This is a genomic window from Streptococcus sp. 596553 (genome assembly GCF_900411395.1).
GTDB classification, from domain to species: domain Bacteria; phylum Bacillota; class Bacilli; order Lactobacillales; family Streptococcaceae; genus Streptococcus; species Streptococcus mitis_BA.
Window position 1 is genome coordinate 1 of the sequence record NZ_OXCQ01000013.1, and the last position, 40,497, is coordinate 40,497.

Here is a 40,497-nt window from a genome sequence, read left to right on the forward strand (position 1 = left end):
TGTTTATGTTTTGTCATAGTAGACCTCGTTTCTAACTCAAACGTCTCACACTTAATTCCACCATAAAAATCCGTTTTAGACTAATTTCCACTTTGGTCAGGCAAGTGGAAGTTACTTTGAGAAGTTACATCCTTAAAAATAATCAAAAAAGTTTTTTTAAAAACGCTTGCAATTATGCTTGAAAAGGAGTATACTTATAAGTAGCGCAAACGTTTGCGTCTGCAAAAATACGCAACGTTCCATTATTTTAACACATGAGGTGCTATTATGAAAAAACGTCAAAGTGGTGTGTTGATGCACATCTCTTCTCTTCCAGGAGCTTACGGAATCGGATCATTTGGTCAAAGTGCTTACGACTTCGTTGATTTCTTGGTTCGTACAAAACAACGTTACTGGCAAATCCTTCCATTAGGAACAACTAGTTACGGGGATTCTCCTTACCAATCTTTCTCAGCCTTCGCAGGAAACACTCATTTTATCGATTTGGATATCTTGGTGGAGCAAGGTTTGTTGGAAGCAAGTGACCTTGAAGGAGTTGACTTTGGTAGCGATGCGTCTGAAGTTGACTATGCTAAAATCTACTATGCACGTCGTCCTCTTTTAGAAAAAGCGGTGAAACGTTTCTTTGAAGTCGGAGATGTTAAAGATTTTGAGAAATTTGCTCAAGATAACCAATCATGGCTTGAGCTCTTTGCTGAGTATATGGCTATCAAAGAGCATTTTGAAAATCTTGCTTGGACTGAATGGCCAGATGCAGATGCTCGTGCTCGTAAAGCTTCAGCACTTGAAAGCTACCGTGAGCAATTGGCAGACAAGTTGGTTTACCACCGTGTGACTCAATACTTCTTCTTCCAACAATGGTTGAAATTGAAAGCTTATGCTAACGACAACCACATCGAAATCGTTGGGGACATGCCAATCTATGTAGCGGAAGATTCAAGCGATATGTGGGCAAATCCACATCTCTTCAAGACAGATGTCAACGGTAAGGCTACTTGCATCGCAGGATGCCCACCAGATGAGTTTTCTGCAACTGGTCAGCTTTGGGGTAACCCAATCTATGACTGGGAAGCAATGGATAAAGACGGCTACAAATGGTGGATTGAACGCTTACGTGAAAGCTTCAAAATCTACGATATCGTTCGTATCGACCACTTCCGTGGTTTCGAATCTTACTGGGAAATCCCTGCTGGTTCCGATACAGCAGCACCTGGTGAGTGGGTGAAAGGTCCTGGCTACAAGCTCTTTGCAGCCGTTAAGGAAGAACTTGGTGAGTTAAACATCATCGCAGAAGACCTTGGTTTCATGACAGATGAAGTTATCGAGTTGCGTGAACGTACTGGCTTCCCAGGAATGAAGATTCTTCAATTTGCCTTCAACCCAGAAGACGAAAGCATCGATAGCCCACACTTGGCACCTGCTAACTCAGTTATGTACACAGGAACACACGATAACAACACGGTTCTTGGCTGGTACCGTAACGAGATCGATGATGCGACTCGTGAGTACATGGCTCGTTACACGAACCGTAAAGAGTATGAAACAGTGCCACATGCTATGCTTCGTACAGTCTTTTCATCAGTTAGCTTTATGGCAATTGCAACTATGCAAGATTTACTAGAATTGGATGAGACAGCTCGTATGAACTTCCCATCTACCCTTGGTGGAAACTGGTCTTGGCGTATGACTGAAGAGCAATTGACACCAGCTGTCGAGGAAGGTTTGCTTGACTTGACAACAATCTATCGCCGAATCAATGAAAATTTGGTAGAATTAAAGAAATAATACAATATCAGGAGACATCTTAAACATGTTATCACTACAAGAATTTGTACAAAATCGTTACAATAAAACCATTGCAGAATGTAGCAATGAAGAGCTTTACCTTGCTCTTCTTAACTACAGCAAGCTTGCAAGTAGCCAAAAACCAGTTAACACTGGTAAAAAGAAAGTTTACTATATCTCAGCTGAGTTCTTGATTGGTAAACTCTTGTCAAACAACTTGATTAACCTTGGTCTTTACGACGATGTCAAAAAAGAACTTGCTGCTGCAGGTAAAGACTTGATCGAAGTTGAAGAAGTTGAATTGGAACCATCTCTTGGTAATGGTGGTTTGGGACGTTTGGCTGCCTGCTTTATCGACTCAATTGCGACTCTTGGCTTGAACGGTGATGGTGTTGGTCTGAACTACCACTTTGGTCTTTTCCAACAAGTTCTTAAAAACAACCAACAAGAAACAATTCCAAATGCATGGTTGACAGAGCAAAACTGGTTGGTTCGCTCAAGCCGTAGCTACCAAGTACCATTTGCAGACTTTACTTTGACATCAACTCTTTATGATATTGATGTACCTGGTTACAAGACAGAAACGAAGAACCGCTTGCGTTTGTTTGACTTGGATTCAGTTGATTCTTCTATTATTAAAGACGGTATCAGCTTTGACAAGACAGATATTGCTCGCAACTTGACTCTCTTCCTTTACCCAGATGATAGTGACCGTCAAGGTGAATTGCTCCGTATCTTCCAACAATACTTCATGGTTTCAAACGGTGCGCAATTGATCATCGACGAAGCAATCGAAAAAGGAAGCAACTTGCATGACCTTGCTGACTACGCAGTTGTACAAATCAACGATACTCACCCATCAATGGTGATTCCTGAATTGATCCGTCTTTTGACTGCACGTGGTATCGAGCTTGACGAAGCAATCTCAATCGTTCGTAGCATGACTGCCTACACTAACCACACAATCCTTGCTGAAGCCCTTGAAAAATGGCCTCTTGAATTCTTGCAAGAAGTGGTTCCTCACTTGGTACCAATCATTAAAGAATTGGACCGTCGCGTGAAAGCAGAATACAAAGATCCAGCTGTTCAAATTATCGATGAGAGCGGACGTGTTCACATGGCCCACATGGATATCCACTACGGATACAGCGTTAACGGGGTTGCAGCACTTCACACTGAAATCTTGAAAAATTCTGAGTTGAAAGCTTTCTACGACCTTTACCCAGAAAAATTCAACAACAAAACAAACGGTATCACTTTCCGTCGTTGGCTCATGCATGCTAACCCAAGATTGTCTCACTACTTGGATGAGATTCTTGGAGATGGTTGGCACCATGAAGCAGATGAGCTTGAAAAACTTTTGTCTTATGAAGACAAAGCAGCTGTCAAAGAAAAATTGGAAAGCATCAAGGCTCACAACAAACGTAAATTGGCTCGTCACTTGAAAGAACACCAAGGTGTGGAAATCAATCCAAACTCTATCTTTGACATCCAAATCAAACGTCTTCACGAGTACAAACGTCAACAAATGAACGCCTTGTACGTGATCCACAAATACCTTGACATCAAAGCTGGTAACATCCCTGCTCGTCCAATCACAATCTTCTTTGGTGGTAAAGCAGCTCCAGCCTACACAATCGCTCAAGACATTATCCACTTGATTCTTTGCATGTCAGAAGTTATTGCTAACGATCCAGCAGTAGCTCCACACTTGCAAGTAGTTATGGTTGAAAACTACAACGTTACTGCAGCAAGCTTCCTTATCCCAGCATGTGATATTTCAGAACAAATCTCACTTGCTTCTAAAGAAGCTTCAGGTACTGGTAACATGAAATTCATGTTGAACGGAGCTTTGACTCTTGGTACTATGGACGGTGCTAACGTGGAAATCGCTGAGTTGGTTGGCGACGAAAACATCTACATCTTTGGTGAAGATTCAGAAACTGTTATCGACCTTTACGCAAAAGCAGCTTACAAATCAAGCGAATTCTACGCTCGTGAAGCTATCAAACCATTGGTTGACTTCATCGTTAGCGATGCAGTTCTTGCAGCTGGAAACAAAGAGCGCTTGGAACGTCTTTACAATGAATTGATCAACAAAGACTGGTTCATGACTCTTCTTGACTTGGAAGACTACATCAAAGTCAAAGAGCAAATGTTGGCTGACTACGAAGACCGTGACGCATGGTTGGATAAAGTCATCGTTAACATTTCTAAAGCAGGATTCTTCTCATCTGACCGTACAATTGCTCAGTATAACGAAGATATTTGGCACTTGAACTAAGATACAAATTTATACGAATACATTTTGTAAAAAAGCGAGTTTCGATTGAAATTCGCTTTTTTTGAATGCTGTGGATTTGGGTCAATCTTGTCTAAAAATAGGGAAATCCTAGATACAGTGAAGGCTTTAAATGCTGGTTTTTACGGTCTTTCAGCTTCAAAATCTACTTAAAAATCACCTCAAATTTCTTGTATTCGCTTACATAAAGTATTATAATATGATTATAGGAAAGAAGGTGTTCTTATGTGGAAAAAATATTTTTCAAAATATAAATGGACTGATTTATTTTGGATACTATTTGTTATTTTGACATGCCTCTTGACGGGTAATAATACTCTTTTCCCCCTTACCCATCAAGAAATCTCTTATCATGGGTGCTTATTGGGAATTACACTTGCCTTATATCACTTGCTATTTATTGATAAGTTTGTTATCTCGAATCGAAAATAAAGATTAGGGCTATGCTTAACTGTGTACTTTTAGAATTTATTTTGGAGGGAAGATTTTGTCTCTATTATTTATTATTTTAAATTTATTTATCTTGTACAAGATTTATTCTTTGAGGCGGGAGAAATCGAAATACTTGATTTATACGGCCTATATCATATTTGGAATAAATGTACTATATGGTATTCAATGGTTATTAAAAGAACTGGTTTCAAATATTTCCACTTAATATGTATAGAAACTCCAGTGATTTTTGCATAACAAAACGCATAAGATTAAGGATTTAGTTTTGTATTGCACAGGGCTAAGTCCTTTTAGTTTTACCTTAATTCGTTTATTATTGTAGTAATCAATATAGTCTACAATAGCTTGTTCCAATTGCTTAAGCGACTGAAACGACTTCTCATAACTGTAAAACATCTCCAATTTCAGAATGCCAAAGAAGGACTCCATCATACCGTTGTCTGGGCTGTTGCCCTTGCGTGACATGGATGCTTGAATTCCCTTACTCTCTAAAAACCTGTGATAAAAATCGTGTTGATATTGCCAGCCTTGGTCACTATGGAGAATCGTATTCTCGTAGTGTTTCTCTGTGAAAGCCTGTTCCAACATCGTTTTTACTTGTTCTAAATTAGGCGAACAAGAAAGATTATAAGCGATGATTTCGCTGTTAAAACCATCTAAAACTGGAGATAAGTAAAGCTTTTGAGCGCTTGCTGGAATGGCAAATTCTGTCACATCCGTATAGCACTTTTCCATTGGTTTAGCTGCTTCAAATTGACGTTGAATAAGGTTGTCTGCTTTCTTGCCAACATCTCCTTTATGAGAAGAATACTTGCGTTTCTTGCGGATTCTAGCTTGTAAATTGAGCACTTTCATCAAGCGTTGAACTCTTTTATGATTGACCACATAACCACGATTTCTTAATTCTAAATGGATTCGACGATATCCGTAATTTCCTTTGTGTTCGGTAAAAATAGCTTGAATTTCAGCTTTAAGCTTTTGATCCTTATCTGGTTTGTCTAGCTGTTTCAAATGATAGTAGTAGGTCGAACGAGCGAGTTTAATGGTTTTTAGAAGAATATCTAACGAAAAATCAGTCATTAATTCTTGAACAATTTCTGTCTTTCTTCTTTCTCTTTTTCCTCCTTCAAGCGGAGTTCTCTCAACTTTTTTAGGATAGCATTCTCCGCTCTCAGATACTCGTTTTCTGCTTGAAGGCGTTCTAACTCTGTCATCTCTTCGGGTTTCTTCTTTGGTTTACGTCCCATTTTAGATGGTCTCCCTTTTGTTTTCTCAACAATAGTATACCCGTTTTTCTTGTATTGTGCCATCCAATTTGGAAGCATACCACGATTTGGGAGAGCATATTCGAGAGAAACTCTATCTTGAGACCAGTTTTCATGTAGGACTTTATCAATCATTTTTTGTTTTAATTCAGGAGAATAGTAACGATTTTTTCCTTTTTTGACGAACTCTATTCCGTAACGATCAATCAATTTAATCATGTACCTAATATTAGAATTGTTTATCCCAAATTTATTTGAAAGCTTCTCTAAGCTATATCCTTGTTTTCTAAGTTCATAGATCTGAACTTTATCATCATAAGTTAACTTCATGATAAAAACACCCCAAAAGTTAGATTTTTTTCTGTCTAACTTTTGGGGTGCAGTTCATTCACTAAATTACCGTTTTTTGTTTGAATTCTATTACTATTAACTACCTATTAGTACTAATATTATTACCAACAGTACTAATATTAGTACTAATTACCCTGAGGCCATCGTTTGTAAATTGACCCAAAACGTCAAATCCGTCATAAATTCCTTTATAAATAAAGAGTCCTAAAATTATAGATGAAATAATAATACTTGCACAAATAAAATATGTACGTTTTTTTTCATTCATAATATCGACTACCTCCTAAGTTAGTATAGACTAATAGTTCCGTTTTGATCAAATGGGACTCTATAATAAGATTTGCCTGATATACTACCTCCAAATGTAAATCCAGCTCCTAACAACTCTGCTTTAACTTGAGCTGAACCACTAGTTTCTATAACTGCTGTTAAAGTGCCATTATAAGCATACTTTATTTTTGTTGTAGGGAATCCATTTGTAGACCAAACATCAATAGTTTTGTCTTCAATAGATGTGTTTGTAATAGAATTTGTTATTCCTAAGTAATAACCGTGAACTGAGTTAATCTGACGGAAAGAACCCTCATTATATAGCTCAATATTTACGCTTAATTGAACTGTAGTTCTAGCAAATGTTGCACTTCTTTTTAATGTATGTGAAGTAACTGTAGCGCGAGAAAGATCTGGGATAAGTTCGATAGTTTCGACAACTTTTCCAGTATCACTATCAAGAACAGTTGCGACTTCTTTGAATCCTGATTTTGAATAGATTACTTCTGGATTAGGGATATTATAATCCTCAACAGTAAATTGCAGTTCGTTGAATTTTATAACAAGGTCATTAGTGGTATCGGCGTTTACAGAAATAGGCAAATAAAACAATGCTAAACAACTAAATAATAGAGTAATTAGTATTTTTTTCATGATAATGATCACCTACCATTCTTTTATAACTAAGTTGGATATTAAGGGTTGATAATTATAGTTTGTACATTGGAATCATCTGCTTTCTTATAGGAATATTAATTGAATAAGGCAATTTCTTTTTATTTGTATCCGCTTACATTTTATCATATAATGTTATTGTAGTCAAGAAAAATGTGCTATTATGTTAAAAAATATTTTTCAAAATATAAATGGACGGATTTATTTTGGATTTTATTTATCATTTTGACCTGCCTCTATATAGGTAACCATGATTTGTTTCCTCTCAATCATCAAGAAATCTCTTTTCGTGGTAGCTTTTGGGGTCTGGTACTGGCCTTATATCACTTATTGTTCATTGATAAGTTTGTTATCTCGAATCGAAAATAAAGTTTAGGGATATGCTTAGCTGTGCACCTTTAGGATTGATTTTTGGAGGAAGATTTTGTCTCTATTATTTATTATTTTAAATTTGTTCATCTTGTACAAGATCTATTCTTTGAGGCAGAAGAAATCGAAATACTTGATTTATACGGCCTATATCATATTTGGGGTAAATGTACTATATGGTATTCAATGGTTATTAAGAGAACTGATTTCAAATATTTCCCCTTAATGTGTATGGAAACTATAACAAAACGCATAAGATTGAGGTTTTGACCACCTGTTCTTATGCGTTTTTGTAATATTAAAGATTTTCAGTAAGTTTTATACCTTTGGGAAGTCTAGTTTAGAATGCTTTCCCAACCAGAATCTCTGCTTCAATGGTAATCTCTGTCAGTTGGTTCCAGTCAATCTTAGTCTGGTCAACGTGAAAGAGAAGAGGTGTCATGCTGAGTAGGGCTTGGAGCTGCTCTGCTGTGATACTCTTAGTCAGAGAGGCAGTTTGACTAGATAGGATGGTAAAGTGTTCTTGGAAATGATTTTTGATATCTTGGTTAGAATAATCCCTGTTTGTCAGCTGGTCCTGTACCCTTTGCCGAATTTCCTTGAGATGACTTTCAGTTGGGATGACCTTGATCAAGATACCGTCTTTGGATAAAACACGGCGGAATTCTCCATAGTTGGCAGGTGAAAAGATATCAAGCAGGATATCCATGCTGGCGTCTTTTATAGGGAGGCGAGCTAGGTCGCCAACGAACCAATTGACTGACCAGTTGGATTCGCTCTTGGCAGCGATTTGGACTGAATCTTTTGAAATATCAAAGGCATAGAAGGTTTTGTCAGGGTAACTTTCTTGGAGTTTGCGAGAGTAGAAACCTTCGCCACAGCCGATATCCAAGATTGTTGTGGTAGTTTTTGAGCTTGCAAGCAAGTCAGATACAGCATCTAAGATAGCTTGGTAAAAGCCGGCTTCTAGGATTTGTTGGCGGTTTTGAAAGTTTTCTTTGTCGTAGTTGGCAGATTGCTTGATTTGAGGGGCTAGATTGACATAGCCGAATTTCGCCAAGTCAAAAGAATGACGGTTGTAGCACTTGAAACTAGTCTCTAGCAGAGTCAGATTTTCTTGACAGATAGGACAGGCAAAGGCAGTCGCAGAAGCAAAACGCTGAAGTTTGGGTTTGAGATTTGTATTCATAGTTTAAGTGTATCAAAAGAGGCAAATGAAAGCAACTTTAGGAGTAAGTAGATGGGAGATTCAGTAGAAATAAAACTAATACTCCAATTTATGGTATAAAATTGCTTTTATATCTAAATTGCTATATAATAATGATAAGGAGGAAATAAGTATGTTAAAAGAAGTACTAACCGTTGCAAAAGTTGCGAAAAAATCTTCATTATTTTTGGGTGGTGTCGCATTTGGTACCCTTGGTTTGAAAATCTTAGCAAGTAAGGAAGCTAAAAAAGGTTATTCTAAAGCTTTGGCTAAGGCTTACAAGTTGAAAGACGGGCTAGATGCATCTGTTTCTGTTGTGAAACAACATGGAGACGATGTCTTGCAAGATGCCAAATATTTGTATGAGCAAGAGAAAAAAGAAGAGCAATTAGATAGCCTAGGAGAATAATATGTCTTTTAAAGTGCTACATAGAGGATACCAACATATCCGCCTATCATCTTCTTTTTCACTTACCTTGGATATTCAAGACTATCTTCGTTCCTTGGCGAGAGATGAGAAGGGAATTGAGTCTATCCAGTTTTACATGGATCAACAGCACTTTACCCTACGTATAAAAGAAGGCTTCTCTGTATTAGACAATGCAGAAGCCTTTTTAAAAAGAATTGATAAAGGGAAAGTTTCTGAGTTGATGACTCTTCCTGTTCGTAGAGAAGAGAGTGCCTATTCTATCGTTTCAGGTGCAGCGATTAAGCGTGTGCTTTTTCGTAGTCTTGTGCCGTCTCCTATTCGCTATATATGGACTTGTTATCAGGCTTTTGGCTATATTAGAGAAGCCTATCAAACACTAGCGCGTAAGGAACTAACGATGGAAGTCTTAGACTGTTCGGCGATTTTATTGTCCTTGTTTATGAACCAATCCAAGACAGCTAGCAATATCATGTTTATGCTTGATTTGGGGAATCATTTAGATCAGTGGTCCTTGAAAAAAACGGCAACAGATTTAGAACAGAGCCTTCTTGCAAAAGAGAGCGACGTATTCTTAGTACAGGGCGATACGGTCGTTAGTATCAAGAGTTCCGATGTTCAAATAGGAGATGTCTTGGTCCTATCTCAAGGAAATGAAATTTTGTTTGATGGACAAGTAGTTTCAGGTTTAGGTATGGTCAACGAAAGTTCCTTGACGGGAGAGAGTTTTCCAGTTGAAAAAAGAGAGTCTGATTTGGTTTGTGCAAATACAGTATTAGAAACTGGAGAGTTACGCATTCGTGTAACCGATAATCAGATGAACAGCCGGATTTTACAACTGATTGAGTTGATGAAGAAATCTGAAGAAAACAAGAAAACGAAACAACGCTATTTCATCAAGATGGCGGACAAGGTCGTCAAATATAATTTCTTGGGGGCTGGGCTGACTTACCTATTGACAGGTTCTTTTTCTAAGGCTATTTCTTTCCTATTGGTCGATTTCTCCTGTGCTTTGAAAATCTCTACTCCTGTAGCTTATTTAACAGCTATCAAGGAGGGGTTGAATCGTGAAATGGTGATTAAGGATGGGGATGTTCTGGAGAAATATCTGGAAGTTGATACTTTCTTGTTTGATAAGACGGGAACAATCACAACTAGTTATCCGATAGTTGAAAAGGTGTTACCTTTTGGAGACTATAGTGAGGAAGATATTCTCAGAATCAGTGCCTGTCTTGAGGAACACATTTATCATCCTATTGCTAATGCCATCGTCAAGCAAGCTGAGATAGAGGGGATTGAACATGAGGAAATGCATGGGAAACTCCAATATATCGCAAGCAAGGGGATTAAATCTCATATAGATGGGCAACCAGTTCTTATTGGGAATTATGTCTTGATGCAGGATGAACAGATTCATATCAGTTCAGAACAACATGCTTTAATTGAAGAGTACAAGAGTCACTACAATCTCTTATTCTTGGCTTATCAGAATGAATTGATTGGAATGTTCTGTATTCATACTCCTTTGAGAAAAGAAGCAAAAGCAGCCTTGGAGAAACTTAAGGCACAAGGGAAAAAATTGATTCTGGCAACAGGGGACACCTTGGTTAGAACAGAGGAATTAGTCAAAGATTTGCCCTTTGATCAGGTCTATACAGACTTGAAACCTGATGGGAAATTTGAGTTAGTAGAGGAACTGCAGAAAGCAGGTCACACTATTTTGATGGTTGGGGATGGGTTGAATGACTCAGCTGCTCTAACCCTATCAGATATCGGTGTGGTGATGAATGAGAGTGCAGATATTTCTAAGCAGATGAGCGATATCTTATTGTTAGATAATCGTTTGGATTTCTTCCAAGAGTTGGATTGGCTATCATCATCTTTGCAAACACTCATCAAGAAGAATATTCAAGATACCGTTGTCGTAAATAGTAGTTTGATTGGCTTTGGCTTGTTTAATTGGCTCAGTCCTTCAAATCTCTCTATCTTACATAATCTAACAACCTTACGCATAGTCCTGCGTAGCCTGTCTATTAAGGCTAGATAGATGTGATTATCAACAACAAAAAGGAGTTACCTTTCTCGAGGGCAACTCCTTTTTTCTATAGGTAAATGTTGAACAGTTTAGTAAGTCAGTACAAAGTATTTTTTCTTCCCGCGACGGATAACAGTCAGTTCGTTCTCAAGCTTATCTGCGTCGTTCAAGACATAGTCAAGGTCTTGGATACGGTCGCCGTTTACGTAGATAGCTCCGTTTTGGACATCTTCACGGGCTTGACGTTTTGAGTTAACCACACCAGATGACACGAGCAGTTCCACGATATTGTGATTTTCATCTACTTGTACTTGGTAGTTTGGCACACCACGAAGTCCTTGTTTGAGCTCTTTGACAGAAAGGTTTTTGATGTTTCCTGCAAAGAGTTGCTCAGTGATGTTGAGGGCTTCTTTGTAAGCTTCTTCTCCGTGAACAAGTGTAACGACTTCACGAGCCAAGACTTTTTGTGCCAAGCGTTCGTGTGGAGCTGCTTCAAATTGTTTACGGATGTCTTCAATCTCATCAAGTGACAAGAAAGTAAAAATCTTCAAGAAGCGAACAGCGTCTGCGTCCATAACGTTCATCCAAAATTGGTACATTTCGTATGGAGAAGTCTTTTCAGGATTAAGCCAGACGGCATTTCCTTCTGATTTACCAAATTTCTTACCAGTTGCATCTGTGATAAGCGGTACTGTGATTACGTGGCCAGTCTTGTCAGCTTTACGACGAAGCAATTCGGTACCAGCTGTCATATTTCCCCACTGGTCAGAACCACCGATTTGAAGCGTTACGTTGTGGTCTTGGTTAAGAACGAAGAAGTCGTAACCTTGCATGATTTGGTAAGCGAACTCAGTGTAAGAAATTCCTGTTTCAATTCGTTTTTTCACAGATTCCTTGCTCATCATGTAGTTGACAGTGAAGTATTTTCCGATATCACGGAGGAAGTCAATGAAGCTGATGCTGCCAAACCAGTCGTAGTTGTTGACCATGACAGCCTTGTTTTCGCCATTTTCAAAATCAAGAAAACGAGAAAGTTGTCCTTGGATAGACTTGACCCAGCCATCTACTGTGTCTTTTGTTTGGAGACTACGTTCAGCATCTTTGAAGGACGGATCTCCGATGAGACCAGTAGCACCGCCAACGAGCGCATAAGGTTTGTGACCTGCTAGTTGCAAGCGACGACTTGTCAAGATTGCGACAAGGTGGCCTAGGTGAAGGCTGTCAGCAGTTGGATCGTAGCCAGTATAATAAGAAACTTGACCTTCTTCTAGGGCTTTACGCAAAGCTTCTTCATCAGTCGTTTGAAAAATCAAACCACGCTCTTTTAGCTCATCAAAAATGTGCATGTGTCTTTTCTCCTTTTTAAAATTATTGTTTCTACCTATTGTATCATAAACTCGGGCAATAGCCTAGCAGAATAGGGAAGAAAGTGGCTATTTTATTGAAAGTTTCCCTTTTATGGTATAATAGATAGAGTGAGGAAATCCATGCAAAATCAATTAAATGAATTAAAACAGAAAATGCTGGAATTTTTCCAGCAAAAACAAAAAAATAAAAAATCAGCTAGACCTGGCAAGAAAGGTTCAAGTACCAAAAAATCTAAAACCTTAGATAGGCCAGCCATCTTTCCAGCTATTTTACTAAGTATAAAAGCCTTATTTAACTTACTCTTTGTGCTTGGTTTTATAGGAGGAATGTTGGGAGCCGGGATTGCTTTGGGGTACGGAGTGGCCTTATTTGACAAGGTTCGGGTGCCTCAGACAGAAGAATTGGTGAATCAGGTCAAGGACATCTCTTCTATTTCAGAGATTACCTATTCGGACGGGACGGTGATTGCTTCCATAGAGAGTGATTTGTTGCGCACTTCTATCTCATCTGAGCAAATTTCGGAAAATCTGAAGAAGGCTATCATTGCGACGGAAGATGAACACTTTAAAGAACATAAGGGTGTAGTGCCCAAGGCGGTGATTCGTGCGACCTTGGGGAAATTTGTAGGTTTGGGTTCCTCTAGTGGGGGTTCAACCTTGACCCAGCAACTGATTAAACAGCAGGTGGTTGGGGATGCGCCGACCTTGGCTCGTAAGGCGACAGAGATTGTGGATGCTCTTGCCTTGGAACGTGCCATGAATAAGGATGAGATTTTAACGACCTATCTCAATGTGGCTCCCTTTGGCCGAAATAATAAGGGGCAGAATATTGCAGGAGCTCAGCAGGCAGCTGAGGGGATTTTCGGTGTAGATGCCAGTCAGTTGACGGTTCCTCAAGCAGCATTTTTAGCAGGACTTCCACAGAGTCCCATTACCTACTCTCCTTATGAAAATACTGGGGAGTTGAAGAGTGATGAAGACCTAGAAATTGGCTTAAGACGGGCTAAGGCAGTTCTTTACAGTATGTATCGTACAGGTGCCTTAAGCAAAGACGAGTATTCTCAGTACAAGGATTATGACCTTAAACAGGACTTTTTACCATCGGGCACGGTCACAGGAATTTCACGAGACTATTTATACTTTACAACTTTGGCAGAAGCTCAAGAACGTATGTATGACTATCTAGCTCAGAGAGACAATGTCTCCGCTAAGGAGTTGAAAAATGAGGCAACTCAGAAGTTTTATCGTGATTTGGCAGCCAAGGAAATTGAAAATGGTGGTTATAAGATTACTACTACCATAGACCAGAAAATTCATTCTGCCATGCAAAATGCGGTTGCTGATTATGGCTATCTTTTAGACGATGGAACAGGTCGTGTAGAAGTAGGGAATGTCTTGATGGACAACCAAACAGGTGCTATTCTAGGCTTTGTAGGTGGTCGTAATTATCAAGAAAATCAAAATAATCATGCCTTTGATACCAAACGTTCGCCAGCTTCTACTACCAAGCCCTTGCTGGCCTACGGGATTGCTATTGATCAGGGCTTGATGGGAAGCGAAACGATTCTATCTAACTATCCAACAAACTTTGCTAATGGCAATCCGATTATGTATGCTAATAGCAAGGGAACAGGAATGATGACCTTGGGAGAAGCTCTGAACTATTCATGGAATATCCCGGCTTACTGGACCTATCGTATGCTCCGTGAAAAGGGTGTTGATGTCAAGGGTTATATGGAAAAAATGGGTTATGAGATTCCAGAGTACGGTATTGAGAGCCTGCCAATGGGGGGTGGTATTGAAGTCACAGTTGCCCAGCATACTAATGGCTATCAGACCCTAGCAAATAATGGTCTATATCATAAAAAACATGTAATTTCTAAAATTGAAGCAGCAGATGGTAGAGTGGTGTATGAATATCAGGATAAACCAGTTCAAGTCTATTCAAAAGCTACTGCGACGATTATGCAGGGATTGCTGCGAGAAGTTCTATCCTCTCGTGTGACAACAACCTTCAAGACGAATCTGACTTCTTTAAATCCTACTCTGGCTAATGCAGATTGGATTGGGAAGACTGGTACAACCAACCAAGACGAAAATATGTGGCTCATGCTTTCGACACCTAGATTAACCCTAGGTGGCTGGATTGGGCATGATGATAATCATTCATTGTCACGTAGAGCAGGCTATTCTAATAACTCTAATTACATGGCTCATCTGGTAAATGCGATTCAGCAAGCCTCACCAAGCATTTGGGGGAACGAGCGCTTTACTTTAGATCCTAGTGTAGTGAAATCGGAAGTCTTGAAATCAACAGGTCAAAAACCAGGGAAGGTTTCTGTTGAAGGAAAAGAGGTAGAGGTCACAGGTTCGACTGTTACCAGCTATTGGGCTAATAAGATAGGAGCTCCTACGACCAGCTATCATTTTGCTATTGGAGGAAGTGAGTCAGATTATCAAAATGCTTGGTCAAGTATCGTTAGCACACTACCAACTCCATCAAGCTCCAGCAGTTCAAGTAGTTCAAGTAGTAGTTCTAGTGATAGCAGTAACTCAAGTACTACACGACCTTCTTCTTCAAGGGCGAGACGATAAGTTCTATAAACTGTGCTAAATGAAGTGGCTAATCAATGGATTGCCACTTTTTTCTTTTTTCCTTTCATGTTACAATAAAGGTATGAATCAGTATCAGAAAAAGATTGTTAAAGGAACTATTTATTCGCTCCTATCTGGCTTAATCTGGGGAATCTGTGGAATTTTAGGAGAATATTTCTTTACTCATTACCAGGTGTCTTCGGGCTGGATTACTTCTATGCGTTTGACATTGGCAGGGAGTCTTGTGCTCATTTGGTCTGCAATGCAATTAAAATCGCAAGTGCTAGATATTTGGCGAGATAAGAAAAATTACCTGCCCTTTTTAGCCTATGCTATTTTGGGGATTTTTTCAGTTCAGTATTTTTTCTATCTCTGTGTAGAATACTCAAATGCAGCGACAGCAACTATTTTACAGTTTATCAGTCCTGTCTTTATCCTCTTTTACAATCGCTTGGTTTATCAAAAACGAGCGTCAAAAAGTGCTATTTTCTATGTTTTGATTGCCATGCTGGGCGTGTGCTTGATGGCGACAAAAGGCGATCTCTCTCAGTTATCCATGACGCCACTAGCCCTTATAACAGGTCTGTTGAGTGCCATGGGTGTTATGTTTAATGTTATCTTGCCCCAACCTTTCGCGAAGCGCTATGGTTTTGTACCCACGGTTGGGTGGGGGATGATTTTGGCAGGTTTGTTTAGCAATGTCCTTTCGCCGGTTTACAAGCTCTCCTTTACTCTGGATATTTGGAGTATCTTGATTTGCCTCATTATCGCTTTTTTCGGGACGGCTTTTGCCTTTTTCATTTCCATGAAGGCAGTGTCCTTGGTTTCTCCTCTGGTGGTTTCCGTTATCAGCGCCAGTGAACCTCTCTCTTCTGCTCTCTTGAGTGTTTTGTTCTTAGGATTGGTAGTGGATTGGTCCCTTCTTCTAGCTATGGCCTTGATTATTTTACCCATGATATTTTTGTCTATAGAAGAAGCGAAAGAAAGTAGATAAAAAGTCTTTTCTTAATTCTAAAAGTGTGCTATACTAGAATAGTCAATAAAACACGGGGAGATAGTTGTGAAGATTGTTTTTAGGTTGTATCGGTAGGGGCTTGCTTTTACCGACAGCACGTTTTATCTCACATCCCTAAAAAATCATACCTAAAAACAGACAAAAAGGCTTCAAATTTGAGGCCTTTTTTGGTAGAATAGTTATCATTATAAAGAATGAGAGGCCTTTTATGACTGCTACAAAAATGAGCGCACAAGAAATTATTCAATTTATCGCCAATGCTGAAAAGAAAACCAGTGTGAAAGTAACCTTTGAGGGAGAACTTGCAACTGCTGTACCTAGCTCTATTGTTAAACTAGGGAATGTCTTATTTGGAGACTGGAAAGATGTTGCTCCGCTTCTCGATGGTTTGGTAGAAAATCAAGACTATGTTGTTGAGCAAGACGCTCGTAATTCTGCCGTTCCTTTGCTAGATAAACGTGCTATCAATGCTCGTATCGAGCCAGGTGCGATTATCCGTGATCAAGTTGAAATTGGTGACAGTGCTGTTATCATGATGGGAGCAGTCATCAATATCGGTGCTGAAATTGGTGCAGGAACCATGATTGACATGGGGGCTATCCTTGGTGGCCGTGCTATTGTTGGGAAAAACAGTCACGTTGGTGCAGGTGCCGTTCTTGCAGGTGTGATTGAGCCAGCTAGCGCAGAACCAGTCCGTGTTGGAGATAATGTTCTTATCGGCGCTAATGCAGTGGTCATCGAAGGAGTTCAAATCGGTAGTGGTTCAGTTGTCGCAGCAGGAGCTATTGTTACCCAAGATGTCCCAGAAAACGTAGTAGTAGCAGGTGTTCCAGCTCGTATCATCAAAGAGATTGATGCCCAAACCCAACAAAAAACAGCGCTAGAAGATGCGCTTCGTACCTTATAATTGTAAAAGAAAAATAGAGGCGGAACCCTTCTTCCAGCCTCTTTCTGCTATATAGGAGGACAGATAGATGTTAGATTTGATTCAGACTAGACGAGATTTGCACCAGATTCCAGAGATTGGCTTGGAGGAGTTCAAGACTCATGCTTATTTGCTAGATGTGATTGAGAAATTGACTGCGGGCAAGAAGTTTGTTCAAGTTCGTACTTGGCGGACAGGTATTTTGGTCTATTTGCAGGGAAGTCAGCCAGAGAGGACCATTGGTTGGCGGACAGATATTGATGGTCTGCCTATCGTTGAACAAACAGGATTTCCTTTCGCTTCTCAGCACCAAGGTAGTATGCATGCTTGTGGACATGATTTCCACATGACCATTGCCTTGGGCTGTCTTGAGCGCGCCCTTGAGGAGCAACCAAAGAACAATCTACTCTTCCTATTTCAGCCTGCTGAAGAAAATGAAGCTGGTGGCATGCTCATGTATGAGGATGGCGCTTTTGGAGACTGGTTGCCAGACCAGTTTTATGGCCTCCATGTCCGTCCAGATCTGAAAGTTGGCCAGATTGCGACCAATACTCATACACTTTTTGCAGGGACTTGTGAGGTGAAGATTCGTTTCAAAGGCAAAGGTGGCCACGCAGCCTTTCCGCATGAAGCCAATGACGCTTTGGTGGCGGCTAGTTACTTTGTAACCCAAGTGCAGTCAGTTGTCAGCCGCAATGTCAACCCAATCGAGGGAGCAGTGGTGACCTTTGGCGTTTTTCAGGCTGGAACAACCAACAATGTCATCACAGACACAGCCTTTTTACATGGAACTATTCGTGCCTTAACTCAGGATATGAGCCTCTTGGTGCAAAAGCGGGTCAAAACAGTTGCAGAAGGAGTTGCAGCTGCCTTTGATATGGAAGTTGAAGTGGAACTCAAGCAAGGTGGATACCTACCTGTTGAGAACAATCCAGCCTTGGCGCGTGAACTGATGGATTTCTTTGAAGAAAAAGACGGAATCGAGCTGATTGATATCGAGCCTGCTATGACAGGTGAAGACTTTGGTTATCTTCTTTCAAAGGTTGATGGTGTTATGTTTTGGCTAGGTATCGATAGTCCCTACGCTCTTCATCACCCTCAAATGAGTCCTAAGGAAGAGGCTTTATCTATTGGGGTGGATGCGGTCTCTAGTTTCCTGAAAAAGAAGGCAGCAGAGTAGAGGAATTGTCTATGAAAGCAGAATTACGCAAGCAAGTCTTGCAAGAAATGAAGACTATATCTCAAGAGCAAAAACAGGCTATAGAGCAAGCTTTAACCGAGCGATTGTTACAACACCCCTTTTACCAAGAAGCCAAGGTTATTGCAACCTATCTCTCTTTTCCTCATGAGTTTCAAACGCAGGGATTGATTGAGCAGGCGCTGAAGGATGGCAAGAAGGTTCTGATACCCAAAACCTATCCCAAGGGGCACATGGACTTTGTGGTCTATGATCCGCAGCAGTTGGTAAAAACTTCCTTTGGCTTACTGGAACCACAGGGAGATTTGGAAGTATTGGATGCCTCTAAGATTGATTTGATTCATGTTCCGGGGCTGGCTTTTACGACAAAGGGTTATCGAATTGGCTATGGCGGAGGTTATTATGACCGCTATCTGGAACAGTTTACTGGTCATACTTTGAGTACGGTTTATCATTATCAAGTTCAGGACTTTATCCCTGAAAAGCATGATATTCCTGTTCAGGAGGTTCTGATTGATGAAAGAAATCTTTGATAGGCGTTACCCTGTGACGAGTTTCTTCCTCTTAGTGACGACCTTGGTATTTCTACTAATGTTGGTGACCACAGGAGGAAACTTTTACAGGGCAGATACCCTATTTCGATTTGGAGCTATGTATGGGCCTGTTATTCGGCTCTTTCCCGAGCAGGTTTGGCGTCTCTTCTCTGCTATTTTTGTTCATATTGGGTGGGAGCATTTCATTGTTAATATGCTTTCGCTCTATTATCTTGGTAGGCAAGTAGAGGAGATTTTCGGATCCAAGAAGTTTTGCTTTCTCTATCTCTTATCTGGAATGATGGGCAATCTCTTTGTTTTTGTATTTAGTCCAAAATCCTTAGCAGCAGGAGCTTCTACTTCTCTCTATGGGCTATTTGCTGCGATTATTGTTCTTCGCTATGCAACGCGTAATCCTTATATCCAGCAGTTGGGGCAATCTTATCTGACACTTTTTGTGATTAACATTATTGGAAGTGTTCTGATTCCAGGAATCAGTCTAGCAGGTCATATCGGAGGTGCAGTTGGTGGCGCATTTCTAGCAGTTATCTTTCCAGTTAGAGGAGAAAGACGGATGTATAGCGCTAGTCAGAGATTAGGAGCGGTAGTCTTGTTCGTAGGACTCGCTGTCTTACTTCTCTACAAGGGAATGGGATGAAAATTTGTGTAATGAAAAAAGATAAGGCGATTTTTGAACCTTATCTTTTTATTTTATACTCAATGAAAATCAAAGAGCAAACTAGGAAGCTAGCCGCAGGTTGCTCAAAGCACTGCTTTGAGGTTGTAGATAGAACTGACGAAGTCAGCTCAAAACACTGTTTTGAGGTTGCGGATAGAACTGATGAAGTCAGTAACCATACCTACGGTAAGGCGACGCTGACGTGGTTTGAAGAGATTTTCAAAGAGTATTATTCCTTCTCAGCCAATTCTTTTCCAAGTTGGATGAGGTAATCCTTCAAGTCATCTTTGACTTGTGGATGTTTGAGGGCGTAGTCAATAGATGTTTTCATAAATCCAAACTTATCCCCAACGTCGTAACGAGCTCCTGTAAATTCACGGGCGAAAACACGTTGTGTTTTATTAAGGGTATCAATAGCGTCGGTAAGCTGGATTTCATTTCCAGCGCCAGGAGCTTGCTTTTCGAGAATATCAAAAATTTCTGGTGTGAGAAGATAGCGACCGATAATCGCTAAATCACTTGGTGCATCTTCGGGAGCTGGTTTTTCAACGAAAGTTTCAACGCTATAGAGTCCATTGATTCCTTCGCCTTGAGGAGCAATGACTCCATATGATGAAACGTCTTCATGTGGTACGGGCATGACAGCAATGGTTGATGCGTGTGTCTTTTCGTAATCATTCATCAATTGTTTTGTCAAAGGAACGGCATTCTCATCTGTAATGTCCATAAGGTCATCGCCCAGCATAACAACGAAGGGCTCATTCCCCACAAAAGCTTTGGCTTGTAGGACAGCATCTCCAAGACCACGAGGGTGAGTTTGGCGGATGAAATGAAGGCGCATACCAGTTGCTTCATCTACCAATTTTAACAAATCCGTTTTGCCTTTTTCCTTAAGATTGTATTCAAGCTCAAAGTTTGAGTCAAAGTGGTCCTCAATAGAACGTTTTGACTTACCAGTGACAACCAGAATATCTTCAATACCTGATTTGAGAGCTTCTTCGACGATAAACTGGATAGTTGGTTTGTCTACGATTGGCAACATTTCTTTGGCAAGGGCCTTGGTTGCTGGTAAAAATCGAGTCCCGAGTCCAGCGGCAGGGATGACTGCCTTTCTAACTTTTGATGTCATAAGAATCCTTTCTTTAGAGAGTTAAGACCACTCATTTTCTGCTTTAAATTCATTGTTCATGATGTCATAAATAGCATCTTTGATATTGGTTCCGTGGTAGATAACTTGGTAAATGGCTTGTGTAATGGGCATATAGACTCCAAGTTCTTGCGCTAGTTCATAGGCTGCTCGAGTCGTTGAGATTCCTTCGATTACCATGCCCATATTGGCTTCGATATCAGCTAGAGATTCTCCACGACCAAGAGCATCTCCGGCTCTCCAGTTACGAGAGTGGATGGAAGTTCCCGTTACGATCAAATCTCCCACACCAGATAAGCCACTATAGGTCAATGGACTGGCCCCGAGTGCTACTCCTAAGCGGGTAATTTCTGCCAAGCCTCGAGCGATGATGGCTGCCTTGGCATTGTCACCAAATCCCAAACCATGTAAAGCTCCGGCGCCAACAGCGATAATGTTTTTAAGAGCACCAGCGGTTTCAACCCCGATAACATCCGTATTGGTATAAAGTCGGAAGTAGTGATTACTAAAGAGTTCTTGAACGTATTGAGCCGTTTGTAAATCTTTAGAAGCAGCAGTGATTAAAGTTAGGTCACGCACAATGGTTTCTTCCGCATGACTAGGCCCTGAAACAACGACAATATCACTGCGGAGCTGTTCAGGAATCTCTTCTTCAAGGATGGTTGATAATCGTTTATGACTATCAGGCTCTAATCCCTTTGAAGCGTGCATGATGATAGCCTTATGATCTAAGGTTTTTGCAACTTGTTGGGCAACAAGTCGTGTCACTTTTGTTGGGACAACAAACAAAATCGCATCCACATCTTTCAATGTTTCTGCTAAGTCAGTGTAGGCAATGATACTTTCATCTAGAACGACATCTTTAAAGTAGTGCTTATTAGTATGGTGTGTATTAATTTCATTGATTTGCTCGGGAAGATTTCCCCAAATACGTACCTCGTGTCCATTGTCATTTAAGACTTGTGAAAGGGCAGTTCCCCAAGAACCAGGCCCCAAGACGGCGACGGTTTGTTTTTCCATGATTTCCTCCTTAATAGAGTTCTTTCTCTTATTCTATCATATTCTAGAGGATTTTGCACTTGCATTACTGGAGAGTGGTGGCTTTGTGACTTGAAAAATATATAAAAACCGAGACGAAGTATTAAAGTCTTAGTCTTTAGTTAAAGTGAGAAGAAATCTGATAGATAGTTTGATTCAGTATATGCTATAATAGAGGTAAACAACTCAGGAGGTTCTTGTAGGTTGCGAGAGTTTGGCGAAAAAATTAAAAGATTACGTTTGGCTAAAAAAATCAGTCGTTCAGAATTTTGTGGTGATGAGTCTGAATTAAGTATCCGTCAATTAATTAGAATTGAAAATGGAGAATCCAGACCAACACTAACAAAGTTAAAATATATCGCTGAGCGTTTGGGAGTTGAAGATTACAAGTTGATGCCAAGTTATATAGAGTTGGATAAGGAATACCTAGAATTGAAGTATTTCTTGATGAGGACTCCTACATACGAAGATGAAACTATCGCCCAAAAGAAAGAGAGTGTTTTTGATAAGATTTTTGAAGAGTATTATGATAGGCTACCTGAGGAAGAAAGATTTATCATAGATGTTTTACAAGCATATGATGACTTTGGTTGGTGGAATGATGATAGCAATTTAGGAATGATTTTACAAGAGTATTTCGATCACATTTTGTTGAAATCAAAATATGAAGTTAACGATATTTTAATCATAAAGCTATTTTTGGTAAGATTAGTACACCAAGATACGATAATAGATGAGATTGAAGTGAATACCTTCTTAGTAATAGCTGATAAAATTTTACAACAAGTTGAGATGTTTGATATTGAATATTCATTTCTAATCAGAGATTCATTACTTTTGTTGTTAGGAATATTTGAAAAAATTGCTAATTACAGTCAATTTGAAGATATTCTCTATAAATTAAATGAAATTACCTCAAAGTCATACGACTATCAGAAAAAACCAATTATTCGACTATGGGAGTGGCGCTATTCATTATTTGTAAAAAAAGATTATCCAGTAGCTGAAAATTATTTTCAAGAAGCAAAAATATTTGCTAGAATGATTGATAATAGTCATTTGATAGAACAGCTAGAAAAACAATGGCAATATGACCTCCAGGATTTTTTTAAAAATAAACATTAGAAAATAAAAAAGTGACAAAAATGTCACTAGTTAAAAAGACCGAGAGAAAGTTTTCGAAATCATAAAAACGCATGATATCAGGTGTTTAAAAACTTGATATTATGCGTTTTATCATTTAAAGAGTTATTATGTTTTTCCCTTAGATTGAGTTCGTATCGAGTTCCTTTTTATACTAATTGAGTACTTATTAGTAGATAAGTTGTTGAAATTAGTGACATTTATGACCTTGGAGAATGTGTAACATAGAAGTATAATAATCCTGTAGAAAAAATAAGGAGAGAACATATGTTAGTGCTAGTTGTTGCCATTTTTTGGATTTATAAATAATAAAGATAGAATGGGAAGGTCTATGTTAGAACTAAAAAATATTAGCAAAAGTTACGAACAAGGGACGCTAAAAAATAATGTTTTAAGAGAAATAAATTTTAAGGTAGTTGAAGGAGAATTTGTATCGATAATGGGACCATCAGGTTCGGGCAAATCGACATTTATCAATATTTTGGGACTGATTGATTCTGAATTTAAAGGAGAATATATATTAGACGGAAAAAGTATTGAGAAGTTAAATGAAAATCAACAAGCAAGTTATCGTAATCGTGATATTGGATTTGTTTTTCAACAATTTCATCTTATTGATGAATATACTGTTAAAGAAAATATTTTATTATCATTCCTATATTCTGACCAACAGCCAGATATAGAATACATTGATAGTTTATTACAAGACTTAGGGCTTATAGATAAGATGAATGAGTACCCAAGTCATTTATCAGGCGGACAGAAGCAACGAGTTGCTTTAATTAGAGCTCTTGCTCATAAACCTAGATTTCTTATAGCGGATGAACCTACAGGTGCATTAGATGAGAAAAATAGGAATGAGATATTGCAAATTCTACAAAATTTGAATCATTCTGGAACGACAATTATTGTAGTAACTCACGATGAGTTTGTTGCCAGTCATTGTAGAACAAGGTATCGAATGAAAAATGGGTATCTAACATCTGAAGGAGAAGGATTACATGAAGTTTAAAAAGCTGTTAATAGATACTCTAAAGTTGTTAAAGAGGAATAAAAGACAAAGTATTCTGACATCCTTAGCCATCACAGTGGCAACATTTGTTTTATTAGTAATACTATCAAGTTCTTCCTATACAACTTCTACATTAGGTAATGATTTAAAGATAGAAGAAGACACAGCAACAATGACTTATACTCCTCAGAATATGTTGGATATTAGAGGGTTTACACAGGAAGATAAACAATTGGTTGAGCAAACTATTGGAAAACCTGCAAGACTTTCTTCCAGTTCTTATGCTTTGTATGCTGAAACGTATTTTAATGATTCTAAGCAGAATCTTAGTTTTCGAACATTAGGCGATTTGAATAAGAATGGTTTAGTTGTACCTGCTTTATTAAAAGGAAGAGCATTAGAGGAACTAGATGGAGGTGTCGCTATTAGCGATAAGGCTCTCATGTTATTGACTCGAAAGGAAAATATTGAAACTTTTTTAGGAGAGACTATCAATATATCTGGAAAAGAATATCCAATTCAGGCAATATATTATGGATCAGCTGTTAATGAAAGATTACCTTCTTTATTGGTTACCAATGAAATCAAAGAGTTACTTTTAGGAGGAAGGGAATATTTTGATGAATTAGTAGTAGAAACCAATCAGTTGGAGAATATTAATAAGGCTTTATCTGCTTTAGATACTTATGGAATATTCCGCAAGGAAGGAACTTATGGATATATAGATAATGGAAGGGTATATGAGGAAACAAAGGCCCAAGCTACTACAATATTAAATTTCATTGCACTTTTATCAAGTATTTCAATTTTTGTAGCTGGTTTTGGGGTTATGAATGCTATGTTGTCTTCTGTTAGCGAACGTAGTAAGGAGATAGCCATTCGTCGAGCTTTGGGAGCTAAAAAATCTGATATTTATCAATCATATATGATGGAGGGGATTCTTTTATCGCTTCTGGGAGCTATAACTGGTATTGGAGTAGCGACATTATTTGTTGTTTTAATGAACATGAGTGGTTTTGTTACGACATTAACTCTGGATCATATTTTGATTACTCTATTCACAACGGGTGTATTTGGAATTGTATTTAGTATTATGCCTGCAATGGTTGCAGCAAATAAAAATGTTATTGAAGGTCTAAGGTAATGATGGATGTGAATTTAAAGGAGGTAAAATGAAATTTACAAAAATAGATGGAGTATTTTCTCTAATGTTAATTGTGGAATTTACAATATGTTTTTTTACACTAGATAATTTTAATCTTTTTCAATTTATGTTATTCGTACAAATTATACCGTCAATAGTATTAGCTTTGTTATCGGGAAGTATTTCTTCTAGAAGTAAGCACAGCTGGGTGTTATTAATTATTTTTGGAATGATCTATGCCTTAATGATGTTTGGAATTTTCAGAGTTACTCCTATGACGCTTATAGAACAAAATACGATTCAATCTGAAACTTCCGTATTTACATTCAATAGAAATTTACAGTTGGGAACTTATTTTGGATTTTTCCTACAGGAATTTTTACTAGGAGCTTTTATTTGCACTATTTCAAAAATTTTTGGAAGAATTAAACAAGGGAAATTTTAATGAAGACTGCATTAAAAAGAAGAATTGCTTTTGCAGTTATTTAGAAAATGATATTATTGAAATGGTGTAACATTTGGAGAAAATTATTTTTGAACGAAAAAGATTTGAGTATGTCGGTCCTAAGAGAAAGCAAGTAAAGGACTTTATGATTCTAAAAAATTTCATGTCTAAGATAATTCAAGTTGAAATCAGAGTGGAGGGATACTTGTTAGAACTTCTTATTTTAAAAGAGATGAGTCTAGAATTCTATAATTTAGATTTTCTTTCTTTGCCCTATGATGTCAATATAGATGTGAAAGAAGTTGTAGAGGATGTTGATTTAACAGTCTATAAGAATAGTAAATATAGGGAGTTTAATTTCTTTAAAAATATTTGTAAATGATATTTTTGAAAGTCTATCCATCCCTATATTAGAATTGCTACAACAAGTTTTCAACACTTGTTTCAATTGAATATACTAAAAACCGAGACGAAGTCTTAAACTCTTAGTCTCGGTTTTGATATTTCTTAAAGAATAGCTAGATTTATTTTAATTGATCTGTAATGTCTTTTGATAGCAACATTCCCAGATGATAAGTTTTATTGATGTAAGCAATGACATCATTGATATTTTCAGTCGTGTGAATTTTCTCTTTGATGTCAGCTCTAAATGTTTCATCCTTTAAAAGTTGTTCTTGGTAGAGCCTTTGAAGTCTCTCCTTCTCGTACTTATTGAGCAGAAAAAGGAAAACCAAGCTAATTACAACGAGGATATAAGCATATTGGCTCATAGGAAATCTCCCTGTATGATAAAGAAGTAGTAGTGAGTAAATCGATTTAGTGGACCTAAAATAGCAGAACAAGTCAGCAAAACTTGATAAGATTTTTGATAGGCCTCTAAACCAAAATCCGTATAGGCTTTAGTGTAAGTTACTTAGATTACTTTGCAATCAAGTAATTTAAAATATTACAACATGAACCAAACCAATTCGATATTATTTGGTTTGGTGAATTAGTAAAGCGTTTAGGCAAGTATCTCTGGTTACGACGTTCTGTGACATAAATCGATAATATTATGTCACAGAACTAGTGAAGCGTCTAAGCAAATACCTGATAGGATTTGGCGTTAGTTACTTAGACTACTTTACAATAAAGTGATTAAAAGATTACGACATGAGCCTAACCAAATCGATATTATTTGGTTAGGTGAATTAGTGAAGCGTTTAGGCAATTCGCCATATAGCGATTGCCGTCAAGAGACTAGGAACTTTAGTTCCAGTCTCTTGTAACGATTTACATCTTCTCTGGCGCTTCTACTCCAAGCAAGCGAAGGGCTTCTTTGAGAACGACTGCGGTTGCGTAGCTAAGGGCTAGACGGCTGTCGCGTTCTGGGTTTTCATCCAAGATACGCGTGTGTGCATAGTATTTGTTAAAGGATTGAGCCAGGCTAATTGCAAATTTGGCAATGATAGAAGGTTCAAAGTTATCCGCCGCACGATTGATAATACGTGGGAAATCTTGGATGAGTTTGATGATTTCCCAGCTTTCAGCATCATTCAAGCTATAGTTGCCGGCTGTTTCTGGTTTGAAGTCTGCTTTGCGCAAGATAGATTGGATACGAGCGTAGGCATATTGAACGTAAGGTCCAGTTTCACCCTCGAAGGATACCATAGCTTCTAGGTCGAAGTCATACCCATTTGTACGGTCGGTCTTGAGGTCATAGAATTTAATGGCTCCAACCCCAACAGCATGCGCTACCTGGTCTTTGTTTTCTAGTTCAGGATTTTTAGCTTCGATTTGGGCTTTGGCACGACTAACGGCCTCTGCAATAGTAGGCTCTAGTAAGATGACATTCCCTTTACGAGTAGAGAGTTTTTTCCCTTCTTTTGTAACCAAACCAAAAGGAACATGGGTAATGTCGTCACTCCAATCGTAGCCCATCTCTTGCAAAACAGCTTTGAGCTGTTTAAAGTGGGCAGATTGCTCTTGACCAACGACATAGATAGATTTAGCAAATTGGTATTCGTTTTTACGGTAAAGGGCTGCAGCTAAGTCACGTGTGATATAGAGAGTTGCACCATCAGATTTCTTGATAAGGGCTGGATGTTCAATTCCATATTTCTCAAGATTCACAACTTGGGCACCTTCTGATTCAACAAGAAGGCCTTTTTCAGAAAGAATGTCTACAACAGCATCCATCTTATCGTTGTAGAAGGCTTCCCCATTGTAGCTGTCAAATTCGACTTGCAATTCATTGTAAAGACGGTTAAATTCTACTAAACTTTCATCACGGAACCATTGCCAAAGAGCGAGAGCTTCCTCGTCTCCATTTTCAAGTTTACGGAACCATTCGCGTGCTTCTTCATCCAAGCTAGGGTCATTTTCAGCTTCAGCATTGATACGAACGTAGAGTTTAAGAAGTTCATCGATTGGATGAGCTTTTACAGCTTCTTCGTCGCCCCATTTTTTGTAGGCAACAATCAACATCCCAAACTGTTTACCCCAGTCTCCCAAATGGTTGACCTTGACTGTTTGATAACCGATTTTTTGGAAAATATGTGATAAGCTATCTCCGATAACAGTTGAGCGCAGATGACCAATAGAGAATGGTTTAGCGATATTAGGACTAGACATGTCGATCACAACATTTTCTTGTTTGCCAATAGTTTGGTCAGCATAGTGTTCTTTTTCAGTGATAACAGCTTGCAATACTTGAGCAGAAATGGCAGATTTATCAAGGAAAAAGTTGACGTAAGGTCCTGTTGCGACAACCTTTTCAAAGGCTTGACTGTTAATCTTTTCAGCCAGTTCAGCCGCAATCATTTGAGGCGCTTTACGTTCGACTTTTGCAAGAGAAAAAGCAGGGAAAGCAATGTCTCCCATTTCTGAGTTTTTAGGGGTTTCCAGTAAATTTAAAATAGCCTCTTGGTCTAGGCTATCAATGACGCTAGCCAATTCGCTAGCAATCAATTCTTTTGTATTCATTAAGAGCTCCTTTTTGGACTTTTCTACTATTTTATCACAATTTTAAAGAAAGAAGAAAAAATTTTTGAAATCTCCTATTTTTTTGGTATAATATAGTTATAAAAATAGTTATAAATATTCACATAAGAGGATTTTATGAGAAAAAGAGATCGTCATCAGTTAATAAAAAAAATGATTACTGAGGAGAAATTAAGTACACAAAAAGAAATTCAAGATCGGTTGGAGGCGCACAATGTTTTTGTGACGCAGACAACCCTGTCTCGTGATTTGCGCGAAATCGGCTTGACCAAGGTCAAGAAAAATGATATGGTGTATTATGTACTAGCAAATGAGACAGAAAAGATTGATTTGGTTGAATTTTTGTCTCATCATTTAGAAGGCGTTGCAAGAGCAGAGTTTACCTTGGTGCTTCATACCAAACTGGGAGAAGCTTCTGTTTTGGCAAATATTGTAGATGCAAACAAGGATGAATGGATTTTAGGAACAGTTGCTGGTGCCAATACCTTATTGGTCATTTGTCGAGACCAGCACGTTGCCAAACTCATGGAAGATCGTTTGCTAGATTTGATGAAAGATAAGTAAGGTCTTGGGAGTTGCTCTCAAGACTTATTTTTGACAAGGAGAGACGGACAATGGCGACAGAAAAGCTATCACCCGGCATGCAACAGTATGTGGATATTAAAAAGCAATATCCAGATGCTTTTTTGCTCTTTCGTATGGGTGATTTTTATGAATTATTTTATGAGGATGCGGTCAATGCTGCGCAGATTCTGGAAATTTCCTTAACGAGTCGCAACAAGAATGCGGACAATCCGATTCCTATGGCGGGTGTTCCCTATCATTCTGCCCAACAGTACATCGATGTCTTGATTGAGCAGGGCTATAAGGTAGCCATTGCTGAGCAGATGGAAGATCCTAAACAAGCAGTTGGGGTTGTGAAACGAGAGGTTGTTCAGGTCATTACGCCAGGGACAGTGGTCGATAGCAGTAAGCCAGACAGTCAGAATAATTTTTTGGTTGCCATAGACCGTGATGGCAATCAATTTGGCTTAGCTTATATGGACTTGGTGACGGGTGATTTTTATGTGACAGGTCTTTTGGATTTCACGCTGGTTTGTGGGGAAATCCGTAATCTCAAGGCGCGAGAAGTGGTGCTGGGATACGACTTGTCTGAGGAAGAGGAACAAATCCTCAGCCGTCAGATGAACCTGGTGCTTTCCTATGAAAAAGAAGGCTTTGAGGACCTTCATTTACTAGATTCACGATTGGCAACTGTGGAGCAATCGGCATCTAGTAAATTGCTCCAATATGTTCATCGGACGCAGATGAGGGAATTGAACCACCTCAAACCTGTTATCCGCTATGAAATCAAGGATTTCTTGCAGATGGATTATGCGACCAAGGCTAGTCTGGATTTGGTTGAGAATGCTCGTTCGGGCAAGAAGCAAGGCAGTCTTTTTTGGCTTTTGGATGAAACCAAAACGGCTATGGGAATGCGTCTCTTGCGGTCTTGGATTCATCGTCCTTTGATTGATAAGGAGCGAATCATCCAACGTCAAGAAGTGGTGCAGGTCTTCCTCGACCATTTCTTTGAGCGCAGTGATTTGACAGACAGTCTCAAGGGTGTTTATGACATTGAACGCTTGGCTAGTCGGGTTTCTTTTGGCAAGACCAATCCCAAGGATCTCTTGCAGTTGGCGACTACCTTGTCTAGTGTGCCACGGATTCGTGGGATTTTAGAAGGAATGGAGCAATCTGCTCTAGCCTATCTCATTGAACAACTGGATGGAATCCCTGAGTTGGAGAGTTTGATTAGCGCAGCGATTGCTCCTGAAGCTCCTCATGTGATTACGGAAGGTGGCATTATCCGCACTGGATTTGATGAGACCTTAGACAAGTACCGTCGTGTGCTCAGAGAAGGGACTAGCTGGATTGCTGAAATTGAGGCTAAGGAGCGAGAAAACTCTGGTATCAGTACGCTCAAGATTGACTACAATAAAAAGGATGGCTACTATTTCCATGTGACCAATTCTCAACTGGGAAATGTGCCTGCTCACTTTTTCCGCAAGGCGACGCTGAAAAACTCAGAACGTTTTGGAACCGAAGAATTAGCCCGTATCGAGGGAGATATGCTGGAAGCGCGTGAGAAGTCAGCCAACCTAGAGTATGAAATCTTTATGCGTATTCGTGAAGAGGTCAGCAAGTACATCCAACGTTTACAAGCTCTAGCCCAAGGAATTGCGACGGTTGATGTCCTGCAAAGTCTAGCAGTTGTGGCCGAAACCCAGCATTTGATTCGACCTGAGTTTGGAGATGATTCGCGGATTGATATCCAGAAAGGGCGCCATGCTGTCGTTGAAAAGGTCATGGGGGCTCAGACCTATATTCCCAATACGATTCAGATGGCAGAAGATACCAGTATTCAACTGATTACAGGGCCAAACATGAGTGGGAAGTCTACCTACATGCGTCAGTTAGCCATGATGGCGGTTATGGCTCAGTTGGGTTCTTATGTGCCAGCAGAAAGTGCCCATTTACCGATTTTTGATGCGATTTTTACCCGTATCGGAGCAGCCGATGACTTGGTTTCAGGTCAATCAACTTTCATGGTGGAGATGATGGAGGCCAATAATGCCATTTCGCATGCAACCAAGAATTCTCTCATTCTCTTTGACGAGTTAGGGCGGGGAACCGCTACTTATGATGGGATGGCTCTTGCCCAATCTATCATCGAATACATTCACGAACATATCGGAGCCAAGACCCTCTTTGCGACCCACTACCATGAGTTGACTAGTCTGGAGTCCAGCTTGGAACACTTGGTCAATGTCCACGTGGCAACCTTAGAGCAGGATGGGCAGGTCACCTTCCTTCACAAGATTGAACCAGGACCAGCTGATAAATCCTACGGTATTCATGTTGCCAAGATTGCTGGCTTGCCAGTAGACCTTTTAGCAAGGGCGGACAAGATTTTGACTCAGTTAGAGAATCAAGGGACAGAAAGTCCTACTCCTATGAAACAAACAAGTACTGTCTCAGAACAGATTTCACTCTTTGATACGGCAGAAGAGCATCCTATCCTAGCAGAATTAGCTAAACTGGATGTTTACAATATGACACCTATGCAGGCTATGAATGTCTTGGTCGAGTTAAAACAAAAATTATAAAGAATGAATTACTTGTCATTCTAGCTATATCAAGGAGACTTCTTTGACAAGTTCCCACTTTTTTGTTAGAATAACATCACACAAACAGAATGAAAAGGAGCTGACGCATTGTCGCTCCCTTTTGTCTATTTTTTAAGGAGAAAGTATGCTGATTCAGAAAATAAAAACCTACAAGTGGCAGGCCTTAGCTTCGCTCCTGATGACAGGCTTGATGGTTGCTAGTTCACTTTTGCAACCGCGTTATCTGCAGGAAGTGTTAGACGCCCTCCTTGCTGGAAAATATGAAGCTATTTATAGTATCGGGGCTTGGTTGATTGGTGTGGCCGTGGTTGGTCTAGTTGCTGGTGGGCTCAATGTTGTCCTTGCAGCCTATATTGCCCAAGGAGTTTCATCAGACCTTCGAGAGGATGCCTTCCGTAAAATCCAAACATTTTCTTATGCTAATATTGAACAATTTAATGCGGGAAATCTAGTCGTTCGCATGACAAATGATATCAACCAGATTCAGAATGTCGTCATGATGACCTTCCAAATTCTTTTCAGACTTCCCCTCTTGTTCATCGGTTCGTTTATCTTGGCGGTTCAAACCTTACCTTCTCTGTGGTGGGTGATTGTTCTCATGGTAGTCTTGATTTTTGGTTTGACTGCTGTCATGATGGGAATGATGGGACCTCGTTTTGCCAAGTTTCAAACCCTTCTTGAACGCATCAATGCCATTGCCAAGGAAAATTTGCGTGGCGTTCGTGTGGTCAAGTCCTTTGTCCAAGAAAAAGAGCAATTTGCTAAGTTTACGGAGGTTTCAGACGAACTTCTCGGTCAAAACCTTTACATTGGTTATGCCTTTTCAGTAGTGGAACCCTTTATGATGTTGGTCGGCTACGGGGCGGTTTTCCTCTCTATTTGGCTGGTTGCTGGAATGGTTCAGTCGAATCCGTCTGTTGTTGGTTCCATCGCTTCTTTCGTTAATTACCTAAGCCAGATTATCTTTACCATTGTTATGGTTGGATTTTTGGGAAATTCTGTCAGTCGTGCTATGATTTCCATGCGTCGTATTCGAGAAATTCTTGACGCAGAGCCAGCCATGACCTTCAAGGATGTCCCAGATGAAGAGTTAGTCGGAAGTCTTAGTTTTGAAAATGTGACCTTTACCTATCCAATGGACAAGGAACCGATGCTGAAAGATGTGAGCTTTACTATTGAACCTGGTCAGATGGTTGGTGTCGTTGGAGCGACTGGTGCAGGAAAATCAACCTTGGCTCAATTGATTCCACGTCTTTTTGACCCACAGGAAGGGGCTATCAAAATCGGAGGCAGGGATATTCGAGAAGTGAGTGAAGGAACCCTGCGTAAAACAGTTTCTATCGTTCTCCAACGTGCTATTCTCTTTAGTGGAACGATTGCAGATAACTTGAGACAGGGCAAAGGAGATGCCACTCTATTTGAAATGGAGCGTGCAGCCAATATTGCCCAAGCCAGTGAATTCATTCATCGTATGGAGAAAACCTTTGAAAGTCCAGTTGAGGAACGAGGAACCAACTTCTCTGGTGGGCAAAAACAAAGGATGTCGATTGCGCGTGGGATTGTCAGCAATCCGCGTATTCTGATTTTTGACGATTCGACCTCGGCCTTGGATGCCAAGTCAGAGCGCCTGGTTCAAGAAGCCTTGAATAAGGACTTGAAGGGAACAACAACCATTATCATCGCGCAAAAGATTAGCTCGGTTGTCCATGCAGACAAGATCTTGGTTCTAGATCAAGGACGATTGATTGGTCAAGGCACGCATGCAGACTTGGTTGCCAACAATGCCGTTTACCGTGAAATCTACGAAACACAGAAAGGAAAGGAGGAGTAAAATGAAGACAGTTCAATTTTTTTGGAATTATTTTAAAGTCTATAAGCTATCATTTGTAGTTGTTATCCTGATGATTGTTCTGGCGACTCTTGCCCAAGCCCTCTTTCCAGTCTTTTCTGGACAAGCAGTGACGCAGTTAGCTAATTTAGTTCAAGCTTATCAAAATGGCAATCCAGAACTTGTTTGGCAAAGCCTATCAGGAATCATGGTCAATCTTGGTCTGCTGGTTTTAGTTCTATTTATCTCCAGCGTCATATACATGTGTCTCATGACGCGCGTGATTGCAGAGTCGACCAACGAGATGCGTAAAGGTCTCTTTGGTAAGCTTGCTCGCTTGACGGTTTCTTTCTTTGACCGCCGACAAGATGGAGATATCCTGTCTCGTTTTACCAGTGATTTGGATAATATTCTCCAAGCCTTTAATGAAAGTCTGGTTCAGGTCATGAGCAATATTGTTTTATACATTGGTCTGATTCTTGTCATGTTTTCGAGAAATGTGACCCTGGCCCTCATCACTATTGCCAGCACACCAGTGGCCTTTCTTATGTTGATTTTCATCGTGAAAATGGCCCGCAAATACACCAACCTCCAACAAAAAGAGGTAGGGAAACTCAACGCCTATATGGATGAGAGTATCTCAGGCCAAAAAGCCGTGATTGTGCAAGGAATTCAAGAGGATATGATGGCAGGATTTCTTGAACAAAATGAGCGCGTGCGCAAGGCAACCTTTAAAGGAAGAATGTTTTCAGGAATTCTTTTCCCTGTCATGAATGGGATGAGTCTGGTCAACACAGCCATCATTATCTTTGCTGGTTCAGCTGTACTTTTGAATGATAAGTCTATTGAAACAAGTACAGCCCTAGGTCTGATTGTTATGTTTGCCCAATTTTCTCAGCAATACTACCAGCCTATTATTCAAGTTGCAGCTAGTTGGGGAAGTCTCCAGTTGGCCTTTACAGGTGCTGAACGGATTCAGGAAATGTTTGACGCAGAGGAAGAAATCCGACCTGAAAAGGCTCCAATCTTCACTCAGTTGCAAGAAGGTGTTGAAATTAGTCATATTGATTTTTCATACTTGCCTGATAAACCTATTTTGAAAGATGTTAGCATTTCTGCCCCTAAAGGCCAGATGACAGCAGTTGTTGGTCCGACTGGGTCAGGGAAAACGACCATTATGAACCTCATCAATCGTTTTTATGATGTTGATGCTGGTGGTATTTATTTTGATGGCAAAGACATTCGTGACTATGATTTGGATAGTCTCAGAAGCAAGGTGGGAATTGTCTTGCAAGATTCGGTCTTGTTTAGCGGAACCATTCGAGACAATATCCGTTTCGGTGTGCCAGATGCCAGTCGGGAAATGGTTGAGTCAGCAGCCAAAGCAACCCATATTCACGACTATATCGAAAGTTTACCTGACAAATACGATACTCTTATAGATGATGAGCAGAGCATCTTTTCGACTGGACAGAAACAATTGATTTCTATCGCTCGAACCCTGATGACAGATCCAGAAGTCCTCATTCTAGATGAAGCAACTTCAAACGTAGATACGGTGACAGAAAGCAAGATTCAGCATGCTATGGAGGCGGTTGTAGCGGGTAGAACCAGTTTTGTCATTGCCCATCGCTTGAAAACCATTCTCAATGCAGACCAGATTATTGTCCTTAAAGATGGAGAAGTCATTGAACGCGGTAATCACCATGAACTCTTGAAACTAGGTGGATTCTACTCAGAACTCTATCACAATCAATTTGTCTTCGAATAAGAAAGAAGTTGTCCTATGGGGCAGCTTTTTCTTGTCCATAAAAAATATTTATCACATCCTTAAAAAAAACATATTAGACGAAAGGTGTTTTGAGTGATATGATAGGACTATCGTTAATATTCGAAAGGAGAGACATCATGGCTAGAACGGTTGTAGGAGTTGCTGCAAATCTATGTCCCGTAGACGCAGAAGGCAAAAACATTCATTCATCTGTATCTTGTAGATTCGCAGAGAGCATTCGTCAAGTCGGCGGTCTCCCTTTAGTCATTCCTGTTGGTGATGAGTCAGTTGTACGCGATTATGTGGAAATGATTGACAAGCTTATTTTGACAGGCGGTCAAAATGTCCATCCTCAGTTTTATGGAGAGAAAAAGACCATCGAGAGTGATGATTACAATCTAGTCCGTGATGAGTTTGAACTGGCCCTCTTGAAGGAAGCTCTCCGTCAGAATAAACCAATTATGGCAATCTGTCGCGGTGTTCAACTTGTCAATGTTGCCTTTGGGGGAACCCTAAATCAAGAAATCGAAGGTCATTGGCAAGGACTACCTTTCGGAACATCTCACTCTATTGAGACAGTGGAGGGAAGCGTGGTGGCTAAGCTATTTGGGAAAGAAAGTCAGGTCAATTCCGTCCATCGTCAGAGTATCAAAGAATTGGCACCTAATTTCCGTGTAACTGCTATTGATCCAAGAGACCAGACCATCGAAGCGATTGAATCTATCGACGAACACCGCATTATCGGTTTGCAGTGGCATCCAGAGTTTCTGGTTAATGAAGAAGATGGTAATTTAGAATTATTTGAGTATTTATTGAATGAACTATAACGACTGGTGTATCTGGTCGTTCTTTCTTTTATTTTTTCAAAATTTTTGGAATATGGAATTTTTACGCAAACGTTTGAATTCTGATAAAAATTGGAGAAATTCGACAAAAAAACTTGAAAAAAACGAAGGTAAGCGTTATGATAGAAAAGAAGAAATATTGGAGGAATAACATGTCACATATTAAATTTGATTATTCAAAAGTTTTAGACAAATTTGTTGCACCACATGAAGTGGAATACATGCAAGCACAAGTAACAGCAGCAGATGAATTGATCCGTAAAGGAACTGGTGCTGGTAGCGACTTCTTAGGATGGTTGGACCTTCCTGAAAACTACGACCGCGAAGAATTTGACCGCATCTTGAAAGCTGCTGAGCAAATCAAATCAGACAGCGATGTTTTGGTTGTGATCGGTATCGGTGGATCTTACCTTGGTGCCAAAGCAGCAATCGACTTCTTGAACCACCACTTTGCAAACTTGCAAACAAAAGAAGAACGTAAAGCTCCACAAATCCTTTACGCTGGAAACTCAATCTCATCTACTTACCTTGCTGACTTGGTAGAGTATGTTGCAGACAAAGACTTCTCAGTAAACGTGATTTCTAAATCAGGTACAACAACTGAACCAGCTATCGCTTTCCGTGTCTTCAAAGAACTCTTGGTTAAGAAATACGGTCAAGAAGAAGCCAACAAACGTATCTATGCAACAACTGACCGCCAAAAAGGTGCTGTTAAGGTTGAAGCAGACGCTAACGGTTGGGAAACATTTGTGGTTCCAGATGACATCGGTGGACGCTTCTCAGTATTGACAGCCGTTGGTTTGCTTCCAATCGCTGCATCAGGAGCTGACATCAAAGCCCTTATGGAAGGTGCGAATGCAGCTCGCAAAGACTACACTTCAGATAAAATCTCTGAAAACGAAGCTTACCAATACGCAGCAGTTCGTAACATCCTTTACCGTAAAGGTTATGCAACTGAGATCTTGGTAAACTACGAGCCATCACTTCAATACTTCTCAGAATGGTGGAAACAATTGGCTGGTGAATCAGAAGGAAAAGACCAAAAAGGTATCTACCCAACTTCAGCCAACTTCTCAACTGACTTGCACTCCCTTGGTCAATTTATCCAAGAAGGAACTCGTATCATGTTTGAAACAGTCATCCGTGTTGACAAACCTCGTAAGAACGTGATTATCCCTAGCTTGGAAGAAGACCTTGACGGACTTGGTTACCTTCAAGGAAAAGACGTTGACTTTGTAAACAAAAAAGCAACTGATGGTGTTCTTCTTGCCCACACAGATGGTGATGTACCAAACATGTACGTGACCCTTCCAGAGCAAGATGCCTTCACTCTTGGTTACACTATCTACTTCTTCGAATTGGCTATCGCCCTTTCAAGTTACTTGAATGCTATCAACCCATTTGACCAACCAGGTGTTGAAGCTTACAAACGTAACATGTTTGCCCTTCTTGGAAAACCAGGATTTGAAGAATTGAGCAAAGAACTTAACGCACGTCTATAATAGAAGAAAAGAGTGGTTTGTCCACTCTTTTTACTCTCTTTATCCATAGAAATTGGACTCAGCCAAGACTTGTGATATAATATAGAGAGCAAAAAGGCAGACGCCTAGAGACTTTATAGGAGAAACTATGTCAAAAGATATCCGCGTACGTTACGCACCAAGTCCAACAGGACTACTACACATCGGGAATGCCCGTACAGCATTGTTCAATTACCTTTATGCACGTCATCACGGTGGAACTTTTATTATCCGTATTGAAGATACTGACCGTAAACGACATGTCGAAGATGGTGAACGTTCACAGCTTGAAAACCTTCGTTGGTTGGGCATGGATTGGGATGAAAGCCCAGAAACACATGAAAATTACCGCCAGTCTGAACGTTTGGACTTGTATCAAAAATACATCGACCAATTGCTAGCTGAAGGAAAAGCCTACAAATCTTACGTTACAGAAGAAGAGTTGGCAGCGGAACGCGAACGCCAAGAAGCAGCTGGCGAAACACCACGCTACATCAATGAATACCTGGGTATGAGTGAAGAAGAAAAAGCAGCTTACATCGCAGAACGTGAAGCAGCAGGAATCATCCCAACAGTTCGCTTGGCTGTCAATGAGTCAGGTATCTACAAGTGGCATGATATGGTCAAAGGTGATATCGAATTTGAAGGTGGCAATATCGGTGGTGACTGGGTTATCCAAAAGAAAGACGGTTACCCAACATACAACTTTGCCGTTGTCATCGATGACCATGATATGCAAATTTCTCACGTAATCCGTGGAGATGACCACATTGCTAATACACCAAAACAGCTCATGGTTTATGAAGCACTTGGTTGGGAAGCTCCAGAGTTTGGTCACATGACTTTGATTATCAACTCTGAAACTGGGAAAAAATTGTCTAAACGTGACACCAACACCCTTCAGTTTATTGAAGACTACCGTAAAAAAGGCTATTTACCAGAAGCAGTCTTTAACTTTATTGCTCTTCTTGGTTGGAACCCAGGTGGCGAAGATGAAATCTTCTCTCGTGAAGAATTGATTAAACTTTTCGATGAAAACCGCCTGAGCAAGTCTCCAGCAGCCTTTGATCAGAAGAAACTCGACTGGATGAGCAATGATTATATCAAGAAGGCAGACCTAGAAACTATCTTTGAAATGGCAAAACCATTCTTAGAGGAAGCAGGTCGATTGACTGACAAAGCTGAAAAATTAGTTGAGCTCTATAAACCACAAATGAAATCAGTAGATGAGATTATCCCATTGACAGATCTCTTCTTCTCAGATTTCCCAGAATTGACCGAAGCAGAGCGCGGAGTCATGGCGGGTGAAACAGTCCCAACAGTTCTTGAAGCCTTCAAAGCAAAACTTGAAGCGATGACAGATGATGAATTTGTGGCAGAGAATATCTTCCCACAAATTAAAGCAGTCCAAAAAGAAACAGGTATTAAAGGGAAAAATCTTTTCATGCCTATTCGTATCGCTGTTTCAGGTGAAATGCATGGACCAGAATTACCAGATACGATCTTCTTGTTAGGCCGCGAAAAATCAATCCAGCATATCGAAAACATGCTAAAAGAAATCTCTAAGTAAGAAAGGTACAATAATGGACATCTGGGAAAAGATGTACGAAGAAGCACAGAAGCTATACAATCCACATGAAGTATCAGACTTTGTTTATGCCAATCATGTTGTAGCTGCAGTAGAAGCAGAAGATGGACAAATATTTACAGGATTCTGTATGGAGGGAACCTGTGGTGTTTTCCATCTCTGCGCAGAGCGGGCAGCTCTCTTCAATATGTACCAATTTTCAGGACAAACTAAGGTTAAAAAAGTATTAGCCTTTCGAGACAAACCACCTTATGGTGGAAGTTCAGCCATGCCTTGTGGAGCGTGCAGAGAATTCCTTTTAGAGTTGAACGCTGAAAATAAAGATGCAGAATTCATGATGGACTACGATAGAAGAAAGATAGTGAAAGTCGCAGAACTAATGCCCTATTGGTGGGGAGAAGAACGTGCTTCTAAGTTTAATGGACAATAGAAGAGTCAGTACAATTCTGGCTCTTTTTACTATAATTTGAAAAAGTTGATTTGAAAAAAAGGTAAATTCCCAAACTAACTTCCACTGCTAATCCAAGTGGAAGTTAATCTGATAAAAATCGTAAAAACCAGTGGAAATCCGTGTCAGGGTAAGTTCCATTGGTTTTAAACATGCTTGATTTCATCGCTTTTATAGCTGAAAGAAATAGAAAAAAAGAGCGCACAAAATCCCCTCATCTGAAAGCGTTTCATATTAAGTTCCGCTATGGTGGAAGTTAGTGTGAGACGTTTGAATAGGGTTTTAGGTTAGTTTTTAGAACTTATGTTGGAGTAATGTAGACGACTGACAGACGTCTTCTGCAGGTATTTTAGAAATGCCGAGAAGCTTAGGAATCTCTTCTCCATAAGTAAAGGCAAAGAGTTCATAAGCTGACTTTCCATTCAAAGCAGCACGTTTGACGCTGTTGACATGAGAGCAGACGAGATTGATGTCCTCTTGAGTTAAATTGTCAAAAGAAGTTCCTTTAGGTAGAATGTCGCGAATCAGCGTGTGATTTTTCTCAATTCTCCCTTTCTGGTCAGAGCGATTAGGGTCACAAAAGAAGAGTTTACTCTCTCCTCGCACATCCATTTCGATGTCATCAACCCTGGCAAACTCTCCACCATTATCGGTAAGAATGACAGGGAAGAGTTGGAAGAAATCTTTGTCCGCTTGGTGAAGAGTGTTCTTGATGTCATAGAGATGTTTGGTAACCTCAAGGGCAGTTTTATTATCCAGAAGTCTAGCGAAGATAAAGTTACAGAAAGATAGATTGAAGGTGAGTAGGACTTTACCTCCCATTCTCCCCATAACTGTGTCCATTTCCAGCCAAGAGTCTAGTTGATTCAGTGCTAAATAGTTTTGGAAATCCTCATAGGAACGGCCTTTTTTAGCTTCTTTAGGGATGGAAGGTAGCTTACTTTTTCGTCTTTCTTTGAATTTAA

35 protein-coding genes are annotated in these 40,497 nt (G+C 39.8%); 26 read left to right on the plus strand and 9 right to left on the minus strand.

Features of this window, described 5'->3' with window-relative positions; translation table 11 throughout:
- Nucleotides 1-267: 267 nt before the first annotated feature.
- The 3 genes from malQ to DSY56_RS12505 all read left to right on the plus strand — a co-directional run bounded on the left by malQ (nt 268) and on the right by DSY56_RS12505 (nt 4,519).
- A complete protein-coding gene (gene malQ, locus DSY56_RS10045) occupies nt 268-1,785 on the plus strand; it encodes a 4-alpha-glucanotransferase (protein ID WP_112445447.1) in 1,518 nt (505 codons plus the stop codon).
- Between the two features lie 25 nt (nt 1,786-1,810).
- Nucleotides 1,811-4,069 (plus strand): glycogen/starch/alpha-glucan family phosphorylase, encoded by a 2,259-nt coding sequence (gene glgP / locus DSY56_RS10050; protein WP_112445449.1) that lies wholly within the window; start codon nt 1,811-1,813, stop codon nt 4,067-4,069.
- 243 nt (nt 4,070-4,312) lie between these two features.
- Nucleotides 4,313-4,519: a hypothetical protein gene (locus DSY56_RS12505; protein ID WP_078706315.1), complete on the plus strand. Its 207-nt coding sequence runs from the start codon at nt 4,313-4,315 to the stop codon at nt 4,517-4,519.
- Between the two features lie 222 nt (nt 4,520-4,741).
- Here DSY56_RS12505 and DSY56_RS10060 read toward each other — a convergent pair.
- Both DSY56_RS10060 and DSY56_RS10070 read right to left on the minus strand, forming a co-directional pair.
- A protein-coding gene (locus tag DSY56_RS10060) for an IS3 family transposase (RefSeq protein WP_112445451.1) occupies nt 4,742-6,135 on the minus strand; the annotation gives its coding sequence in 2 pieces (ribosomal slippage) (nt 4,742-5,685 and nt 5,685-6,135; 1,395 coding nt in all).
- Between the two features lie 309 nt (nt 6,136-6,444).
- On the minus strand, nt 6,445-7,080 hold the full coding sequence (locus tag DSY56_RS10070) for a hypothetical protein (RefSeq protein ID WP_112445455.1): 636 nt from the start codon (nt 7,078-7,080) through the stop codon (nt 6,445-6,447).
- A 174-nt stretch (nt 7,081-7,254) separates the two neighbouring features.
- On the opposite strand from DSY56_RS10070, the gene DSY56_RS12510 reads away from it, so the two are divergent.
- A complete protein-coding gene (locus DSY56_RS12510; protein ID WP_112445457.1) occupies nt 7,255-7,470 on the plus strand; it encodes a hypothetical protein in 216 nt (71 codons plus the stop codon).
- 340 nt (nt 7,471-7,810) lie between these two features.
- On the opposite strand, the gene DSY56_RS10080 is transcribed toward DSY56_RS12510, so the two are convergent.
- Complete coding sequence (locus tag DSY56_RS10080; protein ID WP_112445459.1) at nt 7,811-8,659, minus strand: putative RNA methyltransferase; 849 nt, start codon at nt 8,657-8,659, stop codon at nt 7,811-7,813.
- 151 nt (nt 8,660-8,810) lie between these two features.
- On the opposite strand from DSY56_RS10080, the gene DSY56_RS10085 reads away from it, so the two are divergent.
- Nucleotides 8,811-9,086: a DUF6110 family protein gene (locus DSY56_RS10085; RefSeq protein ID WP_112445461.1), complete on the plus strand. Its 276-nt coding sequence runs from the start codon at nt 8,811-8,813 to the stop codon at nt 9,084-9,086.
- A 1-nt stretch (nt 9,087) separates the two neighbouring features.
- Nucleotides 9,088-11,151, plus strand: coding sequence for a heavy metal translocating P-type ATPase (locus DSY56_RS10090; RefSeq protein ID WP_112445463.1), 2,064 nt, complete (start codon nt 9,088-9,090; stop codon nt 11,149-11,151).
- Between the two features lie 77 nt (nt 11,152-11,228).
- Here the strand turns inward: DSY56_RS10090 and tyrS are convergent, their stop codons facing one another.
- On the minus strand, nt 11,229-12,485 hold the full coding sequence (gene tyrS / locus DSY56_RS10095; protein WP_000546889.1) for a tyrosine--tRNA ligase: 1,257 nt from the start codon (nt 12,483-12,485) through the stop codon (nt 11,229-11,231).
- 141 nt (nt 12,486-12,626) lie between these two features.
- On the opposite strand from tyrS, the gene pbp1b reads away from it, so the two are divergent.
- The 7 genes from pbp1b (at nt 12,627) to DSY56_RS12515 (ending at nt 19,723) form a co-directional block, all read left to right on the plus strand.
- A complete protein-coding gene (gene pbp1b, locus DSY56_RS10100; RefSeq protein WP_112445465.1) occupies nt 12,627-15,101 on the plus strand; it encodes a penicillin-binding protein PBP1B in 2,475 nt (824 codons plus the stop codon).
- 82 nt (nt 15,102-15,183) lie between these two features.
- Nucleotides 15,184-16,095 carry a DMT family transporter gene (locus DSY56_RS10105; protein WP_112445484.1) on the plus strand — a complete coding sequence of 304 codons (912 nt, stop codon included), beginning with the start codon at nt 15,184-15,186 and terminating at the stop codon, nt 16,093-16,095.
- A gap of 229 nt (nt 16,096-16,324) precedes the next feature.
- A complete protein-coding gene (gene dapD / locus DSY56_RS10110) occupies nt 16,325-17,023 on the plus strand; it encodes a 2,3,4,5-tetrahydropyridine-2,6-dicarboxylate N-acetyltransferase (RefSeq protein ID WP_050392043.1) in 699 nt (232 codons plus the stop codon).
- A gap of 67 nt (nt 17,024-17,090) precedes the next feature.
- On the plus strand, nt 17,091-18,221 hold the full coding sequence (locus tag DSY56_RS10115; RefSeq protein ID WP_050392044.1) for an N-acetyldiaminopimelate deacetylase: 1,131 nt from the start codon (nt 17,091-17,093) through the stop codon (nt 18,219-18,221).
- An 11-nt stretch (nt 18,222-18,232) separates the two neighbouring features.
- Nucleotides 18,233-18,772 (plus strand): 5-formyltetrahydrofolate cyclo-ligase, encoded by a 540-nt coding sequence (locus tag DSY56_RS10120; protein ID WP_050392045.1) that lies wholly within the window; start codon nt 18,233-18,235, stop codon nt 18,770-18,772.
- Nucleotides 18,756-19,430, plus strand: coding sequence for a rhomboid family protein (locus DSY56_RS10125; RefSeq protein WP_112445467.1), 675 nt, complete (start codon nt 18,756-18,758; stop codon nt 19,428-19,430). The genes DSY56_RS10120 and DSY56_RS10125 overlap by 17 nt, the downstream gene beginning before the upstream one ends.
- A 62-nt stretch (nt 19,431-19,492) precedes the next feature.
- Nucleotides 19,493-19,723: a hypothetical protein gene (locus tag DSY56_RS12515; protein ID WP_112445485.1), complete on the plus strand. Its 231-nt coding sequence runs from the start codon at nt 19,493-19,495 to the stop codon at nt 19,721-19,723.
- On the opposite strand, the gene galU is transcribed toward DSY56_RS12515, so the two are convergent.
- Complete coding sequence (gene galU, locus DSY56_RS10135) at nt 19,681-20,580, minus strand: UTP--glucose-1-phosphate uridylyltransferase GalU (protein WP_000202219.1); 900 nt, start codon at nt 20,578-20,580, stop codon at nt 19,681-19,683. The two genes, DSY56_RS12515 and galU, sit on opposite strands and share 43 nt — an antisense overlap.
- Nucleotides 20,581-20,601: 21 nt before the next feature.
- The gene (locus DSY56_RS10140) at nt 20,602-21,618 is read right to left on the minus strand and encodes an NAD(P)H-dependent glycerol-3-phosphate dehydrogenase (protein WP_112445469.1); all 1,017 of its coding nucleotides are present in this window, start codon (nt 21,616-21,618) and stop codon (nt 20,602-20,604) included.
- A 222-nt stretch (nt 21,619-21,840) separates the two neighbouring features.
- Here DSY56_RS10140 and DSY56_RS10145 point away from each other — a divergent pair, with 222 nt between their 5' ends.
- From DSY56_RS10145 to DSY56_RS10165, 5 genes are all read left to right on the plus strand, one after another.
- Entirely contained in the window at nt 21,841-22,761 is a 921-nt protein-coding gene (locus DSY56_RS10145) for a helix-turn-helix domain-containing protein (RefSeq protein ID WP_112445471.1), read from the plus strand.
- 349 nt (nt 22,762-23,110) lie between these two features.
- Nucleotides 23,111-23,791, plus strand: a complete 681-nt coding sequence (locus DSY56_RS10150; protein WP_112445486.1) for an ABC transporter ATP-binding protein — start codon at nt 23,111-23,113, stop codon at nt 23,789-23,791.
- Nucleotides 23,781-24,935: an ABC transporter permease gene (locus DSY56_RS10155; protein ID WP_112445474.1), complete on the plus strand. Its 1,155-nt coding sequence runs from the start codon at nt 23,781-23,783 to the stop codon at nt 24,933-24,935. Before DSY56_RS10150 ends, DSY56_RS10155 begins: the two co-directional genes overlap by 11 nt.
- A gap of 28 nt (nt 24,936-24,963) precedes the next feature.
- A complete protein-coding gene (locus DSY56_RS12520; protein WP_234990575.1) occupies nt 24,964-25,380 on the plus strand; it encodes a hypothetical protein in 417 nt (138 codons plus the stop codon).
- Nucleotides 25,381-25,453: 73 nt separating this feature from the next.
- Nucleotides 25,454-25,762 carry a hypothetical protein gene (locus DSY56_RS10165; protein WP_112445476.1) on the plus strand — a complete coding sequence of 103 codons (309 nt, stop codon included), beginning with the start codon at nt 25,454-25,456 and terminating at the stop codon, nt 25,760-25,762.
- 142 nt (nt 25,763-25,904) lie between these two features.
- On the opposite strand, the gene DSY56_RS10170 is transcribed toward DSY56_RS10165, so the two are convergent.
- On the minus strand, nt 25,905-26,150 hold the full coding sequence (locus DSY56_RS10170) for a hypothetical protein (RefSeq protein ID WP_000084859.1): 246 nt from the start codon (nt 26,148-26,150) through the stop codon (nt 25,905-25,907).
- A 502-nt stretch (nt 26,151-26,652) separates the two neighbouring features.
- Nucleotides 26,653-28,344 (minus strand): arginine--tRNA ligase, encoded by a 1,692-nt coding sequence (gene argS / locus DSY56_RS10175; protein WP_112445477.1) that lies wholly within the window; start codon nt 28,342-28,344, stop codon nt 26,653-26,655.
- 135 nt (nt 28,345-28,479) lie between these two features.
- Between argS and argR the strand changes: the two genes are divergently transcribed.
- The 8 genes from argR (at nt 28,480) to DSY56_RS10220 (ending at nt 39,514) form a co-directional block, all read left to right on the plus strand.
- Nucleotides 28,480-28,926: an arginine repressor gene (gene argR / locus DSY56_RS10180; protein ID WP_001231476.1), complete on the plus strand. Its 447-nt coding sequence runs from the start codon at nt 28,480-28,482 to the stop codon at nt 28,924-28,926.
- A 50-nt stretch (nt 28,927-28,976) separates the two neighbouring features.
- The gene (gene mutS / locus DSY56_RS10185) at nt 28,977-31,511 is read left to right on the plus strand and encodes a DNA mismatch repair protein MutS (RefSeq protein WP_112445478.1); all 2,535 of its coding nucleotides are present in this window, start codon (nt 28,977-28,979) and stop codon (nt 31,509-31,511) included.
- Nucleotides 31,512-31,656: 145 nt separating this feature from the next.
- Entirely contained in the window at nt 31,657-33,363 is a 1,707-nt protein-coding gene (gene patA / locus DSY56_RS10190; protein ID WP_112445479.1) for a multidrug efflux ABC transporter subunit PatA, read from the plus strand.
- Nucleotide 33,364: 1 nt separating this feature from the next.
- Complete coding sequence (patB, locus tag DSY56_RS10195; RefSeq protein ID WP_112445480.1) at nt 33,365-35,131, plus strand: multidrug efflux ABC transporter subunit PatB; 1,767 nt, start codon at nt 33,365-33,367, stop codon at nt 35,129-35,131.
- A 137-nt stretch (nt 35,132-35,268) separates the two neighbouring features.
- A complete protein-coding gene (locus tag DSY56_RS10200; protein WP_050260310.1) occupies nt 35,269-35,958 on the plus strand; it encodes a gamma-glutamyl-gamma-aminobutyrate hydrolase family protein in 690 nt (229 codons plus the stop codon).
- A gap of 170 nt (nt 35,959-36,128) precedes the next feature.
- A complete protein-coding gene (locus tag DSY56_RS10210; RefSeq protein ID WP_112445481.1) occupies nt 36,129-37,478 on the plus strand; it encodes a glucose-6-phosphate isomerase in 1,350 nt (449 codons plus the stop codon).
- A 127-nt stretch (nt 37,479-37,605) separates the two neighbouring features.
- Nucleotides 37,606-39,066, plus strand: coding sequence for a glutamate--tRNA ligase (gene gltX, locus DSY56_RS10215; RefSeq protein ID WP_112445482.1), 1,461 nt, complete (start codon nt 37,606-37,608; stop codon nt 39,064-39,066).
- Between the two features lie 13 nt (nt 39,067-39,079).
- Complete coding sequence (locus tag DSY56_RS10220) at nt 39,080-39,514, plus strand: cytidine deaminase family protein (protein ID WP_112445483.1); 435 nt, start codon at nt 39,080-39,082, stop codon at nt 39,512-39,514.
- Nucleotides 39,515-39,826: 312 nt separating this feature from the next.
- Here the strand turns inward: DSY56_RS10220 and DSY56_RS10225 are convergent.
- Nucleotides 39,827-40,497, minus strand: a 671-nt coding sequence (locus DSY56_RS10225; RefSeq protein ID WP_200832436.1) for an IS30 family transposase, incomplete at its 5' end; no start/stop codon positions are given.

Bases quoted from the DNA above. Each gene is read 5' to 3' on its own strand.
- DSY56_RS12510 (WP_112445457.1), top strand. From the start codon at position 7,255: ATGTGCTATTATGTTAAAAAATATTTTTCAAAATATAAATGGACGGAT.
- DSY56_RS10210 (WP_112445481.1), top strand. From the start codon at position 36,129: ATGTCACATATTAAATTTGATTATTCAAAAGTTTTAGACAAATTTGTT.
- DSY56_RS10120 (WP_050392045.1), top strand. From the start codon at position 18,233: ATGAAAGCAGAATTACGCAAGCAAGTCTTGCAAGAAATGAAGACTATA.
- mutS (WP_112445478.1), top strand. From the start codon at position 28,977: ATGGCGACAGAAAAGCTATCACCCGGCATGCAACAGTATGTGGATATT.
- DSY56_RS10150 (WP_112445486.1), top strand. From the start codon at position 23,111: ATGTTAGAACTAAAAAATATTAGCAAAAGTTACGAACAAGGGACGCTA.
- DSY56_RS10080 (WP_112445459.1), bottom strand. From the start codon at position 8,659: ATGAATACAAATCTCAAACCCAAACTTCAGCGTTTTGCTTCTGCGACT.
- DSY56_RS12515 (WP_112445485.1), top strand. From the start codon at position 19,493: ATGAAAATCAAAGAGCAAACTAGGAAGCTAGCCGCAGGTTGCTCAAAG.
- patA (WP_112445479.1), top strand. From the start codon at position 31,657: ATGCTGATTCAGAAAATAAAAACCTACAAGTGGCAGGCCTTAGCTTCG.
- DSY56_RS10140 (WP_112445469.1), bottom strand. From the start codon at position 21,618: ATGGAAAAACAAACCGTCGCCGTCTTGGGGCCTGGTTCTTGGGGAACT.
- DSY56_RS12520 (WP_234990575.1), top strand. From the start codon at position 24,964: ATGAAATTTACAAAAATAGATGGAGTATTTTCTCTAATGTTAATTGTG.
- DSY56_RS10170 (WP_000084859.1), bottom strand. From the start codon at position 26,150: ATGAGCCAATATGCTTATATCCTCGTTGTAATTAGCTTGGTTTTCCTT.
- glgP (WP_112445449.1), top strand. From the start codon at position 1,811: ATGTTATCACTACAAGAATTTGTACAAAATCGTTACAATAAAACCATT.
- DSY56_RS10125 (WP_112445467.1), top strand. From the start codon at position 18,756: ATGAAAGAAATCTTTGATAGGCGTTACCCTGTGACGAGTTTCTTCCTC.
- DSY56_RS10070 (WP_112445455.1), bottom strand. From the start codon at position 7,080: ATGAAAAAAATACTAATTACTCTATTATTTAGTTGTTTAGCATTGTTT.
- DSY56_RS10200 (WP_050260310.1), top strand. From the start codon at position 35,269: ATGGCTAGAACGGTTGTAGGAGTTGCTGCAAATCTATGTCCCGTAGAC.
- patB (WP_112445480.1), top strand. From the start codon at position 33,365: ATGAAGACAGTTCAATTTTTTTGGAATTATTTTAAAGTCTATAAGCTA.
- dapD (WP_050392043.1), top strand. From the start codon at position 16,325: ATGACTGCTACAAAAATGAGCGCACAAGAAATTATTCAATTTATCGCC.
- DSY56_RS10155 (WP_112445474.1), top strand. From the start codon at position 23,781: ATGAAGTTTAAAAAGCTGTTAATAGATACTCTAAAGTTGTTAAAGAGG.
- DSY56_RS10090 (WP_112445463.1), top strand. From the start codon at position 9,088: ATGTCTTTTAAAGTGCTACATAGAGGATACCAACATATCCGCCTATCA.
- DSY56_RS10115 (WP_050392044.1), top strand. From the start codon at position 17,091: ATGTTAGATTTGATTCAGACTAGACGAGATTTGCACCAGATTCCAGAG.
- argS (WP_112445477.1), bottom strand. From the start codon at position 28,344: ATGAATACAAAAGAATTGATTGCTAGCGAATTGGCTAGCGTCATTGAT.
- DSY56_RS10085 (WP_112445461.1), top strand. From the start codon at position 8,811: ATGTTAAAAGAAGTACTAACCGTTGCAAAAGTTGCGAAAAAATCTTCA.
- DSY56_RS12505 (WP_078706315.1), top strand. From the start codon at position 4,313: ATGTGGAAAAAATATTTTTCAAAATATAAATGGACTGATTTATTTTGG.
- DSY56_RS10105 (WP_112445484.1), top strand. From the start codon at position 15,184: ATGAATCAGTATCAGAAAAAGATTGTTAAAGGAACTATTTATTCGCTC.
- gltX (WP_112445482.1), top strand. From the start codon at position 37,606: ATGTCAAAAGATATCCGCGTACGTTACGCACCAAGTCCAACAGGACTA.
- galU (WP_000202219.1), bottom strand. From the start codon at position 20,580: ATGACATCAAAAGTTAGAAAGGCAGTCATCCCTGCCGCTGGACTCGGG.
- pbp1b (WP_112445465.1), top strand. From the start codon at position 12,627: ATGCAAAATCAATTAAATGAATTAAAACAGAAAATGCTGGAATTTTTC.
- malQ (WP_112445447.1), top strand. From the start codon at position 268: ATGAAAAAACGTCAAAGTGGTGTGTTGATGCACATCTCTTCTCTTCCA.
- argR (WP_001231476.1), top strand. From the start codon at position 28,480: ATGAGAAAAAGAGATCGTCATCAGTTAATAAAAAAAATGATTACTGAG.
- DSY56_RS10220 (WP_112445483.1), top strand. From the start codon at position 39,080: ATGGACATCTGGGAAAAGATGTACGAAGAAGCACAGAAGCTATACAAT.
- tyrS (WP_000546889.1), bottom strand. From the start codon at position 12,485: ATGCACATTTTTGATGAGCTAAAAGAGCGTGGTTTGATTTTTCAAACG.